The sequence below is a fragment of the Streptomyces sp. NPDC029139 genome, assembly GCF_055564335.1.
Window position 1 is genome coordinate 184,870 of sequence record NZ_JBVHWN010000013.1, and the last position, 40,898, is coordinate 225,767.

31 protein-coding genes are annotated in these 40,898 nt (G+C 65.8%); 13 read left to right on the forward strand and 18 right to left on the reverse strand.

What is annotated here, in order from left to right; all coding sequences use genetic code 11:
- A partial coding sequence (locus ACZ4VW_RS26160) for a helix-turn-helix domain containing protein (RefSeq protein WP_467966433.1) occupies positions 1–520 on the forward strand: 520 nt, incomplete at its 5' end.
- A 292-nt stretch (positions 521–812) separates the two neighbouring features.
- On the opposite strand, the gene ACZ4VW_RS26165 is transcribed toward ACZ4VW_RS26160, so the two are convergent.
- From ACZ4VW_RS26165 to ACZ4VW_RS26195, 7 genes are all read right to left on the reverse strand, one after another.
- On the reverse strand, positions 813–1,364 hold the full coding sequence (locus ACZ4VW_RS26165; RefSeq protein ID WP_467966437.1) for an SUKH-4 family immunity protein: 552 nt from the start codon (positions 1,362–1,364) through the stop codon (positions 813–815).
- Between the two features lie 44 nt (positions 1,365–1,408).
- Positions 1,409–2,944, reverse strand: a complete 1,536-nt coding sequence (locus ACZ4VW_RS26170) for a WXG100-like domain-containing protein (RefSeq protein ID WP_467966440.1) — start codon at positions 2,942–2,944, stop codon at positions 1,409–1,411.
- A 107-nt stretch (positions 2,945–3,051) separates the two neighbouring features.
- Positions 3,052–4,719, reverse strand: a complete 1,668-nt coding sequence (locus ACZ4VW_RS26175) for a WD40 repeat domain-containing protein (protein ID WP_467966442.1) — start codon at positions 4,717–4,719, stop codon at positions 3,052–3,054.
- A complete protein-coding gene (locus ACZ4VW_RS26180) occupies positions 4,719–5,606 on the reverse strand; it encodes a nucleic acid/nucleotide deaminase domain-containing protein (protein WP_467966444.1) in 888 nt (295 codons plus the stop codon). The genes ACZ4VW_RS26175 and ACZ4VW_RS26180 overlap by 1 nt, the downstream gene beginning before the upstream one ends.
- Before the next feature lie 292 nt (positions 5,607–5,898).
- A complete protein-coding gene (locus tag ACZ4VW_RS26185) occupies positions 5,899–6,570 on the reverse strand; it encodes an HNH endonuclease family protein (RefSeq protein WP_467966446.1) in 672 nt (223 codons plus the stop codon).
- A gap of 258 nt (positions 6,571–6,828) precedes the next feature.
- Positions 6,829–7,359: a hypothetical protein gene (locus ACZ4VW_RS26190; RefSeq protein WP_467966448.1), complete on the reverse strand. Its 531-nt coding sequence runs from the start codon at positions 7,357–7,359 to the stop codon at positions 6,829–6,831.
- Positions 7,360–7,504: 145 nt separating this feature from the next.
- The gene (locus ACZ4VW_RS26195; protein WP_467966450.1) at positions 7,505–7,714 is read right to left on the reverse strand and encodes a DUF6207 family protein; all 210 of its coding nucleotides are present in this window, start codon (positions 7,712–7,714) and stop codon (positions 7,505–7,507) included.
- Positions 7,715–8,092: 378 nt separating this feature from the next.
- On the opposite strand from ACZ4VW_RS26195, the gene ACZ4VW_RS26200 reads away from it, so the two are divergent.
- From ACZ4VW_RS26200 to ACZ4VW_RS26210, 3 genes are all read left to right on the forward strand, one after another.
- Complete coding sequence (locus ACZ4VW_RS26200) at positions 8,093–8,671, forward strand: hypothetical protein (protein WP_467966452.1); 579 nt, start codon at positions 8,093–8,095, stop codon at positions 8,669–8,671.
- A gap of 55 nt (positions 8,672–8,726) precedes the next feature.
- Positions 8,727–9,818 carry a TIGR02391 family protein gene (locus ACZ4VW_RS26205; RefSeq protein ID WP_467966454.1) on the forward strand — a complete coding sequence of 364 codons (1,092 nt, stop codon included), beginning with the start codon at positions 8,727–8,729 and terminating at the stop codon, positions 9,816–9,818.
- A gap of 125 nt (positions 9,819–9,943) precedes the next feature.
- On the forward strand, positions 9,944–11,884 hold the full coding sequence (locus tag ACZ4VW_RS26210; RefSeq protein WP_467966456.1) for a hypothetical protein: 1,941 nt from the start codon (positions 9,944–9,946) through the stop codon (positions 11,882–11,884).
- 218 nt (positions 11,885–12,102) lie between these two features.
- Here the strand turns inward: ACZ4VW_RS26210 and ACZ4VW_RS26215 are convergent, their stop codons facing one another.
- A complete protein-coding gene (locus ACZ4VW_RS26215; protein WP_467966458.1) occupies positions 12,103–12,570 on the reverse strand; it encodes a hypothetical protein in 468 nt (155 codons plus the stop codon).
- A gap of 741 nt (positions 12,571–13,311) precedes the next feature.
- Between ACZ4VW_RS26215 and ACZ4VW_RS26220 the strand changes: the two genes are divergently transcribed.
- From ACZ4VW_RS26220 to ACZ4VW_RS26230, 3 genes are all read left to right on the forward strand, one after another.
- Complete coding sequence (locus tag ACZ4VW_RS26220) at positions 13,312–13,575, forward strand: helix-turn-helix transcriptional regulator (RefSeq protein WP_467966460.1); 264 nt, start codon at positions 13,312–13,314, stop codon at positions 13,573–13,575.
- 156 nt (positions 13,576–13,731) lie between these two features.
- Positions 13,732–14,595, forward strand: a complete 864-nt coding sequence (locus ACZ4VW_RS26225) for a DUF6083 domain-containing protein (RefSeq protein WP_467966462.1) — start codon at positions 13,732–13,734, stop codon at positions 14,593–14,595.
- Positions 14,596–14,694: 99 nt separating this feature from the next.
- The gene (locus ACZ4VW_RS26230; RefSeq protein ID WP_467966464.1) at positions 14,695–16,164 is read left to right on the forward strand and encodes a UvrD-helicase domain-containing protein; all 1,470 of its coding nucleotides are present in this window, start codon (positions 14,695–14,697) and stop codon (positions 16,162–16,164) included.
- 142 nt (positions 16,165–16,306) lie between these two features.
- On the opposite strand, the gene ACZ4VW_RS26235 is transcribed toward ACZ4VW_RS26230, so the two are convergent.
- The 5 genes from ACZ4VW_RS26235 to ACZ4VW_RS26255 all read right to left on the reverse strand — a co-directional run bounded on the left by ACZ4VW_RS26235 (position 16,307) and on the right by ACZ4VW_RS26255 (position 22,235).
- Positions 16,307–16,690, reverse strand: coding sequence for a hypothetical protein (locus ACZ4VW_RS26235; protein WP_467966466.1), 384 nt, complete (start codon positions 16,688–16,690; stop codon positions 16,307–16,309).
- Between the two features lie 412 nt (positions 16,691–17,102).
- On the reverse strand, positions 17,103–19,031 hold the full coding sequence (locus tag ACZ4VW_RS26240; protein ID WP_467966468.1) for an amylo-alpha-1,6-glucosidase: 1,929 nt from the start codon (positions 19,029–19,031) through the stop codon (positions 17,103–17,105).
- Complete coding sequence (locus ACZ4VW_RS26245) at positions 19,028–20,377, reverse strand: amylo-alpha-1,6-glucosidase (RefSeq protein ID WP_467966470.1); 1,350 nt, start codon at positions 20,375–20,377, stop codon at positions 19,028–19,030. The genes ACZ4VW_RS26240 and ACZ4VW_RS26245 overlap by 4 nt, the downstream gene beginning before the upstream one ends.
- A complete protein-coding gene (locus tag ACZ4VW_RS26250; RefSeq protein ID WP_467966472.1) occupies positions 20,374–21,174 on the reverse strand; it encodes a sugar phosphate isomerase/epimerase family protein in 801 nt (266 codons plus the stop codon). The genes ACZ4VW_RS26245 and ACZ4VW_RS26250 overlap by 4 nt, the downstream gene beginning before the upstream one ends.
- Before the next feature lie 14 nt (positions 21,175–21,188).
- Positions 21,189–22,235, reverse strand: a complete 1,047-nt coding sequence (locus ACZ4VW_RS26255; RefSeq protein WP_467966502.1) for a zinc-dependent alcohol dehydrogenase — start codon at positions 22,233–22,235, stop codon at positions 21,189–21,191.
- Positions 22,236–22,357: 122 nt separating this feature from the next.
- Between ACZ4VW_RS26255 and ACZ4VW_RS26260 the strand changes: the two genes are divergently transcribed.
- From ACZ4VW_RS26260 to ACZ4VW_RS26280, 5 genes are read left to right on the forward strand one after another with little or no spacing between them, the layout of a single operon-like run.
- Complete coding sequence (locus ACZ4VW_RS26260; protein ID WP_467966474.1) at positions 22,358–23,761, forward strand: ABC transporter substrate-binding protein; 1,404 nt, start codon at positions 22,358–22,360, stop codon at positions 23,759–23,761.
- A gap of 29 nt (positions 23,762–23,790) precedes the next feature.
- Positions 23,791–24,762, forward strand: coding sequence for a carbohydrate ABC transporter permease (locus ACZ4VW_RS26265; protein ID WP_467966476.1), 972 nt, complete (start codon positions 23,791–23,793; stop codon positions 24,760–24,762).
- A 2-nt stretch (positions 24,763–24,764) separates the two neighbouring features.
- Positions 24,765–25,631, forward strand: a complete 867-nt coding sequence (locus ACZ4VW_RS26270) for a carbohydrate ABC transporter permease (RefSeq protein ID WP_467966504.1) — start codon at positions 24,765–24,767, stop codon at positions 25,629–25,631.
- Positions 25,632–25,648: 17 nt separating this feature from the next.
- Complete coding sequence (locus tag ACZ4VW_RS26275; RefSeq protein ID WP_467966478.1) at positions 25,649–26,848, forward strand: ROK family transcriptional regulator; 1,200 nt, start codon at positions 25,649–25,651, stop codon at positions 26,846–26,848.
- 26 nt (positions 26,849–26,874) lie between these two features.
- The gene (locus tag ACZ4VW_RS26280) at positions 26,875–27,753 is read left to right on the forward strand and encodes a Gfo/Idh/MocA family protein (RefSeq protein ID WP_467966480.1); all 879 of its coding nucleotides are present in this window, start codon (positions 26,875–26,877) and stop codon (positions 27,751–27,753) included.
- A 348-nt stretch (positions 27,754–28,101) separates the two neighbouring features.
- On the opposite strand, the gene ACZ4VW_RS26285 is transcribed toward ACZ4VW_RS26280, so the two are convergent.
- The 4 genes from ACZ4VW_RS26285 to ACZ4VW_RS26300 all read right to left on the reverse strand — a co-directional run bounded on the left by ACZ4VW_RS26285 (position 28,102) and on the right by ACZ4VW_RS26300 (position 36,986).
- The gene (locus ACZ4VW_RS26285; protein ID WP_467966482.1) at positions 28,102–31,869 is read right to left on the reverse strand and encodes a S8 family peptidase; all 3,768 of its coding nucleotides are present in this window, start codon (positions 31,867–31,869) and stop codon (positions 28,102–28,104) included.
- Between the two features lie 491 nt (positions 31,870–32,360).
- Complete coding sequence (locus ACZ4VW_RS26290; RefSeq protein WP_467966484.1) at positions 32,361–33,362, reverse strand: helix-turn-helix domain-containing protein; 1,002 nt, start codon at positions 33,360–33,362, stop codon at positions 32,361–32,363.
- A gap of 301 nt (positions 33,363–33,663) precedes the next feature.
- Entirely contained in the window at positions 33,664–36,246 is a 2,583-nt protein-coding gene (locus ACZ4VW_RS26295; RefSeq protein WP_467966486.1) for an FtsX-like permease family protein, read from the reverse strand.
- Positions 36,246–36,986, reverse strand: a complete 741-nt coding sequence (locus ACZ4VW_RS26300) for an ABC transporter ATP-binding protein (protein WP_467966506.1) — start codon at positions 36,984–36,986, stop codon at positions 36,246–36,248. Before ACZ4VW_RS26300 ends, ACZ4VW_RS26295 begins: the two co-directional genes overlap by 1 nt.
- A 488-nt stretch (positions 36,987–37,474) precedes the next feature.
- Here ACZ4VW_RS26300 and ACZ4VW_RS26305 point away from each other — a divergent pair, with 488 nt between their 5' ends.
- On the forward strand, positions 37,475–39,670 hold the full coding sequence (locus ACZ4VW_RS26305; protein WP_467966488.1) for an MMPL family transporter: 2,196 nt from the start codon (positions 37,475–37,477) through the stop codon (positions 39,668–39,670).
- A gap of 726 nt (positions 39,671–40,396) precedes the next feature.
- Here the strand turns inward: ACZ4VW_RS26305 and ACZ4VW_RS26310 are convergent.
- The gene (locus tag ACZ4VW_RS26310) at positions 40,397–40,795 is read right to left on the reverse strand and encodes an OsmC family protein (RefSeq protein ID WP_467966490.1); all 399 of its coding nucleotides are present in this window, start codon (positions 40,793–40,795) and stop codon (positions 40,397–40,399) included.
- Positions 40,796–40,898 lie beyond the last annotated feature (103 nt).

Below are 40,898 nucleotides of genomic sequence, written 5' to 3' on the forward strand. Positions count from 1 at the left end.
GGCCGTCCGGGCAGGTGTCGCCAGCCCAGAGGAGCTCGCCGCTGTCGCCGCCCCTCACATCACCCGACGCACCACCAGCTCCGGCGCCCGCGCCCGCAAACGCACCAAAGCCGTCATCATCACCCCCGCCGGCACCGGAACGGGCCGTGCCGGCGCCCAAGCCATCGCCTCCGGCTCCACGCGCCTGCGCACACTCATCGCCGAGGCCGCCCGCCAGAATCTGCGCCTAGCCTTCACCGTCCGCCTCGCAAAGGCAGCCTACGTACACCCTGCAGGCAGCCGCACCGACTCACCTGGCATCCGCCGCGACGTCATTCAGCGCGCCGACCACACCGAAGAACGCTCCTACGGCTCCTCAGCCACCGGCGGCTTCGACGCACGCGAATTCGCCCAGCGCACGGACCAGACCGGAGGCGACATCACCGCAGCCATCCACCAATGGCTCGTCGAGACCAGTCGCATCCACCCCGAGGCACGCATCCTCCACCTCGAGATCCGCACCTGGCGCTCACGCCGGTGACCGCCCGAGTTCCAGTCACTCTTGGGTCGAGGTACGCAAACTGGTAGCGGACGGGACAGCACGGCCTCCGCCCGGGGCACACGAAACGGGAGGGCTCCGCCCATGGCCGGCGGCAGCTCAGTGGCCGAGAAGGGCTCGACGAGCCCAACAGTGCTCCCCTGGGAGATCACGACTCCTGAGTCACGGCAGGGCAGCCGGTTTTCGGCATGCCGACACCCTCCCAACCGGGATCTCGAACGCGGGAACGAGCGACGTGGCCAGAGCCGCGACGCTCGTGTGGAAGGCTTCGGCTCTAGGCTGTCCAGCTTTCGTCCAGGACGCCTTCGATGATGCGTGACCACTGCGACTCTTCGCCGGAGAACGGGACTGGATCGAAGGAGTTGATCTGGTCCTTGAAACGGGTTTCAAGGGTATCGAGGTCAGCTCCTGACGAGCATGCGGTCGCGAATTTCTCGAAAGCGAGAACGGTGTAAACGAGTGACTCAACGTCGCGGTGCAGTTGTTCGTACTCCTCGAGGGGGGTGCCTTCGGGGAAGGCGTACACCTTGCCGTCGACCGGATCGAGGGCAAGGGTCATGTACTGGAACCATCCGAGTTCGAGCCAGGAGGTGCATTCGGCAGGAAGGTCGCCGTCTTTCTCGGGGTCCGAGAACTTATCGGAGAGCTTGATCGACTCGCCTTCGGTGCGCGTCATGAACTGATCGCTGTGCGGGAGGCCGACCGAGCTGAGGAAGCCTGCCGTCTTCTCGTCGAGACGGGGCTGGTGTTCGTAGCGCGGAAAGTAGACGACGCCTGAGAGACCGTACTGGCGGATCAGCTCGTCCGGTGTGACTGCGTAGCTCATGGGAACCCTGTCGGAATGGTCTGGGCGCGGATAGGGGCGAGGCTTCAGCGTCCGTGCGCGGTCTTCAGGGCATCCATGTAACCTTGATGCTCTTTGTCCCGCAGATGTCGGGGAACGGACTGATTATAGTCGTTTGCATGCCGGACATCAGTTCCGGGGAAATGTAGGTCGAGCCATCTGTCACAACTAGGCGACTTCTGGCAGGGCTCTCGTTCGGTGAAGACCTCTGTCAGGCCTGATTGCTTGTTGTTATGCAGGATCGGATAGCCGATGGAGCGCTCAGAGTGGAACCCCTTCGGGTTCTCGCTGTGCCCGACAAGGATGCTTTCTCCTCTGCCATCGGGGTCGATGTAGCGGCCTGCCGCGTAGTTGCTGCCGGTGTAGTCGTTTCTGTGGTACCGCGCCTGTTGCGTCGCTTGCACGAGAGGGTCTGAATCAAGGTCGCTGATTTTCGTCGACACGACCCTTTTAGTGTGGGTGTTGGGTACCTTCGTGTCGTCTGTGTCGCGCCGTGAGGTTGGCCGCCACGCTTTCCCGTTATCGAGGATCCCGTCCAATCTGGCGTTATCAACGCTGTCCAAGGGTTTGGTTGTGCCGTTGGGGAGAAGACGCTCCACAGTGCCGTCCGTGGAAAGCAAGTAAGTGCGGACCTCGTCGTCATCGTGGTCCTTGTCGCACTTCTTGAGCTTCTCCTTGACGTCGTCTTCGTGGTCCTTGTGACTGCCCTTGCTCTTGTCGATCTTGCCGCCGTGGTCCTCGAGGGTCTTGACCATCTCGTCGGCCTTCTTGTCGACCGCGTCCTCGGCCTTGTCCATGACGGTGGCGAGCTTGTGGAACCGGCTGTCCTTCTTCACCGAGGACTTGCGACCGGCTCCGCCGTCCTTGAACTCGCCCTTCTTCTTGTCGAAGTTGGTGGCGGTCTTCTGGTAGTCGCCAGCCGCAAGTTCGAACTCGGCGAACTCGATGACGAGGTCCTGGGCCATGTCAGCGCTGCCTGAAGCCATGACGTCATGAGTCGCTCCACCGCCGAGCTTGTCGGAGAACAGCTTGTCGATCTCGGTGAGGATCTTGCCTTCGATCTTGTCGGTGACGATCGAGGTGATCTGATCGATGGCGTAGTCGATGGCTTCCTGAATGAGGAGCCGTGCGGCGCCGATGGCCGCGGCGGACAGCAGGCCGCTGAGACCGACGGTGAAGAACATGCCGACGACCCCGGCCGTGGCGGTCGCGGCGGTCGCGGTGAGCTTGGCGATGATCGCGACTTTGCAGCCGACGATGAGGTCGGCGCAGTCGTCCAGTGCGCCGGCGAGGTCGTCGCATCCCTTGGCGAAGGTCGCCAGGTCTCTGGTGGTGAGCTTGCCCCAGCGTCGGTCGATGGCTGTGACCGTCTCGCCTTTGCTTTTACCGGCGACGATGTGGGAGCAGGCGTTGTTGCCTTCCTTGACCGCGTCGCGTATGCCCTCGGCCAGCTTGCGGTAGTCCTTCGCGGACGCCTTGACCTCGTCCTCGTCGATCTGCGGCCAGTCGACGCCCACCAGGTCCAAGACCTCGACCAGGTCGTCAGGCAGCGTCATCCCCATGCAAAACCCCCGTTCAGCGCAACCTCCCCACCCTCTCCGGCGACTGATCGCCCGTCAACTTTGCACAGGTGAGGACGCTGTGCAATCAGTCAGCCGGGCAGTCGCAGCTACGCGATACCTCCGTCACCTGTGGCTGCCTGGGGAACGAGGCAGATCAGAGCCTCGTCCATGCCGACCAGGACGCGGCTGTCCGCGGCGAGGGCAACCGCTCGGACGGGTGGCCCGGGCCGGAACGTTTGCTGCACGCCCGTGTCCCAGTGGACGCACTCGACCGTCCCGTCGCCCCAAGCGACCACGGTCGCAGGCCCGTTTCTTGTGAACGCGGCATCCAGGGACACAACGGGACAGGGTCGCTGAAGGACGGGTGGGGTCAGGGGGGCACTGCCGGGCGACCACGCCCGGACGGTGCCGTCGGCTCCGCCGCTGTAGATGAGCGGCACGGCCACGTCGCCGTCCAGGGGGATACTGAGAGCGGCCAGGGCGTTCACCCGGCCGTCATGCAGCCGGGCGGAGTCAGTGACATCGCCGAAGACTCGCACGGTGCCGGTGGCATCGCCAAGCGCCATGATCCCCAGATCGCCCTCCGCTGCGTGGGCGAGAGCCGTGCCGGAGTGTCCCTCCAGCGAATCCAGCAGACGCTGCGCGCTGGTCGGGCCCTCGTCGAGCAGCCCTGCAAGACCCGCCCCCGCCGGGCGGGCCGCCCAGCCGGATTCGGCCTCGACGCGACCGTGCTCGTCGAGCATCAGCACGGTGCCATCTGTCATGACGGCCACTGCCACGGGCCGAGAGCGGCTATGTGGCAAACGGCCGCGCGCGCCGGCGTCCGCCGTACGGACCGCCTTCACGGTGCCATCGGGTCCGCCCACCACGAGGCAATCAGCCAAGGAACCTTTGCCCACCGCCAGTGCCGTGACAGGACCAGGCCAGGGCGGAGTCAGATCCCCGCGGACCCGGCTCCACTCGATGCCCCAGTCCGCGCCCGCGGCAACCTCACGCAGCTCAGGCGCGACCCTGGGATCCGCGCTGTCGCCCAACAAACTGAGAAGGACCAGAGCACGAGACGCTGGTGGCTGCTCCCTGCACAGCGACTGCCCTGCCCGCAACCAGGCAGCACGAAGCCCGCCGTGGTCATCGTCGGCCCTGTCGTAGGCCGCCGTGACCTCCCACGGATCGGCTTCGCAAACAGCCACCGGATCAGACAGATCCACACCAGTCTGCACCGGTGCCGGGCCAGCCGTGTCCCGGCCGTCGGGCTGAGCCGCCCGCCATTGCTCGAAGCGCCGCTGGTCCCTCCACTGTGCGAGGTCCAGGTCCAGCTCCGCGCATTCCGCGTGGGCCAGCACATGATGCGCGGGGCTCCCCGATCGGGACTCGGTGAGCAACCGCACGTGAGGCAGGCGGACCAGCTCGAGCACGAGCCCGGTGACATCCTCGTCGTGGAGATCAGGCAAGACGATCACCGTGCGGCGAGGGTCACGGCTCAACGCCACCGCGAGCTCCCCTGGAGCGCGCGCCACGACACCGAGCTGATCGGCGATCGACCACACCGTGCCCCGCAGGCTCTGCCCCGCGGAGGGAACGACGGCGTGAACGGCGCGCTCAGACGGAGCCCCGCTCTGGCTGCCATGGTGCACGAGCCAGGCGAGCAGCTCCGACTTCCCGCATCCTTCCGAGCCGGACACCAGACACAGGCGTGGGGCCTGCGGGTCGGCCAGCCAACCCAGCAGCGCTGCGGCCGCAGGCTCACGGCCGGCTGCAGGACGCTCCCACCGCATCAGTGACGCCTCGCCTGCTCGGCGGCGTGGGCGATCAGCTCCTTGAATCCCTCCTCGCGGGATTCCGCCGTGCTCCCGTAGTCGAAGCTGTGGGTGAACTCCGCTTGCGGAAAAGTTTCCTGCATCCACACCGCGCAGTAATGACCGGGCATGACGCACGGCTCCAGTTCACAGTAGACACGGCGCACCTGACCGGGCTGCACACCTTCCCCCGCAAGGCGGCGCCAGATGATCTCCTCAGGATGCGGCCGTCCCGGCCCCGTGGCTTCCGTGACCACCTGCCTGGTCCCAGCGGCATCGACATACTCGAACGCCGCGGAGAAAGGGAAGTTCAGCGTGTGCCGGACGTCGTCGAGCACGCGAGGCCACCAGGACTCCCGCTCCTCGAAGGCCGCCGCATCAATCCGACGCAGCTCCGCATTCAACTCACGGAAGACCCCCGCGGCCTCCTCCAGCCCCGCAGCTGCCGCGATCATCGGCAGCGCACGATCCAGGACAAGCAGCGAAGCCCCCAGCGCCGAAACGTCCGTGTTGACGAACATGTCTTCCGTGACGTCCTGCAGCAGGACGGCCTGGACCGCACCGTCCGGCCGCACGCACAAGTGAGCCAGACCGTCGAACCCGACGCGCGGCCAGCTCTCCATCGCATGGTGCGGCCGCGGCGCCTGGGAATGCGCGGCGACAACGCCAAGAGCTACCGGATCATCGGCAGCCGGAGCCTCGAAGTAGGGAGCAACGCCTTGCGGTACGCCGGTCTCCTCCAGGAGAACCTGAGCAGTCTCCGGCAGGCGGGCACCCAGCAGACCGGCCCGGGGGAACCGTCGCAGGCCCTCACGGCCGAAATGCTGCACCAGCTCGTCGCGGCGCTCCGGGGCGGGGGAGGGCATGGGAACCTCGCAGAACAGGAAGGCGGCCGATCGTCACAGACGACCATAGTCGTCAGCACAGGCCGGATTGCTCTTGAGGGGTGGAGCACGCACGGCTGAGGAGCTGGCGGGCGGTCTGAGTACCGATGGCGATACGTCCTGGCCGCCGAGCGTAAACAGGGCCCGCGCTGAAGTCGTAGGGAACGCCAAGACGCCGTGAATGCGCAATAAGGCCGGCCTCCACCGCTACGAGTTCCGCCGCTGATCACGGGTAGAGCGCGGCCCGCCGGCCGCGCTCGACCGCAGCATCGGCCTACGCGGCCGGGATGTAGTGGACGACCTGCTTCTCGCACGGGCCGCCGGCGTAGACCTTGATGGCGTCGATCTCAGCCTGGTCGGCGGTCAGGCCCCAGCGGAGCTTCGTCGCAGTCCACTCGGCGAGGTAACGACAGGTCGCGCCCGGGGCTGGCGGCATCCACGTCGCAGGGTCCTGGTCGGCCTTCTGCCGGTTCGTCCGCGCGGTCACCGCGACCAGACTGGTCGCGGCGTCCTGGTCGTTCGCGTATGCCTCACGTCGCTTCGCGTCCCAGGCGGAGGCGCCGGAGTCCCAGGCCTCGGCGAGCGGGACCATGTGGTCGATGTCGAGCTTGGCCGGGTCGGTGACTTCCTGCTCGTCGTAGTACGACAGCCACTCGCTCTCCCCGACCTTGCAGCCAGCCGCGACCGGCGGGGCTTCGGTCGCCTCGGCGAGGAGGACCTCGGCGCGGGTGTTGCAGCCGTCTGCGGGGTCGAGGCCGGTGTTCCAGTGGCGGAACTTGTCCCGGGTGTAGCCGGTCCTGCTCTCGTCTTCGACTGGGATCTGGTCGAGCGCGAAGGTGAGCGGGAAGGTCTGCGCAGCGGGTGCCGCCTGGGCGGAGGCGGGCAGAACGAGCGGGGCCAGGGCGAGGGAGAGCGCGGCGAGGCCGCGAGCAACGTTGGTGATCACAAAGGTTGGGATATCGACTGGTGCCACCCGGCGACCAGCACTTTGGTGCGAGGCTCAGCCGCGTGGGTGAAGAGGTTCACCGGCGAAACGGTCCGCCACAGTCCTCTCGGATCGCATCAGTGGAGTGCCCGAAGGCCTCGCGTGCGGGACCCCCGATCACGGTCATCCTCCTCGAGTACGTCGCAGTCGACGGAACCGCCTGGAGGAGATCAGCGTCTGCCCCCGGATCCAGGGGATCCGGGGGCGCCATGCGTCCTGTCAGCAGGAGTACGTCGTACCGTCGGCAGCGGTGTTCCAGTTGCAGGTGGTGATGCTGCCAGTGGCCGTGTTGTTGTCCAGGCTGCCCGGCTTCTTCAGCCGCAGGTCCGGGTTTGTGGCGGTGCTGGTGTTGAGCAGGACGTGGCGGGCGTAGCCGCGGTAGATGTGGTGTGCGCCCGTACTGTCGCGGTAGTGGCGGCCGCTGCCGGTGTGCACGTAGGCCTTCGCTCCGGCCGGAAGGTAGTAGGAAGGCAGAGTGCGCCCGTAGGTGTTGGTCGTGATGTCGGGGACGTAGCCGCTGGTGTTGACGGTCCTGGTGGTGACGTTCTTGATGACGAAGTACTCGCCGTTGAGATTCAGCTGGGTGCCGTCGCGGGTGTCGGCGCCGGCGGCGTTGGGCCGCACGTGCGTGAGCATGAGTGCGCCGGTGGTGGAGGCTGCCTGGCTCGGCGTGGCCAGGGTGGCCACGGCGAGTGCGGCGGAAGCGAGTGCGGCGGAAGCGAGTGCGGCGATGCGTACGGTACGGCTCACAAAAGGCCTTTCGGTCAGAAGAAAGGAGGGGGGCGGCGTCCAGACGAGTGGGATCATCGCACCCGAGGAGCACCGGAGATGGGGATACCGGGAGAAATGGTCGCGAGCTGCTGGCAAGCCGTACGACCGGACCCAGGGACCTTCGCTAGCGCGCGGTGCCGGGGCGTCGGATGTCGGCATACACCCGCGCCGCGACCCCGGCCTCACCCGGTGTACGCCATACCGGGGTGATGCCGGAGGTGGCCCACTGCTGCTGCAGGCCGTCCATCACGTCGCGGGCGGTGCCCTCGTCGGCGGCGGTGATGTTCAGGACCACCAGGCTCGGTTCAGCGATGTGCTGCTCGTCGATGTGCATGCTCCTTGCGACGGCATGGCGCGGCGCGCGGTTCGCCGGTGGGCCGTGCGACCGCCCGGACGAGTGATCGCCGTGGACGTGCAGCCTCTTGCTGGTCGCGTGTCCGCTCACGTGCTTAGTCCGAGCCGCACAAAATGAGCAGCGCCCCCGGGCGCGCCCCTTGGGAGGCTGTCCCGCATGGCCTTCCATGCCGCGCCCACAGGGTGCCTCGCGGCCGGAAGGCAGGAGCACCTCGGCCGGTGCGGGTCCGATAATGCCGCCATGTCTGGCAGTCCCGTCCTTGTAGAGACCAACGTCCGCCTCCCGCCCTGCGCGTTGAACGCGCTGGCTACCGTCATGGCACGGGACGGCGCCTCCAGGGACGCGACGGTTCGCCGCTTGCTGACCGAACACGTAGAGCGCCAGGAGCTGGCAGACCCTGAGGACCGGCTGACGCACATCTCCACTGTGCTGCGCTACCCGCCGCCTCCTCGCTGGCGTAAGGACCCGCGCACTGACAAACCTCTGCGGCTGCGTCTGCCCGCCGGCCTGGCGGACAGAGCCCGCGCGGTCTCGCTTCGTCTTCCGGGACAGTATCCTCGCGCTCACTGCGACTACATGGGCCGGGCACTGACCGACGCGGTGATGACGCCATCGCCGTGGCCGAGCCGTTCATGGACGATGTCCTGGACGGTCTGCTCCCACTTCTGCGTCACCGCGCTGCGCACAACTTGTGGCGGCTGGCGTCCGTCGCGCTGTGCAACCCGCCCAGAGTTCCATCTCCTGCACGCTGCCGAGGACATACGCGACCGGATGGAGGAAGCCCCGGGGTTTCGCCTGGTCAGCGAGGAGCAGCGCCTGCTGGACGTTGTCGCCGCCCTGAAAGCCTGCCGTGCCGAAACGGCAGCTCCTCGACGACCAGCGCGACGCGAGGTGCACTGGCTGGTCGCGGGCTGCTACCGCAGTCGCGGCGCTTAGGCCTCGAGTTTGCGCGATCCAGCGAATTCAGGCGCCAGCGAAGCAACAATGAGACGTGGTGGAAATACGTGTGCCGGGAGTGCAGGACCTGCCCAGACCGGACGATGACGCCCAGCAAGCACTGATGACAGTGGCCTGGGAGCACTTCAGTACTACCTACGACTGGCCGCCGTTCGACTACGTCGATCGCCGGCTCGACCAGAACGGCATGGACGCCGTCACCGCTCTGCAGAGCATGCCGGCAGGCTTGACACAGGGATTCCCCGACCCGTCCCGGCCAGAGCCCAGCCACGACACACGCATACCCCTGACCATCGCGGGAGCTGCTCGATGCCAAGGCTCCGCGGACGTTGTCCAGCTCTTCGTCTCACTGATCCGCAAGCTCGCTGAGATAGAGCGGCTCTGGCCCACGGCCCCGAGCCATGAACGTCCCACCCTGACCGCCGCGAAAGCCGCCTCCGACTTCGACCTGCCCCCCAGCATCGCGGGCAGCGACCTACGCCTGGCGTTCCTCCTCACCCGATCGGAACCGGGCGTCGTCGGTTCAGGATTCCCCCAGGGCGACCCCTCCGCGTGGACCTTGCATGCCGATCGCCGCATCCGCCCCTATCGCGAGGTCAGGAACATCGGCGACTACTGGCGGCTTCGCACCCAGGCACTCGCCCCCAACTTCCCTGTCGTCATCGGCTCGCCAGCCTTGCAGAACACCTCAGGCGACGAGACCCCACGCGCTGCGTTCACCTTGGACTGCGAACTGCACCCCGCCATCGCCCACGCCAGCGAAAAGCTCTACCGAGGCGACCATCCAGGCCAGGCAGTCATGGAGGCCTTTCGCGCGGTCGAGCACCGAATTCAACACCTCACTGGATCCGCAGAAGCGGGAAGGAGGCTCAGGGGGTTGGCCTTCAGAGGCGACGCACCCCTGCTTCACGTGACGCGGTCCTCGAGCACCGGCTCTCTGCGCAGCGAGCGTGATGGTTTCCGCGACCTGTTCACCGGAGCGGTTTCAGCCCTGCGCAACCCTCATGCCCACGGCGAGCCCTTCGACGAGGACCCCGCTGAAGCCATTGAGATGCTCGCCTTCGCCAGCTTCCTGATGCGGCGCCTGGACCAGGCCGAGCGTAAGGCTCCGACCCCCGGCCCATGAACTGCAAGCCCGCAGGCTGCTCCCACACGCCGACAGGCAAGGAACCCAGTGGCACACTGCCCGCCCGCTGTGTCGGTGGGGTGCACCAAGATGAACGCAATTGACGACGACCTGGGGAACCCTCCATGCCTGACGAAGAGCCGCGCTCTGGCTTGCCCGTTGAATTCCTGCGGACGATCGCCACCATCGCAAAGCCCGCATCCCCGCCCCTTCGCATGGCGATACAGCGTGTGAAGGACCTGCCGGAGAGCGGCGCGCGCAGCGACCTCATCCAAGATCTGCTGCAAGGAACACTTCGCGAGTCGGCGCCCCAGTGGATGCTCGCCGCCGCCATCGACAGCGACCTCAGCCAGGAACCGGACTCCTACGCGCGCTACTCCATGAACCTGGCCGCCACCGCCCTCGCTCATCCCTCCTGCCCTGCCGAACTGCGCGTCACGACCCTTCGCCGCTGCTCCATCCCCGAGCTCGGCGCCCTGAGCCGACAACAGGGCGGCGAGGCACTGGCCCACGCGATCGTGGCCGAGCTGCGGAACCGCGGACCCCACCGCCAACTGATGACACCCCAGCTCCTGAAGGAGCCGAGCGCCGCGCAGATCCTTCTACGGCAGGACCAACTCGACGACGTCGTCTTCCACGCTGCCCTCGAGCTTCTCCCCACCGAGCCCGTACTGGCCGAGACTGAGAAAGAAGACGGCGCGGACCGCTTCGACGCCTACCTCGCTGCTCTGGATGCCTGGAACACCCTGTGGGAGCGCGTCACCACCACCCACACCGGCCGCCACCGCCAGCTACTGGCCTGGGCCAAAGGCTCACGTGCCAGCAATAACATCAGCACCCACCTCTTGGGTACGGTTCCCTGGGATGTCGAGCCGTCCCTCCTGGAAGAAGTCGCCCTGTACGACCTCGCCGACTTCGCCCGCGCAGCGCTGACGACCCGCGTGTGCCGCGCACTGCGGGACGGCACGCCGGACAATGAGGTCCGCACACGATTCGCGCCCGATCTGCATTGCCTCACGCCCAACCAGCGCCGCCGAGTCGAGGAGCATCTCGACGAACCCGCCCTCTGCGAGACAGGCCTGCATACAGCTGTCTTCTGGGTGGCTTCCCGGGCAGAAGGATCCTGGCGGCACCTCCTCAACCCTTCCGACGCCAAGAACCGCTACGGCCAGCCACAGGTCTGGCTGGCCTCACACGAACTGCTTGCCACCCTTGCGGAGCGCTTCGCCGGCATCGCCGTCCAGGCGCTCGAGCTGTTCGAACCCCGCCCCGAAACCATCCGGCTGCGCCCGCGCCCCCGGGACTTGCGCTGGCTGCACACCCTCCTGTTGCTTCTGCCCGCTCTGTCCCCGCAGGTCCGCGACCAAGCCCGAACCGTGCTCGACCACTACCGTCCCCACCCCAGATCCTTCCGAGAGCCAGCGGACTTCGACAGCGCCCAGCAGGACCGAGAACTGGCCGAACTGCACACAGCCCTCACCCGGCTCCTCCAGGACCCGGCCGCAGCCTCGCGGCGCTCTGCCCTGGGTGAGGCCAGTCAGGTCACCCTGGAACAACTTGCTCACGCATCCGACGACGTCCTCGACGACTACCTGTCCCGTCACCCAGGCAACGATGAGCTCGTGGAGAAGGCGCTGCTCTCCTACGCCGTGTCGAGATCTCGTCGCTCCCAACTCTCCTTCGGCGACGTCCTGGCACGGCACTCCCACCCCCAGGCGGCACTGACGCAGCTTACGACTGACCTGCGTAGGCGGCTGGGTGGCGGCCCGCACCTACGCGAAACGTGGGCCGCGCTGGTGCTTCGGATCCCGGACTGTCCGTCCGACGCGGTCCTGGCTCTGCCGGCATGGACGGCTTTGACCGTCGGCGGACGGGCGCGTGGCACAGCCAGCACTGCGGTGGTCTCACTGGTGACGAGCACACTCGGCGATGACGACGAAGCGTGGGCGCGATTCGCCGCCAGCCCCGCAGCAAACGCCGGCCCGGCCGCCTGGCTGCGTCTGGGCGATGTCCTGACCGCCGCAGTACAGGGAACGCCCTGGCCTAGGCCTCCCAGGGGGAAGTAACTTCTGCCCGGCAAGCGCTTCTACTGCCTTACGGATCACGGCGGAGTTGTCGCCAGGCTGTCTCACGGTGAACTCCAGGGATGGAGGACGCGCGCCACCTCCGGCGGAAAGAGGGGTTGGCTTAGGTAGAGGCAGCTCCCCGGCATGCACCAAAATTCGGTCTGTGTGGCGGAACCCCGGCTGGCTCACCACATCCAGTCGCCGCCGCGGGACACGGCTCAGGGTCGCGGCTCTGTGCCCGCTTGTTCCTTGCCTGCCGCTGTTGTGATCCAGTTCAAATCACCGGTTTCGTAAGTCAGCGTCCAAGCCCGAAGCATCTGGTGCTCGAGGAGTAGCTGCATCATGTTGAACAGGTTTGTCGAGGTCAGCCCGCACCTGCGGGCCAGCTGAGCGCTGTCGGCGACCCCGCATGTGCTGTCCGGTGGAGTGTGCGCGGCGACGGCCAGTGTGACGAGGCGCTCCTGCGTCCCGAGTCGGCGCGTGCCGCGCTGCTGGAACACGCGTAGGGTCCAGTCGGCGGCATGGGCCCGGCGACGTTGGGATGGGGCACCGTAGAGGGGATCGGTGAGCCGGCCGGCTCCAGGGCTGGTGAGGCGGAGCCAGCCTGCGGCGACGAGGTCCTCCCAGGCAGGGCCCAGCTGGGGAAGCGCCAGGCTGCGCATCAGGCCTGACGGCAGAAGCACCATGCCAGAGGGCGTGGAGCGAAGCGCGCACTGAAGAGCCAGGACTCGCGCGTCCGCTCTGAGGTTTTGCGGGAGCGAGGTGGCGAGGTAGCTGAGCATGTCGCACACCAGGATCCGCTCTGAGCCGTCGTGACCACTTCCGCTGGGGCGGCGCTGGGCGCGTGGCGTGGCGATCGCGGCTGAGCTGAGGGTGGTGTCGGGAATGACGGAAGCATCGGGTACGGCCCGGGCGCAGGCCAGGCAAGCATCGGCGAGCCGCCACAGCCGACCGCCGTGTTCGCGGGCGAGGACAAGGGTGAGGGGGCCGTCGCAGCCGCGGTGGCGGGGATGCCACCGGCAGCCATGTTCCTGGCACTGGCAGGTCCGCAGGTGCTGGGGAAGCAGCGAACGGCGGGCGTGACGGGCTAGGTGCGCGAGGGCGGCCGAGCGTGCGGAGCGGCCCCGGAGTGCCTTCGTCTCGAGGGTGCAGTGGGTGCAGATGAGGAGCGGACCTTGGGGGTGCGGCCGGAGCTCGACGGTCCAGGTGCGTGCCGACGGCAGTCGTGTGGTGCACAGCCTCATCGGCAACGGGCCCCTCTCTGTCGCCCGCCTGGTCCGGACTGAGGAGAGCCGGCCGCGGGGGAGTGTCGTGATGGCGGTACACCGTAGTGCAGACCTCTGCCCTCCGGGGCGCGCTCCACCCCTGCCCAAATAGGGCAGACCTCTGCACTGACAGGGCACGGGTCTGCACCTTCGGATGGACGGGTGACGATCTTGCCGCCCGAACCCAACCTCGACGCGCTACGCCTGCAGCTCGCGCGCCTCAGGGGCGAGCGCGGCTGGACCTATGACGAACTTGCCAGCAGAACCGCCCTGTCCCGGCGCACTCTCATCGAAATCGAGCAGGGTCGCACCATCGGAACACTCGCAACCTGGCACGCCTTGGGCCACGCCTTCGACGTTCCACTCGCCGGTCTCTTCGCTGCACTTTGTGAGGGTCACGAACCGCCCGGCGGCACCGCTCCGTAGCCACGGCCTGGCCTCTGCGGATCACTCGAACCGGTCACCGCGGCGAGAACTTCAGAGCGAACTGCCGCTTGCGTGTGCGAGGCCGTTGGGCTGATCGAGGGGTGTCGCCGCCAGGCCACCAGCTCAACAGCGCGGCAACTGGAATCTTCCCGTCCCATGCGCCCCATCTCCGATACAGCCGCCCGGCACTGGGACGGCAGCCGAATCGCACCGCGCCGACACCGCGCCCTTCGTGTAGCGGCAGACAGTCCGAGTCGTCTCCTGCGTATCGCCCAGCGCAGTCGATGCCCGTCCTGCGGCAATCGAGTCGACTGGCACACAACCATCCGCCGGCGGCCCATCGCCCTCCACCCCGCAGAACTGCCTGTCGCCGTCATTCCCGAGCACCACCGATGGCACCTGGCCTCAGGAGTCGCCTATCCCGCCGGCGATGACACCCCATGGTGCCGTGTCGCCCACCGCACCCTTTGCCCCGCGCGACCCGACCCAGACTCGCTCCCGCCCGCACTCGCCAGCATCCGCCGACGGCTCTCCCTCACCACCCGGCGCATCTTGGACACTGGAGACTTCACGCCCGGGTCGGAATTTGCCGCCGAACCCGCCGCTACAACGCTCTGTAGGCCGTCCCGCCCCGTCATCCAACTTCTCTACGGCCGCTACCTCGCCACCATGCCTGTCGAGGACATTCAGTGCGTCGCGCAGACCCAGCGCCGCACCCGCTGCCCCCGACTCCTCCTCACCCCAGGGACGACACCCGGCCGCTGGACTATGGCTCCCGCGACTCCCCACCGGCGCCGCCATCGCACCGTCCTTGTTGGGGATATCGCCGTCTACGACCTCAGCCACCTCACCTACCGCGAACAGGTGCGTTGGCGCACCCAGCGCTGTCCCGCTCACGCCGCCACCCAAGGAGCACCCGACCTGGCACTCGCCGACTGGGAACCCTTCGACCCGCTCCGCCATCGCCAGTACCTCGTCACCCGACTCCCCACACGAAACCACCAGCGCCCCAGGCACTAGCAGGACGCACAGCGCCCCACTGCGCGTAAGCCGAGTCAAGCGCTACCCGAAGGCCAAGCCCCTGATCCACGCACCCTCTGTCCGACGGAGAAACCCCCCTTGTTCACCCCGACTGACGAACAGGCCCACGCAGCCGACCGCTTCCGCGCCGGAGACCACATGGCCCTCCAGGCGGGCGCGGGCACGGGCAAAACATCAACGCTGACGCTGCTGGCTCACGGCACCAAGCGCCGCGGCCGCTACCTCGCCTACAACCGCGCCATCGCCCGCGACGCCGCCACCCGCTTCACGCCCAACGTAGCCTGCAGAACCGCCCATTCCCTCGCCTACGCCGCCATCGGACACGGCTACGCACACCGACTCGACGCACCCCGCAGGCCCGCCTGGAAACAAGGGCAAGACCTCGGCATCACCAAAACCGTCCGCATCGCCGGCCACGACCTCATGCCCACCACCCTCTCCAACACGGTCCTACGCACCGTGACCCGCTTCTGTCACTCAGCCGACCCCGTGATCACCCCATGCCACGTCCCACCCTTGCGCGGACTCGAAGCTCCCCACCTACGCGACGAGTTCTCCCAGCTCGTCGTACCGTTCGCGCGTAAAGCATGGGCCGACCTGCAGCACCCGGACGGCGGCGCGGTCCGGTTCGACCCCGACCACTTTCTCAAAATCTGGTCCCTCACCAACCCCAAGATCCACGCAGACTTCCTCCTGCTGGACGAAGCCCAGGACACCAACCCGGTCGTCGAGCACATCTTCAACAGCCAGCGCAGTCACGCCCAGCTCGTCATGGTGGGCGACTCCGCTCAGGCCATCTACCACTGGCGCGGCGCCAAGGACGTCATGACAGGCTTCGCCGGCACACAGCTCGCCCTGTCGCAGTCCTTCCGGTTCGGCCCACTCCTGGCCCATGAAGCCAACCGCTGGCTGGCGATCGCCGACGCCCCAATCCGACTTACAGGCAGCGCCACCATGCCCACCGAACTCGGTCCCCTCACCCGCCCCGACGCCGTCCTGTGTCGAACCAACGCCGGAGCAATGAACGAAGTCATGAACCAACTGGCCGCAGGCCGCGCCGTTGCTCTCGTCGGCGGCGGAGAATGCCTCCGTGCCCTCGCCCTGGCCGCACGAGACCTCAAAGAAGGCCGCAGCACCAGCCACCCGGAACTCGTCTTGTTTGCCTCATGGGGCGCGGTTCAGGACTACGCCGCCCACGACCCATCCGGTCGCGACCTCCAGCCCCTGGTCGACCTCATCGACACCCACGGAACCGACAGCATTCTCGCCGCCGTAAACCGCCTCACCGGAGAGGAGCAGGCACAGGTCACCGTCTCCACCGCGCACAAAGCCAAAGGCCGGGAATGGGCCCGGGTGAGAATCGCTGGCGACTTCACCCCACCCAAAGACACCGAGGAACATGACGCCAATGGACGATCCGTACCAGGACCGATCGATGACGCAGAAGCCCGCCTCGCCTACGTTGCCGTCACCCGCACTCGCACGCGGCTGGACCTTGGTGGCCTGTCCTGGATCGAACAACACCCAGAAGGAGTCGTCGTGGCCTAGGATCCGCCACCCGCTCCGCATGACCACCGGCCAGCACAGGGTCACGCGGATGACGAGCGCCTGCCGCTGGACCGGCCTGCGCCTGATCGAGGGTGGGCGTGGGCCTGTACCTGCCAGGTCGGCGCCTACGCCGAACAGTCCGTCAGGCGTGGCTGCCGCGCGGCTGCAAATCGATGAGAATCGCTGCCGCTTGGTCGGCGTTGGTCACCCGTCCGATGGTCGCTTCCCCGATCACTGCGGTGCCGACCCGACGGGCGAATCGTCTTCCCTCGGCCGTGGCTTCGGCGACGAGAATCTGCTCAAGAGTGTCGTCGACGTGCGCGTACGGGCGGGCCAAAGCGAGCGCCATACGCACGTCGGTCAACTCGTACGGGTCGGTGCCGCGCCACAGCACGTTGACGGTCTCACCCTCGTCATCCTCATCGAGCACCTGGACAAAATACGTCGCCAATGGCGCGTCCCAGCCGATACGGATCGTCCGCGTTGCGGGTGCCCCCGGAAGCGGATGCAGTTCGTGAGATGCCATCGAGTCCCCTCTACATCCTGCATCGGAAACGGAGCCTATCTAAGAAGCGGTCCGCAGCCCCCCACGGGATGCGGACCGCCCCAGAGCCGGCCGGCTCAACGGGGCGGCGGGCCGAGCCGGACTCTGTATTGGGGGCATCGGCGCCGCACTAACGCCGTATAGGGGGAACTGGCGGCCTTTGTCAGCCGCTGGCCCCGCCCCCGTCAAAAAGACTTTCACGTTACGGCACTCGGTCAGCCCTCCAATCGGGACACGACGGCCCGCGATCCGGTCATGCATGCCGGTGAGCTGCCCCCATCGGACCGCCAGCCGGCCCTCAAGGTGAGAGGCCCGCTTGCATGCACTTGCGGGAAACCAGAAGAGCCGTGCCGACGCAGCTGGGAAGGCTGCGCCGACACGGCCAGGCAGAGGGTCAGGACTCTGCCCGTGCTCCTATGGCAGTGGCCAGGGCAAGGGGCGTTGCCGCTGCCCACGCCTGCGGGGAGCACGAATGGGGGTAGGGCACAGGAGCTTCATCCTCATGCCGTGGATAGCCGGCCATTACCTCGGGCAGGCGGTATCCCTGAGTTCCGGCTGCGTCCAGTAGCGCTTGGGCGAGCACGGCGACCTCGTCGTGGAGTCCGTAGCGGGCCATGCCGAGCGCGATGATCGCGTTGTCATGCGGCCAAATGGTGCCCCGGTGGTACGACAACGGGTGGTACGGAAGTTGATCAGCGGCAAGTGTGCGAATACCCCAGCCGGAGAAGAAGTCCTTCTCCATCAGGCGCCGGCCGACCTGCTTGCCGTGCTCGTCGTCGAGGATTCCCGACCACAGCAGATGCCCGGCATCTGATGCGAGCGCGTCCACTCGACGGCCGTGACCGTCGAGAGCAAGGGCCGTGAACCCTGAGTCGGTCATCCAGAAGTCCTCAATGAACCGCTGCCGCAAGCCTGTGGCCAGCGCGTCGAGCTCCTGCGCCCATGAAGGGTCGGCCCACACGGTGCGGGCCAGCTCCGCTGTCCGGCACAGTGCGTCGTAGGCGTATCCCTGAACTTCTGCGACAGCGATGGGTCCGGTTGCCTGGGTGCCGTCCGTGAAGCAGATCGCTCCTTCAGAATCCTTCCAGTTCTGATTGAGCAGGCCCTCCTCATCAGCCTCGTAGGTGAGGTACCCGGAGCGCTCTAGCCCGCCGTGGTTCAGCATCCAGTTCACCGCTGCCCGGGCATTCGGCTGGAGGCGTGCGGCCAGCGCAGTGTCCCCGGTCTCCTCGGTGTAGGCATGCAGCAGGGTGAGAAACAGGGGAGTGCTGTCGACCGATCCGTAGTAGCGGCCGTAGGGGATCTGGCGGAAGTGGGCCAGCTCTCCGTGCCGGATCTCGTGAACGATCTTGCCCGGCTCGGCTACCCGCTCTCCGTCGTAATCTTCTGCCTGTGTGGCCGCCAGAGCTTGCAAAGTGGCCGCTGCTAGCTGCGGGCGATAGGGCAGTGCGAAGTGGGACGCCAGCAGGGAGTCACGACCAAAGAGCGTGAGGAACCATGGCACCCCCGCTGCCGGAACATGGACTTGCTCGCCCTCGAGGCCGGGCACGGGGATCGTCAAGGTCGTCAGGTCATGAAGACCCTGCTCACAGGCCAGGGCAAGGTCCCCGTAGACGGCACCGGGGAGGATCAGCTTGGCCAGCGCGTCATGGGGTTCCGGAGCGCGACTCAAGGGTGTGAGACGCCCAGAGCCTCCCTCAGCCTGGCCAGGCTGTGCCTCGACGTGAAGAACGATCTCTCGACTCCCGTGTGCAGGCAGATTGATCAACCATGTCAGCACACGAGCAGTGCCCGGCCCGGCCGTGACGTACGAAGGTGCCGGCAGAGAGGACACTGTCGTTGTCGCCCGCCACGCCTCCCGCTGATAAGTGAACTGAACGAACCTGCCCGGCACGTCCAAGGTTTCGAGCGTCCCGGGCTTGTCATACACCCGCTTGTCGCTGCGCAGCGCGAACAGATCGGCAAAGTCGACGTCCGCCTCCACCGAGACCTTCAGCGACATTGCCTGAGCTGTGTTGTTGGTGAACTGCACCGCATCGCGCAGTCGGCCGCGCAGCAAGGACTGACGTCGATGCGCCGTCCACGCTGCCGGCTCGTCGCGTGTGGCCGACGCCGTCAGTACGGCAGGACGACCGGCGTTTGCGTCCCCGGCGACCAGGACCAAGGGCTTGGATTCGTCGACAGTCAGGCGCCACCGGCTCAGATGCCGGGCATCGTGGACGAACAAACCATCTGGAGCGGTCCCCACGGTGCCAGAGATGTCACCTTCGGGACTCAGGAATACGAACGTGCCGGAGTACACGACCAGTTGAGACGCGTTCATTGCTGCCTCCGGTTAGAGGACAGCAGGTCCAGAGCTACTGCGGCGGTCCAGCTGAACTGGGTCGTGCCGCGAGCCTGCGCCGTAAACGGGTCGACATACTCGGCAAAGCGGGACGAAGACGCTGCGTCCAGCAGAGCCTCACGCAGCATGTCGGCGCGGTCCGCGGCTCCGTGCTGGCGCAGCCCTCTCTCGATGAGCCAGTTGATATTGAACCAAGCCGGCCCACGCCAGTACCGGGAACGGTCGAAAGCGCGGCCGCGCAGGTCGTAACTCGGTGTCAGGGAAGTGCCTGCTCCGAGCCCAAAGTGACTGCTCGAAATGGTACGGAGCAGAGTTTTGACCACCTGGGCTGGGAGGTGAGGTATGGCCAACGGCAACAGGCCCGTGACGCTCAGCTCCTGCACCATCTGCCCAGTGAGAAGGTCACGGCACAGGAAGAGGCCTGCTTCCTGGTCCCACAGGTGCTCCACCAGCGTGCCGGTGAGAGCCCGGGCCTGGGCACGGTGCGGCTCGGGATCGAGGCCGAGTGCCTCAGCGATGTCAGCGAGCGCGTACTCGGAGAGGATCAGCAAGGCGTTGAAGCCCGGATCCTCGACGAGGAATCCAGGTTCCTTCCCGCTGTCCTGGTAGTGCTGGTCCCGGTAATCAGAGGCCAGCCGCACGTAGCGCCCGTAGTCGAGATCTGTCGGCCGGTCGGTCGCCTCGCCGTGCACAAGGTCCGCTCTGCGGAACGCATCGGCAGGCATGGGTTCGACCGCCTCGAGCGGCGCGTCCCAGCACGGGCTGTTGTCCATGCCCGGCTCCCACGGGTGCACGACCGACGCCAGCCCATGCCCGCCGAAGTCCCGGCTGCCGGTGAGGTAGCCGTGCCAAGCGATGAGCTTGGGATAGAGCCTTTCCAGGAACCTGCGCTGGCGCGACTTCTCCGGATCACTGGTGTGCACCAAGAACGCGGCGAGAGCATGGACCGGCGGCTGAACGATCCCTGACGTCTGTATTGCGACCGGCGCCCCAGCCTGGCGACCAGCAGTGCTGGAGCGCCAGAAGTCAGGCCCTGGGAAGTATGCGTCGAGAGGAACCGACGGATTGAACACAATGTGCGGGACACGCCCGTCACCCCACTGGGCGCCGAACAGCGTTTCGAGTTCACGCTGGGCCCGCCGCGGCGAGAGGTGCCTGAGGCCGATGGCGATGAACGCCGAGTCCCAGCTCCACTGATGGGGATAGAGGCTCCGGGACGGAACGGTGGAGGTGCCGGTCCAGTTGTTCAACAGCACGCGGGACGCCTCGCGGCGCAGATGGCCCCTGTCCACGGCTGAAGTTGCGGGAGTGAGAGTGACGGTCACGCGCCGGACCTGCGCAGGAAGCCGGGGATGGACTGGACAGCGCTGACCGCGTCACCGGTCAAGCGGCATTCCACAGCCAAGTAGCCCTCGTAGCCGCTGCTGTTCAGTGCCGCGAGCCAGGCGGCCCAGTCCAGGTGGCCGGCGCCGGGCTGGAAACGGTTGGAGTCACTGACCTGTGCGTGGCCGATGTAGGGGGCCGCTGCGAGGATCGCCGCTGCGGGATCAGCTTCCTCGATGTTCATGTGGTAGCTGTCGATACCGATCTGAACAGAATCCAGTCCGACGGTGCGGATCAGTTCGACGGCCTGCTCGAGCCGGTTGACCATGTGGTCCTCATACCGGTTGAGCGGCTCCAGGAAGAGAGCCACCCCTTCCTTGGCAGCGTGCTCACCCAGCTCGGCGAGCCCTTCCAGCAGCACCGTGCGCTCCTCTTCCTCGCTGCGCGGCGGCTCGAAGGGAGGAAGGCGGCGCGAGAACATCCCGTACGAGGCCGGGGTCTGCGCCCCGAGCCCACCGATCTCGGCGATGACCGACAACTGTGACTTCATCTGCGCGACGGCGTCGCGGCGCTGGTCGGCGTCGAACGCCCCGAAGAAGTGCAGCATGTCCACACACACGGTGGGCATGACGACCCCGGCCTTCAATGCGGCACGCAGCTCGGGGAGACGTTCCTGAAAGTTCAGGTCTCCCTTGCCGCGCAGTTCGATCGCGTCGTAGCCGGCGGCCTGGGCGAAGTCCCACTTCTCCTGCAGGGTATTGCCGGGCAGCAGCTGCTCCTGGCAAGCGGTCTTGAGCATCAGCGATGGGCCTTTCAGAATTTCAGGACGACCTGGAGCGCCTCGGCGGGGCGCTCGTCGAGGAGGTGGTAGGCGTCGGCGGCCATGTCAGCCGGCACGACGTGACTGACCAGCGAGGTGACATCGACAGCACCGTCGGCCACCAGGGACAGGAAGGTCTGCTGCAGCCGTTCGACACTCCAGCGAGCGGACAGCTGTGGGGGCACGCCGCCGATCTGGGAACAGATCAGCTGGACGCGGTTGTGGTGGAACTCGTCGCCCAGGCGCAGGCCGTGTCCATCGCCCTGGTAGAAGCCGGAGGCGACAACTCGTCCGTCGACGGCCACAGACCGCAGCGCCTCGTGAAGAGCAGGGTAGACACCGCTGATCTCGATGGCGGTGTCCGCACCTCGCTCCCCGGTGGCCTCACGGATGCGTTCGGCCACCGAATCAGTGCGGGCGTTGAAGGTCCGGACCGCGCCGGCTTCCTTGGCCTTCTCCAGGCGGGCATCGAGCGCGTCGACGGCGGTCACACGCGCACCGTTGAGATGGGCGAGACGAGTGGTGATCAAACCGATCACGCCCTGCCCGAAGACCGCGACCTCCTCCCCGAGGTGGATGTCGGAGGCAAGGACGGCGTTGTAGGCGATGGCGCCGACGCGGGCGAAAGCGCCAGCGAGAGGCTCAAGACCCTTGGGAAGGGAGTGGCCGATCATCCGCTCGGCAGGGACGATGCCCTCGCTTCGATGACCCCAGATACCCCACACCATCTCTCCGACGGCAGGCATGCCTGGCGTGTCGCGGAGCCCCGGGGACACCTCTATGACCTCGCCGACCTCGGAGTAGCCCCAACCGGCGACGGGGTACTCGATCCCTGCCGCCCCGTCGCGGAAGATCCGCGTGTGCGGGTCCCAGGTGCGAGTCAGGTAGGGGTTCGTCCCGCGGTAGGCGGTGAGCTCCGTGCCGGCGGAGATGCCGGAGTACAGGGTGCGGACCCGCAGGTGGCCCAATGGGAGCGCCTCGCTCTCATGCTCGGCAACTTCGACCTGGCGCGGGCCGGTGAACTGGACGACGCGTTCCACGTGGACTCCGGGGGTTGTGCTCACGATTTACGTCGAAGATATCTCACAGTTATGTCTTGTCAATACGCAAAAGTGGTGCTGTGATGCTCTGGTACTCGGCATAAGTAGTGTGAGGACAACGCATGCGCAAGGTGAACCGGCGGTCGAAGGCCACAGCTGCGGGACTGGCGGTGATCGCAGGCTTCGGCGCTCTGGCCGCCTGTGTCCCAGCCGGCGGGCAGGCCGCACCGGACAACAAGATCACCGTGTGGTCGCAGGAGAATCTCCCGCCCCGGATGGCTGCCACCAACAAGGTCATCGACCGGTTCGAGAAGGAAACCGGCATCGAGGTGGAACTCGTGGGCGTCGACGAAGGGCAGCTTCCTCAGCTGATCATGTCGGCCGCAGCCGCGGGCAAGCTGCCCGATGTCATCGGCGCCGTCCCCATGGGACAGGTCTGGCAGATGTATAGCAGCGGCCTTCTCAACACCAAGGCGACGGGCGAACTCGTCAAGGACCTCGGCCGAGGAACCTTCGACTCCAACGCCCTGCGCTTGACCTCCGACGGACAGACCCAGCTCGCTGTCCCCTCCGACGCCTGGCTCCAGCTACTGGTCTACCGCAAGGACCAGCTTGCCCAGGCGGGCCTGCCCGTACCAGACACCTACGACAAGCTGCTGCAGGGCGCCAAGAGCCTCGATACCAAGGGGCGCGAAGGCATCTCCCTGGCCACCGACCCCAGTGATGTCTTCACCCAGCAGAGCTTCGAAAGCCTTGCGCTCGCCAACGGCTGCAGCCTCGTCGACACCCAAGGCGACGTCCAGCTCGACTCCCCGGCATGCCAGACCGCCTTCGGCCTCTACAACGAACTCGGCCGTAACTACGGAGCTCCCGGCACGCAATCCGTCGACTCCACACGAGCCACCTACTTCTCCGGCGGCTCCTCCATGATCGTCTGGTCCTCCTTCCTCCTCGACGAGCTCGCAGGATTGCGTAACGACGCACTTCCCAGCTGCAAGGAATGTAAGCAGGACAAGGAATTCCTCTCCACCAACAGTGGCATCGTCACCGCACTCAGGGGGCCCGAGGGAACCCAGCCCGCGCAGTTCGGCGAGATCACCTCATGGGCCGTGACCAGGACCGCGGAGACCACCGCATCCAAGAAGTTCGTCGAGTACATGATGAGCAAGGGTTACGAGGACTGGTTCGGAATGGCCCCCGAAGGCAAGATCCCCGTCCGCCATGGCACCGCCGAAGACCCCAAGCGCTACGACAACGCATGGCGCTCCAGCACGGCTGGAGTCGACACCCGCAAGCCCATGAACGAGATCTACCCCGATGAGCTGCTGACCCAGCTGACCGCCGGCGTCAGCAACATGAAGCGCTGGGGCATCACCGAAGGCCACGGAGCCCTTGTCGGAGCCACCAACGGGGAACTGCACATCCCGAAGGCCATCGGTGCCATGACCAGCGGCCAGATCTCACCCGACGAAGCCGCCAGGGAAGCCGACGAAGAAGTCACCGCCCTGCAGAAGTCCCTCCAGTAGCCACGGCCAGCCGCACCCGAGGAAACACCATGAGCACAGCACCACCTGGCGCGAGCAAGCGCCTCCCGACCACATCGCAGCGTGAGAACCGCGCCGGTCTGGCCTTCGTCACCCCAACGTTCCTGGTCGTCCTTGTCGTCGTCGTCATCCCTATCCTCTGGACCGTCCTCCTGGCCTTCCAGAACGCGCGGCTCGTCGATATTCAGAACATGGGCCTGTTCGGGAACTGGTCCCTGGACAACTTCGGAAAGGTCTTCGGCTCCTCCGGGTTCTGGTCCAGCCTGGGTACCACCCTCGTCTACACCGCAGGGTCTACCGCCGGCTCCGTGACCCTCGGACTCATCGCAGCCCTGGCCCTGCGCAAGCCCTTCCGGGGCCGCGGCCTCCTGCGCGGCACCATGCTGCTGCCCTACGTCGCACCTGTTGTCGCCGTCGCCTTCGCCTGGGAAATCGCCCTCAGCCCTCAATTCGGCATCATCAACGAATGGGGAGCCAAACTCTTCGGCTGGGACGACCCCATAGCCTTTCTGTCGACCCGCTCCTACGAGGTGAGCCTCTTCGGAGCGCACTTCGACATCCCGCTCGCGCTGCTCACCGTCATCGCGTTCGAGATCTGGCGCTACTTCCCGTTTGCATTCCTCTTCCTCCTGGCCCGCATCCAAGCCGTCCCTGACAGCCTCGAAGAAGCAGCCCGCGTCGACGGCGCCACCCCCACCCAGCGCTTCCGCCACATTCTTCTGCCGCAGCTGATGCCGGTGATGGCACTGCTGTGCGTCCTCCGCTTCATCATGACGTTCAACAAGTTCGACGACGTCTACCTCCTGACCGGCGGCGGCTCGGGTACCGAAGTCGTGGCCGTCCGGGTCTACGACTTCCTCACCGCACGCTTCGACGTCGGTGCTGCCGCGGCGCAGGCCCTCGTCCTGGCGGGCGTGCTCATCGTCCTGCTCGGCATCTACTTCACATTCTTCGCCAAGAAGGTCCAGGAGGAGGGGGCATGAGCATGACCCGTACCCAGTTCGAAGAGCGCTTCTTCGGTGTCATGCGATGGGTGACGATCGTCTTTCTGGCCGTCATCACCGCCGTGCCCTTCTACTACATGGTGATGTTGTCGGTGAAACCCATCGACGCACTCCTGCTCGACCCCGGTTCCCTCTGGGTCACCGCGAAGGACTTCACTCTCGACACCTACCGCGACGTCCTGCGCCCGACGGCCGAAGGCGGCCAGGGATTTTTGAAGCTGCTGCTCAACTCCGCGGCGGTCTCCCTCGGCACTGTCCTGCTCACCCTCGCCGCAGCGGTCCCCGGCGCCTATGCGATCAGCCGCCTGAAGTTCTTCGGAGGCAGGCAGATCAGTGCACTCTTCCTCGCCGTCTACCTCTTCCCGGCCACCCTCCTCGCCGTCCCCCTGTTCGTCATGTTCGCGAAGATCGGCCTGTCCGGCAGCCTTGTCGGACTTGCCATCGTGTACATCGCCCAGACCGTGCCCGTGTCGATCTACATGATGAAGAACTACTTCGTCACCATCCCCTACAGCATCGAAGAGGCAGCCGCTCTCGACGGCTGCACGCGTCTGCAAGCCATGCGCAAGGTGATCCTTCCCCTCGCCCTGCCTTCGCTGATGGCGACCGGGCTGTACGTCTTCATGATCGCCTGGAACGAGTTCCTCTTCGCGCTGCTCTTCCTTGCAGCACAACCCGACGCGTGGACGGTCTCGCTCGGACTGCAGCAGCTGGCCAACGGCATTGAGGTGCCCAAGACCGTCCTTATGGCAGGCTCCGTCGTACTGACCATCCCCGTGGTAGTGCTGTTCTTCGCCGCGGAACGTCTGCTCACCGAGGGCCTGACCAGCGGCGCGGACAAGAGCTAGAGAGGTTGAGGAACCCCATGTCGGCGAACCAGGCGAGCGCAGGCCACCTGCTGCAACTGATCCGCAGCGGGCAGGCCACGACCCGCCGTGATCTCCAGCAGGCCACCGGGCTGTCACGCTCCACCGTGGGACAGCGGCTTGACCAACTGTTCGCAGCCGGCTGGCTGTCCCACACTGTCGGCACCTCCACCGGCGGGCGCCCCACCGAGCACCTCGAGTTCGACGCCACCCACGCCGTCGTCCTCGCCGTCGACCTGGAAACACGGCACGGGCGCGCGGCCGTCGTCGACCTCAACGGCAAGGTCCTGGCGGAGCACTGCGACGAAGTGCACATCACCCAAGGCCCTGAATGCGTTCTCGACACCGTAGCCTCATGGTTTCCCGGCCTCCTCGCCGACGCCGGCGTCACCCCCGAAAAGGTCTGCGGCATCGGCCTGTCCGTGCCGGGTCCGGTCGACTGCCAGACCGGAAACGTCGTGCAGCCACCGATCATGCCCGGATGGGACCAGTTCCCCATCCGGGCACGGCTGCAAGAGGCTTACGCTCACCACGTCGAACCGGGTGCCCCCGTACCGGTGCTCGTGGACAACGACGCCAACCTCATGGCCTACGCCGAACAGCGTCACCACTACGCCGACTGCAATGCCTTCCTCCTGGTCAAGGTGTCCACCGGCATCGGAGCCGGCGTTGTCGTCCACGGAGAGCCCTACCGAGGCATCGACGGAGGAGCAGGCGACATCGGCCACATCCGCCTCCATGACCGCTCCGATGCCCTGTGCATGTGCGGGTCCTACGGATGCCTGGCAGCGGTGGCTAGCGGACGGGCCATTGCAAACCAGCTCACCAGCGTCGGCGTACCCACATCCTCCGGCTCAGACGTGCGCAAGCACCTGACCGCAGGCCAGCCCGACGCCGTACGCCTTGCCCGCGAAGCGGGCAAGCGCGTCGGGGAAGTCCTGGTAACCGTCGTAACGCTCCTTAACCCCGGAGTCCTCGTCCTTGCCGGCGATCTCGCCTGCACCCCCTTCCTCACAGGAGTACGCGAACTCCTCTACCAGCGAGCCATGCCACGCACCACCGCGAACCTCCGCGTGGTCACATCCCACCTGGGCGACTACGCCGCACTCCTCGGCGCCACAACCCTGGTCGTCGACGACCTTTACGGCCCTGAACAGGCCAACGCTCGCCTCGCACAGCTTGCAGGCAAAACCACGTGACACCCCCCATTCAGGAGCAGCCCCCAATGCGCCCCCGCCCCATCCGCATAGGACTTGCCGGTGCCGGTCCCTGGGCCCGCGCCATGCATGCCCGCGTCTTCGCGGCCGGCCCGGAAACCACCCTCACCGCCGTCTGGGCCCGCCGCCTCGAAGCCGCCCAGGAGACAGCCGCCCCCTACGGCGCACGGGCATGCGCCACCTTCGACGAGCTTGTCGACCACTGCGACGCCATCGCCTTCGCAGTCCCGCCGGCAGTACAGGCCGAACTCGCAGTGCGGGCAGCCAAGTCAGGCAAGCCCATGCTCCTGGAAAAGCCCCTTGGTCCAGATCTCGACTCGGCGCGACGCGTACTCCAGGCCGTGGAGGAGCACCAGGCCGTCACCCAACTGGTCCTCACCAAGAGGTATCACCCCCTCACCCGCCAGTTCATCCAACGAGCCGCCACCTTCCCCACAGTGGGAGCCCGGTCTTGCTATCTCCACGGAGCCTTCCTCGGTGGAGAGTTCGCTACCAGCTGGCGGCTGCAGGACGGCGCGCTGATGGACCTGGGACCGCACCTCCTTGACCTGCTTGACGCCACCATCGGCCCCATCACCTCCATCCGCAGCTCGGGCGATTCCACCCGCTGGATAGAGCTCACCTGCGAACATGCCAACGGTGCCGTAAGCCAGGCCTCGCTCTCCGGCACGGTCCGCCTCGAGCGGGCTCGAACGCGCGTCGAGCTCTACGGGGACACGGGCGAACTCGTCTACGACACAGCAGTCATCGACCACGAAGAATGCTGGCCCGTCCTGCGTCGCGAGTTCGCTGACACTGTCCGGTCGGCCACGAGTCATCCGATCAACGCGGCTCGCGGCCTGCGTCTGCAAGAGCTCCTGGAATGGGCACGCCCGGTGAGTAGCTGATGGAGCCGGTTCTGCTCGCAGATGACGCTCGAGGGCGCTCACGAGGCGTGGGGGCGAGCCTGGCAGTGGGCCGGCGACGGCCGGCCCACTGCCGCCCCCAGCCGACTGGCTGGCAGCAACAGCTCACTCAGCTCCCCTACAAGCGGTTGATTCACTAGTCAGGCATGAGCACCCGGAGCCTCGTCCCGGGCTGGCCAAGAGGCCCGTTGTGGCTCCTGGCCTTGTGCGGCGACACCGATAAGGGGCTCTCCGACGACCTGTGTCATCGGAGAGCCCCTTTCGGATTCAGTCAGCCGACGGCGTAAGGGGGATGCGGGCTCCTGCCGCGTCGGCCCGCCGCCGCCGTGGCTACCTCAGTCCGTACGCATTCTCCACAGTCTGGTCGACACGGTTGCCCGCAGTGTCCCAAGCCTGCACGCGAAGGGAGACGAAGCCCCCGCCATCGCCGACAACGGGATGACGGACCACGGCTCGGTACACGTCTCCGTCCCTCTCCAGAGCCACCTGAGCCCACTTCCGCCCGCCGTCGAAGGACGCCCAAGCCTGCATACCCTTCACCCTGGGCCCCTTGAGACCGTCCTGGTGCCGGGCAGAGAGGTTGAAGGCGAAGTTCTTTCCGGCAGGAGCCTTGTTCTCCAGGTCGGTCTTGACGTCGTAGTCGATCTGCAGCAGAGGAAGCAGGTCCGCGCTCGTCCCCCGCGGGCGCTCTGAAGTGAACGACCAAGACGTCCGGGAGCCCGTGCCGTGCTGCCAGCCGGTCAGGGCTCGCTTGGTGGTCAGGTCCAGACGGTACTCTGCCTTCGGCCCAGGAACCACGGTAGTGCCCCAGGCATAAGGCATTTCCTCCAGCAGTACGCCGTTTCGATAGAGCTTGGCGCTGACCGTGTCGTACTCGTCACCGAACGCCGGCCTCTCGGCGACCCCATGATGTGTCGAGGAGCCGTCCACGAACTCGGGAATCCGGATCGTCAGTGCGTCCTCCTTGCGGACAGAGCCGGAGTTGGGAACGCCTCTGGGTATAGCGGGGCGGATGACGGGGGAGAACCACTCTTCACGGCTCTCGGTTCCCGGCTTGAACACTCGAGCAACGTTGATGCTGCTGCCGGTGAAGAAATTTTGACCAAAGGGGTCGTCCGTGCTCGTGCCGACCTGCTGCTGCCAGGCGGTCTGGTCGGTGCTGACGTACTCGGTGCGCTCAAAACCCGTCGGCAGGTGACGGCGAGTCTCGTTGAAGGTCGTCATCTGCCAGGGCTGCCAGCCGAACCGCTGCTCGAACGCCCACCGGTGGGTCCCGCCGTTGTGGCGGTAGCGCACGTGCACCTTCGCTGTGTTGCTTGCGTCGGCCGTGTGGTGCATCCGGGCAGGCACCTGCTGGCGGAAGGGGACGACAAGGTCATACACGTACGGGCTTCGAGGCGTACCAGAGAGTTCGACCTCTGCTTCACCGGAGCGGAGAGCCGCGCGGACCTTCTCGCCTTCCGCATGGGTCGTGATGACGGAGGGAATGGCGAGCTGAACCTCGTTCGGACGGTAGCGTCCAACGGCCATCCGATCGTTACCAGGAGCGGTGATAAGCAGGATGCCCCCGGCCCCGGCTGCTGCCGCCGCCTTCGCCTGCTCCCAACGACTCAGCCCGTCAGGATCAGCAGGCACGACCACGAGCTTGTCCTTCACGTCCAGGCCCACGTAGTCCCCGGGCGCACCGTTCCCCACGGACACGGCAGGGAACCGGCGGGCGCCGTCGATGGCCGGCGAACTGGCGATGTAGGAGAGGTAGTCCAGAGGCGTGCTGCTCGGAGCAGTGACGCGGGCCTCGATGAGGGGTGCGGTCAGCTGCCATCGAGTATCCAGTTCGAACGTCCCCTTCGTCACACGCTCAGTGGGCGTGGCGAAGAACCGCTGCGGCGCACGGCCCTCATTCATCTGAGCCATCTCGAGACTGCGAGAACCCAGCGTGCGGTGGGTAACCCAGCTCAGTCCTTCTTGCTGGACGACACGCTCAGCAGTGGTGACACGGGCTTCGGTGGCCTTTCGGGCGTCGAGCACGACGGTGGTGTTGTCCGACGTCACTTCCACCTGAGGCGCAACCATCAGGTACGAGTCGTCGTTCGCGGTCTGCATGGTGGCCTGCACGTGATATGTGCCCGCCTTGACTTCGAAGGTCGGGATGGCGCCATCGCTGAAGAACGTGGAGTGAGGATCCTCGCCCCACACCCCCACAGTCTGGATCCCCGGCTGCTCCTCTCCGTCCGGGCCGATGTACTTCACCCGCAGTGTGTGCACCGGCGCATCCTTCACCAGCCCCAAGGCGGTGTGCGTGACGATGCCACCCGCACCGGTGGCCTTCAGATACCCGCCGTAGCGGCCGGCGGGTAGCCGGGTCGGGTCGACAGTCACGGGTATCTCAGTAGTGGAGCCGGCCGCGACATCGGCCTTGACGGGTACCGTGACGGCGCCGGACTGCGCCGGGCTCCCCGTGGTGTTGCTGAGCTGCACCTGGAGGCTGAGTGCCACGGAATGCTTGGAGCGGTTGGTGAACCGGACCTTCGTCTGCAAAGGCGCGGACTTCGAGTGTGCGATCAGTCCCATGTCGTGCGTGCCGGCCGCAAGAACGTCTTGCTTGATCGCCCGTGCGACGTCCAGACGGCCGCCGCCCTGCTCGTACGCCGAGTAGTCCTCGGATGTCTCAGCGGAGCTGACCAACGCATTCTTGATCTGTTCCGCCGTCCATGACGGGTTCTGCTGAATGAGGAGAGCTGCGGCTCCTGCGACGTGCGGAGTGGCCATCGAGGTGCCGGACATAGCGATGTGACGTTCGCTGATGGGCTGCCCCATCGTCGTGCCCGCCGCCCGAGCGGCGACGATGCCCACACCGGGAGCCGTGATCTCGGGCTTGACCGCCAGATCACCCACTCGGGGACCTCGGCTGGAGAAGCTGGCCAACTTGTCTTCGAAGTCGACTGCTCCCACCGTCAGAGCTGCTGCAGCGCTGCCGGGGCTGTTGATCGTCTCGTCAGCACCGTTGTTACCCGCAGCGATGACGAAGAGAGCGCCGGTCTTGGCTGTCAGCGAGTTCACGGTCTGCGCAAGCAGGTCCGTCCCGTCACTGGGGTCTCCTCCCAGACTCATGTTGATCACACGAGCTCCGGAACGGGCGGCCCACTCCATTCCGGCAATGACGCCGGACTCGCTGCCCCATCCCTCGTTCGAGAGCACCTTGCCCACGAGGAGATCGGCGCCCGGGGCAACCCCCTTGCGCGCCACAGGCGCAGCGGCTCCGACCCCTGCCACCGTCGAAGCGACGTGCGTGCCGTGCCCGTGCCCGTCGAGCGCAGACTCGCCATCTACAAAGCTCTTGGCTTCGGTGATGCGTCCCTTCAAGTCGGGATGGGCAAGGTCGGCTCCGGTGTCGAGGACAGCCACCCGCACACCCTTGCCGGTGATTCCGCTCTTCCACGCTGTGGGGGCGCCGACCTGGGAGACGCTCTTGTCCAAGGTCGCCTTGACCCGGCCATCCAGAGAGATCTTGGCGATCCCGTCAGAGAGCCGGACGTCTCCCTTGGCGTGGACCGGAACACTGCCGCGAACCGAAGTCCAAAATGACGGCATTTGCTTCTTGTCAGCCTTGACGGCGGCACCGTTCAGGCTGGGTAGCAGCCTGGCGGTCCTAGCCCCAGAGAGCGCAGAAGCCTCACCATGCGCGTGACCGGACCGGTAGGTGAGGATCAGAGGCAGCGACTTACTGCGTCCGTCGTCGAACCCGTCGGCGATAAGACGGGTGATGGCAAACAGATCCCTGTCGAGAATCCCAGCGTCCAGGTAGCGCCCCATATCTGCTGGCACGACACGCAGTACGCCGTCCGTTCGCACACTGTGGAACGTGACGTCTTCACGACCCGGCCCCGGAACAACTGTGACAGCTTCCCGGCCGCCCGGGAACCGTTGCACGTGGACCACATCACCCGTGATCAGTGTCACCTGTGTGTGAGTGGAACGTTGTAGTGAATCGCCTGCTTGGTCCAGCGGACCGAGGACATTGCCGCTGGCCGGAACGACCGCGGTCGCGATGACCGCGGCTGCAACCGCCGTCGCGGCACCAATGAATCTCCAACGCATGCCGTAAGCACTCCTTGCTGGCGGATTGGCACGACGAGGACAGACACTGCCTGCTAGACGCTCCAAGATCACCAGATCCAGCTGTCCAAACGGCGACATGGCACAGGTGCGACATGGATCGGGAACGCTCGACAGCATCGCCGTATCCGTCGTACGAGGCCGCGGTAGCCAGGGCGGGCGGCCGACTCGGAATGGGCGTTTTCAGCGGTACTTGATGACGGCGCCAGTGCCCCCGGCCCCGCCTGTGATCACCACGTGCTGCCGACAGCAGCCTTGCGCTGCCCAACCCCTATGCCATTGCAATCGATGTGCGTACCGGTGGCGATATGGGGCGAGTGACAGCTCAGATCAGCGATGCTACGTCCACTGACGGGAGTTCGCCGATACTCAACGGCCCCAGTTTCCCGGTCTGCGAGTGGGACGGGCGATGGGCGGCGCACGTTCGCGGACAGGCCCGGCCCACTTGGGAGCGGCCAAAACCATCCAACGCATCACACCCATCCGCGCCGCGCCGCCTGCCACGCCAACTGCATCCGCGAATCGGCGCCGGTGAGGTCCAGAAGATGCTGGAGGCGCCGCTGTACCGTGCGTCGACTCACACCCAGCTGTCGGGCGACCGACTTGTCTGCAACCCCAGCAATCAGCAGGGACAGCAACTGCTTGTCCGCGTCCTCCAGAACCACTGGATCCGCCACACCGTGGAAGCCACTCACGTCTGTCGTAGCTGCCACCCGCAAAGGCACGGCGATCTCCCAATAGCGATCAAACAGTGCTGTCAGCGCATCAATGAGAGAACTGTCGCGAACGAGCACTGCGCGCGGCTCAGGCTCGCTGCCGGACGGTCCGGTCGGGCTGAGCGGGAAGATGGCCAGACTCCGGTCGGCGACAGCCATGCGAATGGGCAAAGTGGGAACTGAGCGGGCTACCTCACCGGCCTCGACTCCCAAGACCAGACCGTCGATGGCATCAGGGGCTTGGAGGAAGCTCTGCTCGTAGATGACGTGGTAACGGACGCCTCGGGCCAGTGCCTGCATTTCTGCACGGTTGCTCGCCGATGGCATCACCACGTGCCCTGCCTTGCAGAACCACAACATCTCCTCCTGCGCGCAGTCCTGCATCTGTTGCAGCTGCAGTCGGAACGCTGAAGCCCCCGTGACGACCTCGAGCAGCTCTGAAGGATCGCTCTGGCGGCTGTTGCGACGATAGATCTCGGCCAGCGCGAGGACGGCAGCGTGAGTCTCGTTGAGAATCGCGGACTGCTGTTGAACACGAGGCAGAAGAGCCAAGTCGGGGGGGATGACAGAAAAGCGCTCAGGCGACTGCTTGCTCCGTTCGATCATTGCCTTGGCCTCAAGCTCCGCGAGCACCTCGGCCGCTTGGTCTTCGGTCAGCTCTGAGAGTGCTGCCACATCCGCGGCGGTGCCTCCATGCGCCGTGATGAGGACGCGATAGGCCGCCTCCTGAGCGGGTGTGAGGCCTGCTGCCTCAAGCATCCTGTGTGCCCTCCTTTGTGCTGTGCGGGCATCACCTCTGCCCCTGACGCGGCACCGCGTGCCGACCAGGCCATTGAGCTATGGAGCAGAGCAGTTCAGGACCCCAGCTGCGGACGTGCTTGCCTCGGATCGGGACCCATGCGATCTGGCCGGGCACAGCGCCAGGAAAGAGAGAGGGCGATCGGTGGCGGCGTCAACCACCCACGTGGTGCCGCTTGCTGGGTAACAGCAAGCGGCACCCGCGGAGGTCCGCTGCGGTCTCAAGCCACGCTGAAGACGGAGGGAAGGCTGCTGTGCCCCCTCATTCCTTGGTGCCGATGGCGTCCACCGGCCGCTCCATCAGCAAGATCCGGGTCGGGAACATGGCACCCAGCACCGCGAGCGCTCCCAGAACTCCGGCGATGGCCACGTAGGCCATCACCGGCACGCTTGGCCAGGGACTGCCCCCCAACGCGATCGAAACGAGCGCCAGCGGCGGAACTGAGGCTGCGGTACCGATGAAGAGGCCAGCGACGACTACTGCTAGACCCTCCCACCACATCATGCGACGCACCTGACGAGAGCTGGTTCCAGACAGCCGCAGGAGAGCGAACTCGCGCCGACGGGACATGGTGTTCATGACCTGCGAATTCACGACGGTGATGGCCGTGTACACGATGAGCACCCCCACCACGAGGTAGTTGACCCAAGCGCCGGCGCGCAACTCCTCGACCTGTGCATCCAGAGCAAGCTGGTCGCTGACGACCATTCCTGGGTAGGCCCTGGCGACCTGGGCGAGCTGCTCATCCATTTCTGAGGCGTCAGCGTCAGTGGTGGCCCTGACCAGGACGGACTCATCCATCTGGGACGTCGTGTGCGTGACCAGCATGTCGTGGTCGAACGTGAAGTCCGCGAAGGCCAGCCCGCGTTCGTAGACCGCGACGACACGGGGCTCGATCGGCGTTCCGTCCCCCAAGTGCAGGGACACAGTCTCACCGAGCTCCACGCCCAGCCATGACGATGCCATCTCACTGATGGCTACCGTGCGCGGGGACAACTCGCTGAAACTGCCTTCCGTCACCCGCAGGTCCATGGTCTGCGAAACTGCTTTGGGATCAAGCCCCTGCGCGGCGAGAGAGACAGGTGACTCAGCCCCTTCCTCGCCGGCCGTGATCGCCACCACCTTCGTCTTCGCGACGCCGCTCGCTGCTGCCACATGCTTCAAGCCCCCCACACGATCGGCGACGTCGGGAGAGATGCCACCGGGCGCCGTGAGCACATGTGTGGCCACAAGGCCGGCCCTCAGCTGGTCTGCGGATTCCCGGAGCGCGGTGGTCTGAGCGAACACAACCGTCGATGCGAAGGACACGGCCAGGACCAGGGGCGTCACAGCCCCTGCGGTCCTCACCAGGTTGGCCTTGGCGTTGGCTGTTGCCAGGTGCCCGGTCACCTTGAGACGGTTGAGGATCGGCTCCAGAACCCGCATAGACACCTGGGCCAGGCCGGGGCCGAGCACTCCGGCGGTGATCGCCAGCACGAGAACCAGGCCATTGGCAAGGCCCACGAGCGTCGTGAAATCTCCACCATTGACGATGCCAGTGATCAGCATGCCGATGGAACCGACCCCGAGCACAGCACCAGTGATCTTGCGCCAGCGGCTGAGCCGAGGGATCTCCGCTGAAGCTTCCCCCAGAGCCTCCGTGGGCCTGATGCGAGTCGCACGCCGAGAGGCGCTGTACGCGGCGATCACCGCAGTCAGGACCACGATGAGAAGGGCCCCCGCCCCTGGCATCGGTCCGATGAACGGCTCGAAGTCCGGTGGTACCACTCCGTACTTGCTGAGCTGGCTGCTCATCCAGCGCGTCAACCAGATGCCAATCGGCCAGCCGAGCACCCCGCCGGCCAGAGAGACCAGAAGCGCCTCGGCCCTCAGCATCTGGCGAATCTGCCCGGGTGTCGCACCCACTGCACGCAACAGCGCCACCTCACGGCGACGGTGCCTGATCGACAACACCATCGTGCTGAACACGATGAAGATGGAAATGAGCAACACATTTGTGCTGACTGACACGGCCAAGAGGATCAAGTTGAACTTGCCTGTCGCCTTGTCGAGAAACTCGACCTTGCCGCGTCCGTCGCCCGTGTGGACACTCAGAGATTCATCCTGCAGTGCCGCGGAAATCTGGTCAGAGAGCTGTGAAGGACTCACACCGGGAGACGCAAGGACGCCCAGGGCGTCAGGCTCTTTGCCCTGGGCCACTCGGCGCAGGTGATCGTCGGAGAAGTACGCCAGAGAACGACTCGGAAGAGCGCCTCCCTCCAGAGCCACTGTCCCACTGATTCGGAAGGGGCGGGGCGCGGAGCCCGCTGTCATAACCCCCAAGGTCTCACCCGGTTGCAGCCCGGCCCGCTGAGCAAGCTCGGCATCGAGAACAATCTCTTGATCGCCCTGCGGGGCTCGCCCCTCGACAAGGCGGTACGAACCCAAGCGGGTAGTGGACCACCCATGGGCTGTCACAGTTGCTGCGTGCCGCCCGGGAACGGGCTGGTCAGAGGACGACGGAACAATCTGCACAGGCACGCTTACGTCAGCGATGACGGCTGCGACACCTTGCACCGAGCTGACGCGGTCGATGGCCGCGGTAGGTACAAGGACCCGCTCGACCAGCGCTTCCTTCTCCACACGGGTCTGCTCACCCGTGTCGATGACGAAATCAACGCGCTGACGGCCGGCTACCAGCGCATCAGCTGCGGCGAACCGCTCCGTTGGCGACCCGGACCGCAACCCTGACTCCAGCAGCGCCCCACAAGCACTGAGCACAGCAGCACCCAAAAGGAGGGCGATAAACGTTCCCACCACCCCGCCCTTGCGGCCACGGAGCGTCTGCAAGGACAACTTCAACATCACGCGGCCCTTCGCAGCTGCGCCATCACGTCGGAAACCTGACTGGCGTCAGGGGCATCAAGGCTCGCTGTGAGCCGCCCGCCGACAAGAAAGATCGCCTGGTCGGTGTGAGCAGCGGCTACCGGGTCATGCGTCACCATCACCACCGTCTGGTGCATGTCCGTCACCGCCTGGCGCAGCAGACCAAGAACATCATGAGCAGTCTGCGGATCCAGAGCGCCCGTCGGCTCGTCCGCAAAGATGACTTCCGGCCTCGTGATGAGAGCGCGAGCAATAGCCACTCGCTGCTGCTGACCGCCAGACAGCTGTGCGGGGTACTGACTGAGCTTGTCACCTATCCCCACCTGACGGACCACATGCTCCAACCAGGCCCGGTCGGCCGACCTCCCGTCGAGCCGCATCGGCAGGGCGATGTTCTGCTCCACCGTGAGGGAAGGCAGCAAGTTGAAGGACTGAAAGACGAAACCCAAGCGGCTCCGTCGCAGCTTCGTCAGACGCGCTTCCTTCAGGTCGGCCAAGTTGGTCGCCCCGAGGCACACCACACCGGACGACGGTCGGTCCAGCCCAGCTGCGCAGTGGAGAAAGGTACTCTTCCCCGACCCTGAAGGCCCCATCACCGCCGTGAAAGTGCCTTGAGCGATCCCCATACTGACCCGGTCCAGTGCGACGACGGACTCGGAGCCCCTTCCGTACCGCTTGCTCACGTCCTGCAAGTGCACTGCATACCCGCTGACCGGCATGCTGGTCCGCCGCTGAGCCCAGGGCTTCACTGTGTCTTCCTTTGGTTCGTGGTTCTCCTGCTTCCATTGCACGGCTGCGACGCGGCCGATGCCTCGGCTCTGGAGGCGAAGCTGCAGCTCATACAGGAGAAGGAGCCGTCCCCCTACATCAGTCAGCCGACGGAGGCCCTCAAGCGCGCCCTCCTTCCAGAAGATGAGTGAGCGGGAGAGATCGACAATGAGACCTCCCGGCGGAAGCCAGACAGCCGGCCTCAGCGCCAAGACATGCACAGGCTCAACGCCGTGCAGCGTCCCAGTGCGACGCCTCGCGACATCGCAGAGCCGCCTCGGCGAGGAGAAGGACAGGGGCGCACTCTCGTCCGCCGGTATGAGGCCGAACCTCCTCAAGAGTGCGGATGGCGACGCGCCCAGACCGGCCGAGACTGAGAAGGAGCCCTGCCAAACGGGCCCCTTCCCCTGCCATAGCGAAATGAGTGGAGCGCGCCTGCATGGCCACGATTCTGTACAGACTGGGCCGGTTCGCCTTCAGACACCGGGTCATGGTCGTCCTGTCATGGGTGGCCCTCTTCGTGCTTGCCGCAGTCGGCGCATCTGCAGCCCCTCCTCCTGCACCGACTGCCTTTTCCATGCCAGGAACCGAAGCTCAGAAGGCATTCGATCTACTGGACGAACGATTCCCGGCCGCCAATGCCGACGGCGCCACGGCCCGCGTCGTGTTCAAGGCCCCCGAGGGCGAGCGAATCACACAGCAGGAACACCGTGCTGCTGTGGCACAGACGCTCAGCGAGATCAAACAAGAGTCCGCGCAAGTCGAAGCCGTAGTCGACCCGTTCGCCAGCGGAACCGTCAGCCCAGATGGGACGATTGCCTACTCGACCGTCTCGTACAAGGTGCGCTCCGCAGCTCTCACTGAAGATACCAAGGCGGCTCTGCGCCACACTGCCGAAGCCGCGGCGACAGAGACCGCCCTCGCCGTTGAGATCGGCGGCAGCGCAGTTCCGGCCGAGGCAGAAGGCGGGACAGAGATCATTGGCGTCGCCATAGCGGCCATCGTCCTCCTGATCACCTTCGGCTCCCTGGTAGCCGCTGGCCTCCCCCTGCTCACCGCTCTACTCGGCGTGGGGATCGGAGTCTCTGCTATATCCGCCCTGGCCCACACCTTCGACCTGGGCAACACCACTTCCACCCTGGCGATGATGCTGGGTCTCGCGGTCGGCATCGACTATGCGCTTTTCATCGTGACCCGCTACCGCACGGAACTTGCCGAAGGACACAACCGGGAAGAGTCAGCCGGACGAGCACTCGCCACCGCGGGCTCAGCCGTCGTCTTCGCCGGCCTCACAGTCGTTATCGCCCTCGCAGGTCTTTCCGTCGTCGGCATCCCCATGCTCACCAAGATGGGCTTGGCGGCGGCTGCCACAGTGGCCCTCGCTGTTGTGGTCGCACTGACGCTGTTGCCTGCCTTCCTGAGCTTTGCGGGTAAGCGGATCATCGGACGCAGGGCACGCAAGCGGACGACCAGCAGTCGACCTGTTCACCGCAGTAAGGGACGATGGGGAGCTTTCGTACTTCGTCGGCCGGGCATGATTCTCATCGCCGGAGCACTGGGCCTAGGCGCTCTCACGCTCCCCGCCGCCTCTCTTCAGCTTGGCTTGCCGGATGAGGGTTCGATGTCAGCCGACACCACTCAGCGCAGGGCCTATGAGCTTCTCTCAGACGGGTTCGGCCCGGGCTTCAACGGCCCACTTCTGCTCGTGGTGGATGCCCAGAAGAGCGCCGATGCGCAGAGCGCTGCGGACCAGGTGATCGCCACGGTCAAGCGCATCAAGGGCGTGGCCGGAGTGAGTGCGGCGACCTTCAACCCAGCAGGCGATACCGCCACTATCACTGTGGTTCCCGCCTCCTCACCCAGCAGCGCCGAGACTGAGCACATCCTCATGGAGGTCCGGGAGCGGAGCACAGACGTACTCAAGAAGACCGGCGCACAGACACTGGTCACAGGCCAGACAGGTATGGCGATTGACTTTTCGAAGAAGATGGCCGATGCGCTACTTCCGTATCTGACCCTTATCGTCGGCCTGGCCTTCCTGCTGCTGATGGTTGTCTTCCGCTCCATATTGGTTCCGCTCAAGGCTGCCCTAGGGTTCCTGCTCTCGGTAGGAGCGGCGCTTGGATCAGTCGTTGCCGTCTTTCAGTGGGGGTGGCTGGCGAGCGCGCTGGGAGTTGAGCAAACTGGCCCGATCATGAGCACCATGCCGATCTTCATGGTGGGAATCGTGTTCGGCCTGGCCATGGATTACGAAGTCTTCCTCGTGACAAGAATGCGCGAGGCATATGTACGCGGGGAGAGCCCAAGGCAAGCGATCACTACCGGTTTCAGGCACGGTTCTCGAGTGGTTATAGCCGCAGCGGTCATTATGATGGCAGTCTTCGGCGGGTTCATCGGATCAGGTGAAGAGATGGTCAAGATGATGGGCTTCGGCCTGGCTGTCGCTGTGTTCTTCGACGCCTTCATCGTCAGGATGGCCATTGTTCCAGCAGCGCTTGCACTCCTGGGCAACCGGGCGTGGTGGCTCCCGAAGTGGCTTGACCGGATGCTGCCGAACGTCGATGTCGAAGGACTCCGCACGCATCATGACTCCCCAATGCCAACCCGTGATGCGCCTGGAGAGGTTCAGCGCTGATCTGAAAGACAGCCCGCCCGAAGGGGCCGGCCCATCTGCCCCGGGCCTGCCCCTTCGGGCGTCACTTCCCGACCGTAGATTTGATGGAGAGTGGTTTGGTCAACGCAGAGAGAACGAAGGACCGGCTGACCACCCGGAGCACTGTAGATCATCATCGATCACTCAAGCAGGCGGATCACCCTGACGATTTTCCCTCAGGCGACCTGCTGTACTCGAGGTGAACGTCGACGTCTCTCTCAGCCTCCGGCCACCCGGACCGTTGCGCCTCTCTCCGGAGCGTCATGGAGGTGCAGGCCCAGAGCAGCCAGGAGTATTTCTACAGGCGTGGGACCCGCAGCAGACCCCATCGGCAGGGCTTGGTCGCTCAGCAGGCGGTGAGTGTCAGCAGTGAGACACGGCACAGTCCTTGAGACTCCCGTATTGCGATAGAACTTCCGAACAACGCTTCTCCTCAGAGCATTTCGAATGGAAAGAAGCGAGGATCAGGCGGGGGAACCTGGGTACGTGACCACGTTCTTCCCGATCCAGCGAGAAGACGATCACCCTGGCGGCCCGTGATCACTCCCATGGCCTGAAACCACTTGTAAAGGTCATGTTCCGATGGCCGGTGCGTCTCAGGCTGTGCTCCTGGTCAACGGTCAATGAGGGAAGCGGCGCAGCCGCCTCGGCCGCAGGGCTGGCGGGGCTGCGATGTTGAGGCAGGCGACCGACCTGGGGTGGGACGAGCTATGCCCGGGTTGCTACCAGAGTCGTAATGGGGAGCGGCGCAGTGAGCATTCGCTGGACTGGGCAGCGCTCCGCGACCTCCATAAGACGGTCGTACTGAGCAGGCTCGAGATCGCCATCTATGTGTACATGCTTGACGATCTCTCCTCGAGTTGAGCCGTCGAAGTTGAGTCGGACATCGACGTCCACATTGCGGAGTCGCCATCCATGCCGATTTGCATACATCCGCACAGTCATCGATGAGCAGGCGCCCAGAGCAGCCAGGAGCAGCTCGACCGGCGCTGGCCCGACGTCGTTGCCGATCGGTATCGGCTCGTCGACCAACAGTTCGTGAGCCCCAACGGTTACGCGACGAGCTGTCCCTACTGACTCGCGGACGCTGACGACGGTGTTTGTCATGGCTCTTCCCTATGCCTTGGTGGGGGTGGGGGTGGGGGTGGGGGTGGGGGTGGTTTCTTTTTGGGTGAGGGCGGTGGCGGCGGAGATGGCGAGGAGGATGACG

What these genes read in the sequence shown, in the direction of transcription:
- ACZ4VW_RS26165 (WP_467966437.1), bottom strand. Translation starts at nt 1,364, where the DNA reads ATGAGCTACGCAGTCACACCGGACGAGCTGATCCGCCAGTACGGTCTC.
- ACZ4VW_RS26170 (WP_467966440.1), bottom strand. Translation starts at nt 2,944, where the DNA reads ATGGGGATGACGCTGCCTGACGACCTGGTCGAGGTCTTGGACCTGGTG.
- ACZ4VW_RS26175 (WP_467966442.1), bottom strand. Translation starts at nt 4,719, where the DNA reads ATGCGGTGGGAGCGTCCTGCAGCCGGCCGTGAGCCTGCGGCCGCAGCG.
- ACZ4VW_RS26180 (WP_467966444.1), bottom strand. Translation starts at nt 5,606, where the DNA reads ATGCCCTCCCCCGCCCCGGAGCGCCGCGACGAGCTGGTGCAGCATTTC.
- ACZ4VW_RS26195 (WP_467966450.1), bottom strand. Translation starts at nt 7,714, where the DNA reads ATGCACATCGACGAGCAGCACATCGCTGAACCGAGCCTGGTGGTCCTG.
- ACZ4VW_RS26210 (WP_467966456.1), top strand. Translation starts at nt 9,944, where the DNA reads ATGCCTGACGAAGAGCCGCGCTCTGGCTTGCCCGTTGAATTCCTGCGG.
- ACZ4VW_RS26215 (WP_467966458.1), bottom strand. Translation starts at nt 12,570, where the DNA reads ATGGTGCTTCTGCCGTCAGGCCTGATGCGCAGCCTGGCGCTTCCCCAG.
- ACZ4VW_RS26225 (WP_467966462.1), top strand. Translation starts at nt 13,732, where the DNA reads ATGCGCCCCATCTCCGATACAGCCGCCCGGCACTGGGACGGCAGCCGA.
- ACZ4VW_RS26235 (WP_467966466.1), bottom strand. Translation starts at nt 16,690, where the DNA reads ATGGCATCTCACGAACTGCATCCGCTTCCGGGGGCACCCGCAACGCGG.
- ACZ4VW_RS26240 (WP_467966468.1), bottom strand. Translation starts at nt 19,031, where the DNA reads ATGAACGCGTCTCAACTGGTCGTGTACTCCGGCACGTTCGTATTCCTG.
- ACZ4VW_RS26250 (WP_467966472.1), bottom strand. Translation starts at nt 21,174, where the DNA reads ATGCTCAAGACCGCTTGCCAGGAGCAGCTGCTGCCCGGCAATACCCTG.
- ACZ4VW_RS26260 (WP_467966474.1), top strand. Translation starts at nt 22,358, where the DNA reads ATGCGCAAGGTGAACCGGCGGTCGAAGGCCACAGCTGCGGGACTGGCG.
- ACZ4VW_RS26265 (WP_467966476.1), top strand. Translation starts at nt 23,791, where the DNA reads ATGAGCACAGCACCACCTGGCGCGAGCAAGCGCCTCCCGACCACATCG.
- ACZ4VW_RS26270 (WP_467966504.1), top strand. Translation starts at nt 24,765, where the DNA reads ATGACCCGTACCCAGTTCGAAGAGCGCTTCTTCGGTGTCATGCGATGG.
- ACZ4VW_RS26275 (WP_467966478.1), top strand. Translation starts at nt 25,649, where the DNA reads ATGTCGGCGAACCAGGCGAGCGCAGGCCACCTGCTGCAACTGATCCGC.
- ACZ4VW_RS26280 (WP_467966480.1), top strand. Translation starts at nt 26,875, where the DNA reads ATGCGCCCCCGCCCCATCCGCATAGGACTTGCCGGTGCCGGTCCCTGG.
- ACZ4VW_RS26285 (WP_467966482.1), bottom strand. Translation starts at nt 31,869, where the DNA reads ATGCGTTGGAGATTCATTGGTGCCGCGACGGCGGTTGCAGCCGCGGTC.
- ACZ4VW_RS26290 (WP_467966484.1), bottom strand. Translation starts at nt 33,362, where the DNA reads ATGCTTGAGGCAGCAGGCCTCACACCCGCTCAGGAGGCGGCCTATCGC.
- ACZ4VW_RS26295 (WP_467966486.1), bottom strand. Translation starts at nt 36,246, where the DNA reads ATGTTGAAGTTGTCCTTGCAGACGCTCCGTGGCCGCAAGGGCGGGGTG.
- ACZ4VW_RS26300 (WP_467966506.1), bottom strand. Translation starts at nt 36,986, where the DNA reads ATGCCGGTCAGCGGGTATGCAGTGCACTTGCAGGACGTGAGCAAGCGG.
- ACZ4VW_RS26305 (WP_467966488.1), top strand. Translation starts at nt 37,475, where the DNA reads ATGGCCACGATTCTGTACAGACTGGGCCGGTTCGCCTTCAGACACCGG.
- ACZ4VW_RS26310 (WP_467966490.1), bottom strand. Translation starts at nt 40,795, where the DNA reads ATGACAAACACCGTCGTCAGCGTCCGCGAGTCAGTAGGGACAGCTCGT.